The organism is Flavobacterium sp. (genome assembly GCF_027531705.1).
GTDB lineage: Bacteria > Bacteroidota > Bacteroidia > Flavobacteriales > Flavobacteriaceae > Flavobacterium.
Genome location: NZ_JAPZSP010000019.1, coordinates 1 through 57,671 on the forward strand (window position 1 = coordinate 1; position 57,671 = coordinate 57,671).

At 30.0% G+C, this 57,671-nt stretch carries 54 protein-coding genes (1 of these 54 running past the window's edge); 39 read left to right on the forward strand and 15 right to left on the reverse strand.

Features of this window, described 5'->3' with window-relative positions; all coding sequences use genetic code 11:
- The 4 genes from O9267_RS07485 to O9267_RS07500 all read right to left on the reverse strand — a co-directional run.
- Positions 1-2,336: outer membrane beta-barrel protein (locus O9267_RS07485; protein WP_298177740.1), on the reverse strand; the 2,336-nt coding region annotated here is incomplete at its 3' end.
- Between the two features lie 432 nt (positions 2,337-2,768).
- Positions 2,769-4,157: an alpha/beta hydrolase gene (locus tag O9267_RS07490; RefSeq protein WP_298177742.1), complete on the reverse strand. Its 1,389-nt coding sequence runs from the start codon at positions 4,155-4,157 to the stop codon at positions 2,769-2,771.
- 12 nt (positions 4,158-4,169) lie between these two features.
- Positions 4,170-4,751, reverse strand: a complete 582-nt coding sequence (locus tag O9267_RS07495) for a hypothetical protein (protein ID WP_298177744.1) — start codon at positions 4,749-4,751, stop codon at positions 4,170-4,172.
- 4 nt (positions 4,752-4,755) lie between these two features.
- Complete coding sequence (locus tag O9267_RS07500) at positions 4,756-5,025, reverse strand: DUF2089 family protein (RefSeq protein WP_298177746.1); 270 nt, start codon at positions 5,023-5,025, stop codon at positions 4,756-4,758.
- 240 nt (positions 5,026-5,265) lie between these two features.
- Between O9267_RS07500 and O9267_RS07505 the strand changes: the two genes are divergently transcribed.
- On the forward strand, positions 5,266-6,396 hold the full coding sequence (locus O9267_RS07505) for an ATP-binding protein (protein WP_298177748.1): 1,131 nt from the start codon (positions 5,266-5,268) through the stop codon (positions 6,394-6,396).
- An 83-nt stretch (positions 6,397-6,479) separates the two neighbouring features.
- Here the strand turns inward: O9267_RS07505 and tatA are convergent, their stop codons facing one another.
- The gene (tatA, locus tag O9267_RS07510) at positions 6,480-6,653 is read right to left on the reverse strand and encodes a twin-arginine translocase TatA/TatE family subunit (RefSeq protein ID WP_298177750.1); all 174 of its coding nucleotides are present in this window, start codon (positions 6,651-6,653) and stop codon (positions 6,480-6,482) included.
- Between the two features lie 174 nt (positions 6,654-6,827).
- On the opposite strand from tatA, the gene O9267_RS07515 reads away from it, so the two are divergent.
- The 12 genes from O9267_RS07515 (at position 6,828) to O9267_RS07570 (ending at position 19,764) form a co-directional block, all read left to right on the forward strand.
- Positions 6,828-7,322, forward strand: coding sequence for a peptidase (locus O9267_RS07515; protein ID WP_298177752.1), 495 nt, complete (start codon positions 6,828-6,830; stop codon positions 7,320-7,322).
- 1 nt (position 7,323) lies between these two features.
- The gene (locus tag O9267_RS07520; RefSeq protein ID WP_298177753.1) at positions 7,324-7,671 is read left to right on the forward strand and encodes an SdpI family protein; all 348 of its coding nucleotides are present in this window, start codon (positions 7,324-7,326) and stop codon (positions 7,669-7,671) included.
- Positions 7,672-7,677: 6 nt separating this feature from the next.
- Entirely contained in the window at positions 7,678-9,159 is a 1,482-nt protein-coding gene (locus O9267_RS07525) for a GH3 auxin-responsive promoter family protein (protein ID WP_298177755.1), read from the forward strand.
- Positions 9,160-9,294: 135 nt separating this feature from the next.
- Entirely contained in the window at positions 9,295-10,128 is an 834-nt protein-coding gene (locus O9267_RS07530) for a carboxypeptidase-like regulatory domain-containing protein (RefSeq protein ID WP_298177757.1), read from the forward strand.
- Between the two features lie 42 nt (positions 10,129-10,170).
- On the forward strand, positions 10,171-11,859 hold the full coding sequence (locus tag O9267_RS07535; RefSeq protein WP_298177760.1) for a hypothetical protein: 1,689 nt from the start codon (positions 10,171-10,173) through the stop codon (positions 11,857-11,859).
- Between the two features lie 5 nt (positions 11,860-11,864).
- Entirely contained in the window at positions 11,865-12,866 is a 1,002-nt protein-coding gene (locus O9267_RS07540; RefSeq protein ID WP_298177762.1) for a hypothetical protein, read from the forward strand.
- Between the two features lie 12 nt (positions 12,867-12,878).
- Positions 12,879-13,742: a glucose-1-phosphate thymidylyltransferase RfbA gene (gene rfbA / locus O9267_RS07545; protein ID WP_298177764.1), complete on the forward strand. Its 864-nt coding sequence runs from the start codon at positions 12,879-12,881 to the stop codon at positions 13,740-13,742.
- A 1-nt stretch (position 13,743) separates the two neighbouring features.
- Positions 13,744-14,295 (forward strand): dTDP-4-dehydrorhamnose 3,5-epimerase, encoded by a 552-nt coding sequence (gene rfbC / locus O9267_RS07550; protein ID WP_298177766.1) that lies wholly within the window; start codon positions 13,744-13,746, stop codon positions 14,293-14,295.
- Positions 14,289-15,179 carry a dTDP-4-dehydrorhamnose reductase gene (gene rfbD / locus O9267_RS07555; protein WP_298177768.1) on the forward strand — a complete coding sequence of 297 codons (891 nt, stop codon included), beginning with the start codon at positions 14,289-14,291 and terminating at the stop codon, positions 15,177-15,179. The genes rfbC and rfbD overlap by 7 nt, the downstream gene beginning before the upstream one ends.
- A 174-nt stretch (positions 15,180-15,353) precedes the next feature.
- The gene (locus O9267_RS07560; RefSeq protein WP_298177770.1) at positions 15,354-16,526 is read left to right on the forward strand and encodes an ATP-binding protein; all 1,173 of its coding nucleotides are present in this window, start codon (positions 15,354-15,356) and stop codon (positions 16,524-16,526) included.
- A 2-nt stretch (positions 16,527-16,528) separates the two neighbouring features.
- Positions 16,529-18,667 carry an OstA-like protein gene (locus tag O9267_RS07565; RefSeq protein WP_366522001.1) on the forward strand — a complete coding sequence of 713 codons (2,139 nt, stop codon included), beginning with the start codon at positions 16,529-16,531 and terminating at the stop codon, positions 18,665-18,667.
- A gap of 197 nt (positions 18,668-18,864) precedes the next feature.
- Positions 18,865-19,764 carry a T9SS type A sorting domain-containing protein gene (locus tag O9267_RS07570; protein WP_298177772.1) on the forward strand — a complete coding sequence of 300 codons (900 nt, stop codon included), beginning with the start codon at positions 18,865-18,867 and terminating at the stop codon, positions 19,762-19,764.
- A 7-nt stretch (positions 19,765-19,771) separates the two neighbouring features.
- Here O9267_RS07570 and O9267_RS07575 read toward each other — a convergent pair whose 3' ends face one another.
- The 3 genes from O9267_RS07575 to O9267_RS07585 all read right to left on the reverse strand — a co-directional run bounded on the left by O9267_RS07575 (position 19,772) and on the right by O9267_RS07585 (position 24,507).
- Positions 19,772-21,400: a leucine-rich repeat domain-containing protein gene (locus tag O9267_RS07575; RefSeq protein ID WP_298177775.1), complete on the reverse strand. Its 1,629-nt coding sequence runs from the start codon at positions 21,398-21,400 to the stop codon at positions 19,772-19,774.
- Positions 21,401-21,404: 4 nt separating this feature from the next.
- Positions 21,405-23,063 carry a T9SS type A sorting domain-containing protein gene (locus O9267_RS07580; RefSeq protein WP_298177777.1) on the reverse strand — a complete coding sequence of 553 codons (1,659 nt, stop codon included), beginning with the start codon at positions 23,061-23,063 and terminating at the stop codon, positions 21,405-21,407.
- A gap of 73 nt (positions 23,064-23,136) precedes the next feature.
- Positions 23,137-24,507, reverse strand: coding sequence for a kelch repeat-containing protein (locus O9267_RS07585; protein ID WP_298177779.1), 1,371 nt, complete (start codon positions 24,505-24,507; stop codon positions 23,137-23,139).
- Positions 24,508-24,805: 298 nt separating this feature from the next.
- On the opposite strand from O9267_RS07585, the gene O9267_RS07590 reads away from it, so the two are divergent.
- From O9267_RS07590 to O9267_RS07645, 12 genes are all read left to right on the forward strand, one after another.
- Positions 24,806-25,873 (forward strand): hypothetical protein, encoded by a 1,068-nt coding sequence (locus O9267_RS07590; protein WP_298177781.1) that lies wholly within the window; start codon positions 24,806-24,808, stop codon positions 25,871-25,873.
- A gap of 355 nt (positions 25,874-26,228) precedes the next feature.
- A complete protein-coding gene (locus tag O9267_RS07595) occupies positions 26,229-27,251 on the forward strand; it encodes an O-antigen ligase family protein (protein ID WP_298177782.1) in 1,023 nt (340 codons plus the stop codon).
- Positions 27,226-27,951, forward strand: coding sequence for a class I SAM-dependent methyltransferase (locus tag O9267_RS07600; RefSeq protein ID WP_298177784.1), 726 nt, complete (start codon positions 27,226-27,228; stop codon positions 27,949-27,951). The genes O9267_RS07595 and O9267_RS07600 overlap by 26 nt, the downstream gene beginning before the upstream one ends.
- Before the next feature lie 41 nt (positions 27,952-27,992).
- A complete protein-coding gene (locus tag O9267_RS07605; protein WP_298177786.1) occupies positions 27,993-28,796 on the forward strand; it encodes a glycosyltransferase in 804 nt (267 codons plus the stop codon).
- A gap of 2 nt (positions 28,797-28,798) precedes the next feature.
- Positions 28,799-30,019 (forward strand): O-antigen ligase family protein, encoded by a 1,221-nt coding sequence (locus tag O9267_RS07610; RefSeq protein WP_298177788.1) that lies wholly within the window; start codon positions 28,799-28,801, stop codon positions 30,017-30,019.
- Between the two features lie 2 nt (positions 30,020-30,021).
- On the forward strand, positions 30,022-31,167 hold the full coding sequence (locus O9267_RS07615) for a glycosyltransferase (RefSeq protein ID WP_298177790.1): 1,146 nt from the start codon (positions 30,022-30,024) through the stop codon (positions 31,165-31,167).
- Positions 31,168-32,202, forward strand: coding sequence for a GDP-mannose 4,6-dehydratase (gene gmd / locus O9267_RS07620; RefSeq protein ID WP_298177792.1), 1,035 nt, complete (start codon positions 31,168-31,170; stop codon positions 32,200-32,202). It abuts the gene before it with no gap.
- Complete coding sequence (locus O9267_RS07625; RefSeq protein ID WP_298177794.1) at positions 32,186-33,091, forward strand: GDP-mannose 4,6-dehydratase; 906 nt, start codon at positions 32,186-32,188, stop codon at positions 33,089-33,091. Before gmd ends, O9267_RS07625 begins: the two co-directional genes overlap by 17 nt.
- 274 nt (positions 33,092-33,365) lie before the next feature.
- A complete protein-coding gene (locus O9267_RS07630; protein WP_298177796.1) occupies positions 33,366-34,427 on the forward strand; it encodes an O-antigen ligase family protein in 1,062 nt (353 codons plus the stop codon).
- Entirely contained in the window at positions 34,424-35,407 is a 984-nt protein-coding gene (locus O9267_RS07635) for a UDP-glucuronic acid decarboxylase family protein (protein WP_298177798.1), read from the forward strand. The genes O9267_RS07630 and O9267_RS07635 overlap by 4 nt, the downstream gene beginning before the upstream one ends.
- A 1-nt stretch (position 35,408) precedes the next feature.
- Complete coding sequence (locus O9267_RS07640; protein WP_298177800.1) at positions 35,409-36,731, forward strand: sugar transferase; 1,323 nt, start codon at positions 35,409-35,411, stop codon at positions 36,729-36,731.
- Between the two features lie 31 nt (positions 36,732-36,762).
- Positions 36,763-37,515, forward strand: coding sequence for a glycosyltransferase family 2 protein (locus O9267_RS07645; protein ID WP_298177802.1), 753 nt, complete (start codon positions 36,763-36,765; stop codon positions 37,513-37,515).
- A 6-nt stretch (positions 37,516-37,521) separates the two neighbouring features.
- On the opposite strand, the gene O9267_RS07650 is transcribed toward O9267_RS07645, so the two are convergent.
- Both O9267_RS07650 and O9267_RS07655 read right to left on the reverse strand, forming a co-directional pair.
- Positions 37,522-38,046 carry an ORF6N domain-containing protein gene (locus O9267_RS07650; RefSeq protein ID WP_298177804.1) on the reverse strand — a complete coding sequence of 175 codons (525 nt, stop codon included), beginning with the start codon at positions 38,044-38,046 and terminating at the stop codon, positions 37,522-37,524.
- 24 nt (positions 38,047-38,070) lie between these two features.
- Entirely contained in the window at positions 38,071-39,384 is a 1,314-nt protein-coding gene (locus O9267_RS07655) for a phenylacetate--CoA ligase family protein (RefSeq protein ID WP_298177806.1), read from the reverse strand.
- A gap of 120 nt (positions 39,385-39,504) precedes the next feature.
- On the opposite strand from O9267_RS07655, the gene purD reads away from it, so the two are divergent.
- Positions 39,505-40,779, forward strand: coding sequence for a phosphoribosylamine--glycine ligase (gene purD, locus O9267_RS07660; protein ID WP_298177897.1), 1,275 nt, complete (start codon positions 39,505-39,507; stop codon positions 40,777-40,779).
- On the opposite strand, the gene O9267_RS07665 is transcribed toward purD, so the two are convergent.
- Positions 40,771-41,001: a uracil phosphoribosyltransferase gene (locus O9267_RS07665; RefSeq protein ID WP_298177808.1), complete on the reverse strand. Its 231-nt coding sequence runs from the start codon at positions 40,999-41,001 to the stop codon at positions 40,771-40,773. The two genes, purD and O9267_RS07665, sit on opposite strands and share 9 nt — an antisense overlap.
- A 49-nt stretch (positions 41,002-41,050) precedes the next feature.
- On the opposite strand from O9267_RS07665, the gene O9267_RS07670 reads away from it, so the two are divergent.
- A complete protein-coding gene (locus tag O9267_RS07670) occupies positions 41,051-41,980 on the forward strand; it encodes a DUF6427 family protein (RefSeq protein WP_298177811.1) in 930 nt (309 codons plus the stop codon).
- On the opposite strand, the gene upp is transcribed toward O9267_RS07670, so the two are convergent.
- Positions 41,975-42,628, reverse strand: a complete 654-nt coding sequence (gene upp / locus O9267_RS07675; protein WP_298177815.1) for a uracil phosphoribosyltransferase — start codon at positions 42,626-42,628, stop codon at positions 41,975-41,977. The genes O9267_RS07670 and upp overlap by 6 nt on opposite strands.
- A 79-nt stretch (positions 42,629-42,707) precedes the next feature.
- On the opposite strand from upp, the gene O9267_RS07680 reads away from it, so the two are divergent.
- Together O9267_RS07680 and O9267_RS07685 are read left to right on the forward strand one after the other, a co-directional pair.
- Positions 42,708-43,313 carry a DUF4254 domain-containing protein gene (locus O9267_RS07680; RefSeq protein WP_298177817.1) on the forward strand — a complete coding sequence of 202 codons (606 nt, stop codon included), beginning with the start codon at positions 42,708-42,710 and terminating at the stop codon, positions 43,311-43,313.
- Positions 43,314-43,371: 58 nt separating this feature from the next.
- Positions 43,372-44,361, forward strand: coding sequence for a glycosyltransferase family 9 protein (locus tag O9267_RS07685; protein ID WP_298177899.1), 990 nt, complete (start codon positions 43,372-43,374; stop codon positions 44,359-44,361).
- 49 nt (positions 44,362-44,410) lie between these two features.
- Here O9267_RS07685 and O9267_RS07690 read toward each other — a convergent pair whose 3' ends face one another.
- From O9267_RS07690 to O9267_RS07700, 3 genes are all read right to left on the reverse strand, one after another.
- Positions 44,411-46,060: a hypothetical protein gene (locus O9267_RS07690; protein ID WP_298177819.1), complete on the reverse strand. Its 1,650-nt coding sequence runs from the start codon at positions 46,058-46,060 to the stop codon at positions 44,411-44,413.
- 29 nt (positions 46,061-46,089) lie between these two features.
- Entirely contained in the window at positions 46,090-47,679 is a 1,590-nt protein-coding gene (locus O9267_RS07695) for a hypothetical protein (RefSeq protein WP_298177821.1), read from the reverse strand.
- Positions 47,680-47,850: 171 nt separating this feature from the next.
- Positions 47,851-48,903, reverse strand: coding sequence for a ferredoxin--NADP reductase (locus tag O9267_RS07700; RefSeq protein ID WP_298177823.1), 1,053 nt, complete (start codon positions 48,901-48,903; stop codon positions 47,851-47,853).
- A 196-nt stretch (positions 48,904-49,099) separates the two neighbouring features.
- Here O9267_RS07700 and O9267_RS07705 point away from each other — a divergent pair, with 196 nt between their 5' ends.
- The 10 genes from O9267_RS07705 to atpG form a co-directional block, all read left to right on the forward strand.
- Positions 49,100-51,973, forward strand: a complete 2,874-nt coding sequence (locus O9267_RS07705) for a gliding motility protein (protein ID WP_298177825.1) — start codon at positions 49,100-49,102, stop codon at positions 51,971-51,973.
- Positions 51,973-52,368, forward strand: coding sequence for a polymer-forming cytoskeletal protein (locus O9267_RS07710; protein WP_298177827.1), 396 nt, complete (start codon positions 51,973-51,975; stop codon positions 52,366-52,368). The genes O9267_RS07705 and O9267_RS07710 overlap by 1 nt, the downstream gene beginning before the upstream one ends.
- A gap of 16 nt (positions 52,369-52,384) precedes the next feature.
- Positions 52,385-52,573, forward strand: a complete 189-nt coding sequence (locus O9267_RS07715) for an AtpZ/AtpI family protein (protein ID WP_298177829.1) — start codon at positions 52,385-52,387, stop codon at positions 52,571-52,573.
- Positions 52,574-52,969 carry a hypothetical protein gene (locus O9267_RS07720; protein WP_298177831.1) on the forward strand — a complete coding sequence of 132 codons (396 nt, stop codon included), beginning with the start codon at positions 52,574-52,576 and terminating at the stop codon, positions 52,967-52,969.
- A 118-nt stretch (positions 52,970-53,087) separates the two neighbouring features.
- Positions 53,088-54,233, forward strand: coding sequence for a F0F1 ATP synthase subunit A (atpB, locus tag O9267_RS07725; RefSeq protein WP_298177833.1), 1,146 nt, complete (start codon positions 53,088-53,090; stop codon positions 54,231-54,233).
- 39 nt (positions 54,234-54,272) lie between these two features.
- On the forward strand, positions 54,273-54,464 hold the full coding sequence (gene atpE / locus O9267_RS07730) for an ATP synthase F0 subunit C (RefSeq protein ID WP_112113538.1): 192 nt from the start codon (positions 54,273-54,275) through the stop codon (positions 54,462-54,464).
- Between the two features lie 80 nt (positions 54,465-54,544).
- Complete coding sequence (locus O9267_RS07735) at positions 54,545-55,045, forward strand: F0F1 ATP synthase subunit B (protein WP_298177836.1); 501 nt, start codon at positions 54,545-54,547, stop codon at positions 55,043-55,045.
- 2 nt (positions 55,046-55,047) lie between these two features.
- A complete protein-coding gene (gene atpH, locus O9267_RS07740; protein ID WP_298177837.1) occupies positions 55,048-55,581 on the forward strand; it encodes an ATP synthase F1 subunit delta in 534 nt (177 codons plus the stop codon).
- A gap of 16 nt (positions 55,582-55,597) precedes the next feature.
- Positions 55,598-57,175: a F0F1 ATP synthase subunit alpha gene (atpA, locus tag O9267_RS07745; protein ID WP_298177841.1), complete on the forward strand. Its 1,578-nt coding sequence runs from the start codon at positions 55,598-55,600 to the stop codon at positions 57,173-57,175.
- Positions 57,176-57,263: 88 nt separating this feature from the next.
- Positions 57,264-57,671, forward strand: the 5' end (the start) of a protein-coding gene (atpG, locus tag O9267_RS07750; RefSeq protein WP_298177843.1) for an ATP synthase F1 subunit gamma. It continues 453 nt past the right edge of the window; only the first 408 of its 861 coding nucleotides appear in the window; its start codon is at positions 57,264-57,266; its stop codon lies off the right edge, out of view.

Consider the following 57,671-nt stretch of genomic DNA (forward strand, 5'->3'; position numbering starts at 1 on the left):
CAACAAAAAATATACATAGAATTCCACAAACTATTAATAATGCTAATTACGCATTTATCAAAGTAAAAAGAAGGATTAATTCCTGCATCCATGTCAAACTTTTTTATTTTGAAACCATAGCCCATATAAAAATTTCCAGAAAAATTTCCGTTGGTATTGATTGCTTTAGAGGTAGTTTTCGCATTATCTAAATCAATATCTCTGTTATAAGTAATTAAATTAGAAGTTGTTCTAAAATAAACTCCTTGATACATATGAGATTCACTCAAAATATTATAATTATTATGAGATAGATTTATGCTATTGGTAAAAGATTGCTTCAAATCAGGATTTCCAATAATCTGATTAAAGAAATCTTGGTTGTTTCGCAAGGGTTGTAATTGGTCAATAGTTGGTTGGGTTGTTGCACCATTATAGTTTATCCTAAAATTACCATTGTTTTTGTATTTATAAGAAAAACTAGCCGAAGGAAATAGGTTGGTATAATTTCGTTTGTACTCTTTATTGAAGGTGTTATCAATCAAATCAAATGTGGTAAAACCAAAACCACTACCAAAGCTATAATTTATTTTTTTTGAGTTATAACTCATTTTTAAATTGGGTTTGTTAGTAATAATAGTTTGTTTAAATTGATTAGATAATCCAGTATTAAGTAAATCATATTGATTCGACAAAGTTGAAAAATCATAAGTTAATTGATTGTTTTTGCCTGTGTTGTAATCAATTTGATAACCAAGTTGTAAAGCCCAATTTTTTGCAATTGGTTCCGTATATACAAGGTTTACTGTAGAACTTTGAGTTGTTTTTTTACCAATCTTGTTTTGATTAAGACTTATAATAGATGAAGAAATTCCAGAAACAAAACTTTCATTATCAGATTTTAGATAATTATCAGAATCATTATTTAAACTATTCCAAGACAAGTTCATTGAAAAAGTTCGGCGTAATTTGGCAAATTTATGTTTGAACAAAAGAGAAGCCATTAATGATTGTTTATCCGATTTTGTATCAAGATTTTTTTGACTATTATTTTTTAGAATTCCGTTTTCATCTGTTGTAATTCCATTTGTAAATTCATTACTTTTAGTAGCATAAAAATTTGTTTTAGTGTTTATTTTAAGCGTATTTAATGAATCTAATTTCACATCATAAGTTGCATTTAATTTATAATTGGTTCTTGTGACATCTGTTTCAGTAGCAGTATTTTCATTTAGTTGTGTTTCACCAATTTGTGTTTTATTAAATCTTTTATTGTTATTAGTATAGATTTGATTATTAAATTTTGGCGTTAAATTTAAGGTTTGTTTGTCGTTCCATTTATTACTGTACTGTAATCCAGCATTTGTGTTTTTTATAAAGCCATTTTGCGTGTCAACTCGAGGTTCATCATCATTGTTTCCATCAATCCATTGGTAACTAACATTTCCATCATCATCCATATCCATCGAAACATTGTCGTTTCCACCACCAAACTTATCATTGTCTTGCCAATCTAATCCGTCTTGACCTGTATTTCCATTTAATAAAAAGGCAGAAATTTTCCTTTTTCCTTTAAATGAACTTAACATCAAATTAGTATTATACCTAGGATCTATGTCTATTAAAGGCCCATTTGCGGCATCTATTTTTCCAAAATGACCTTTCTTCTTATCATCTTTAAGTTTCAGATTTATTGTTTTTTGGCTTTTCCCATCGTCTATTCCAGTAAATTCTGCTTGATCACTTTTTTTATCAAATACTTGTACTGTTTTAACGGCATCGGCACGAAGATTTTTTGTAGCCATTCCAGGATCATCGCCAAAAAACTCTTCACCATCGACAAGAACTTTTTTAACCGTTTCGCCCATTGCTTTAATTTCGCCGTTTTTATCAACCTGAATACCGGGAAGTTTTTTTAGTAAGTCTTCGACATTAGCATTTACATCAACCTTATAATCGCTTGCTCTATAGCTAGTTGTATCACCTTTAATTCTCATTGAGCCACCTTTAATAAGAACTTCTTCCAGCAGCTTACTTTTACTAATTAGTACAATTGTTCCTAGCTTATTTTCGTTTTCTTTTATTTCTATATCATCTACATAGTCGGCAAATTTACTGTGAGATGTAGTCAATATATACTTTCCTGAGTTGATGTTTTTAATTAAAAAATGTCCTTCTTTATCTGACCTTGTAAATAGATATAAAATAGAATCTTTTGGCTTTAATAAAGCTATGACCGTATTTTGAACAGGATTTTTTTCTAAATCATTAACTTGTCCAAAGAGCGATCCTTTTTGAGAAAAGGACGAAAATGAAAATAATAATAAAGCAACAATTAAGAAATTAAATTTCAACATAATATAATTTTTAAGCATCTAAAAACAAATGTAAAGTTCTTTCTGACAAAAGCTAGAAAATAGTTGGTATTTAACATTTTTCTTGAAACTTTAATAAAGTTAGAAACGAGTTTTATTTAAAAATATTTTACTGAAATGTAAGATTGTTATTATGAATGAATAAATAGCAATAAACGACTTTAGATATAGATAAATGCAAAGTTCAAATGATTGCAAAAGTTTTGAAAATTGAAATTAAAGTAACAATAACGAATCGATTATAGGTTCAGTAACAGCTAATTATCCTACCAAGATTATTATTGAAACTGCTTTTGGAGGAAAACGAGTGGTGAATCCTTTGATTAGAGAACAATTGCCTCGAATTTGTTAAGTACAAAAATCCCAAATTCAAATCTTTAGTTGGAATTTGGGATTTTTAATATTGGAATTTAATTACTTTAATTTCAATATCCAAGAGCTCATTTTGTCTAGAACTGCTGGCGAAAAGGTTTGTTCAATTTCACCATATTCTGCAACCGAACCAATTTTTGCTTCCTGAAACAAATGGTTTAGATTTGGAAACTCAACTACTTCAAACGATTTGTTTTTTGCTTTTTCTAACGAAGATTTTATTCCAGCTAAGTTTTCTTTTGAAGTAACTTGAGCATCTAAACTTCCATTTAAAGCTAAAACGGGAATTTTAACTTTGCTCCAATAGACATCAGGATTAAATTTCAGAAAATAGACAAACCACGGATTAGAAATTTGTTTGGCTTCATTTTCTAGCATTTTTTTGATTTCGCTTTCAGGCGGCAATTGTTCTTTTGGAATTTTTTTCAAATCTTCGCTAAGTATTGCTTTTATTTCCAATTTTATGTTTTTTGTTGTTGTACCGTTTTTTGCAACTGCATATAGTTTTCTGTTTAATTCTTCGTTCATTTTCAAGTCAGCATCGCTTGCGCCATCTAATTTTGCAATAGCTTTAGATTGCAATTGTAACAATTCTTCAATAGGAATTCCAGGACCAGCAAGTGAAATTACAAATTTTACTTTATTATTTTGAGAAGCAACCATTGGCGCAATCATACCACCTTCACTATGTCCAGCCAATCCAATGTTTTTGTAACCTTTTAAAGCTAAAAAGTTTACAGCTGCATTAATATCGGTTGCAAAATTTTGAGATGTTGGAGTAGTATTGTTTCCTTTGTCCGAACCACCAATTCCTCTATCATCTAGGCGTAAAACAGCAATTCCCTTTTTGGCAAAATCATCAGCTATAACCCAAAAAGGTTTATGACCAAAAATCTCTTCATCTCTATTTTGTTGCCCAGAACCAGTTATCAAAACCACAACAGGAATGTTTTTTTTGTTTTTTGGAGTTGTTAAAGTTCCAGCCAACGTGTTCAAGTCTATCGGATTTACAAATGTAATTTCTTCCATTTCATAATCAAAAGGTGCTTTTGGCGTTTGAGGACGATTTAGTTTCGTTTCACCATCTTTTTTTCTTGATAAAACTAGTGGTAAATTCATGTCACCTTGACTAAACGTACCATCAATTTTGTCATTTACTAAAGTTCCTTTGAACTGAATTTTTATATTAGAAGCATCTAAAAAAAGCTCGTTTTTTTCAAATGTTGTATTGGCAATCGGAATGTCTTTTGCGCCTTGAGAAGGACTATCCAAAGTAGTTGTCAAACCAGTTTCAATTGATTTTATATTAAAAATTATAGGAAGTTTTGTTCCTTGAATAGCAAGTTCTCCTGCCCAAGAACCAATAATTTCTTGACCAAAGAAAGGTGTGAAAAACAAAACAAAAACGAAAAGCAAAAAAGTTTTTTTCATAAATAATGTAGTTTAAATTAATGGTAAAATAGTTTTAGAAAGTATTTCTGCAAAAAAAATGAGTAACCCAAAAACAACAAAGTGTATAGGTTTTTTAGCGTTGGTTGCCGTTTTAAATCCTTGAAATAAAAGTGTGATAGCATAAACTAATAAAAGAATTAAAACACATGATAGTACTAATATCATTACCAAATCCAATGGCTTTATTACTAATTTTTCTAATGAATTTATGTTTTTCTGTACTTCATTTTCAAACGATTTTAAAAAAGGAAAGGTCATTAATAACGCCATAAAATAAAATGGAATTCTAAAAAGAAAACCTGCGTTTAAAATATCAATAAATCTCGTTCGAGGATTTATTATTTTACCAAAAATGAAAAGCAAAAGAGTGATTAGAACTAAATCAAAACAGTTTTCTTTTAATGAATCAAAAAAAGTTAGTTCTGAGTTTAAATGAACATCAATTAGTCCATCGAAAGTTGCGCCGCATAGAAAAGCAACGTAGCTTCCAATACAAAAAGTAATTATTCCAAAAAACAATAATGTTTTTTCAGAAAATTTGTTAAACGGATTTATGAGTAATTGCCAATTCATACCATTATAAGTTTTTTAGTTGATTAATTTTTTCGATAAGATCATCCATTTTGTTTCGCATCGTAGGATAAGAATTGCCAGCTTGTTTAGCCATTTCTTTGATGCTGCCACTTGAAAGGAAAAATTCTAAAATAAAATCTTGTTCATCTCGGCTCAGTTTGAGGTAAAGAGGCAAGTCATAATTTCCGTTCACTTCGGTTTCGCATTGGTCACATTTCATCTGACTTACACGAAGTGAATTTTCACAACTCGGACAAATAACAGGTAGTTTCATTTTAATAAAGTTAAAATAATTTTTAATAAAATTAAAAAAATATTTATAAAAACAAATAAAAGTGAAAATAAATTTAAAAAACGAAACGATATCTGAGACAATAAATAAACCAATAAAATTAAGTCAACTGACGCAATTATATTAATTTCCGTCACTAAGCTGACGCAATTATATTAATTTCCGTCAATCAATAGACGCAATTAAAAATATTTTATTTAAATTTGCCTAAATTTTTTACTTATGGAAATAGCAAGAGTTGCGTTAGATTTGATTACTAAAAAGTTGCAACCCAACAAAGTTGTAGTGCTTTTGGGTGCAAGGCGAGTTGGAAAAACAATATTGATTGAAAAAGTAATCGAAAATTTGAACGAAAAACATCTTTTCCTTAATGGTGATGATGTTGAATCGCATAATTTATTAGAAACACAAAGTACGGCAAATTTTAATAGAATACTTGGCGACACAAGATTTTTAATAATTGACGAGGCACAAGAAATACCAAATATTGGGAAGAAATTGAAATTAATGGTCGATACTATTCCAAATTTAAAGGTTTTAGTAACGGGTTCATCTGCATTTGAAATTAACAATCAAATAGGCGAGCCATTAGTGGGCAGAATGAAAACGATTAATTTATATCCAATTGCGCAAATAGAATTTTCAAAAACAGAAAATTATATTGAAACTAGAAGTAATCTTGAAGACAGGTTGATTTTTGGGAGCTATCCTGAATTGAGCAAAATAATCAACAGAGAAGACAAAATAAGTTATCTAAAAGAAATAGTAAACACGCAGTTATTAAGAGATATATTCGCTTTTGAAGGCATTAAAAAAAGAGATAAAATTATAGCATTACTTCAGATAATCGCTTTTAGAACAGGAAGCGAAATATCATTAGAAAGTATAGGCCGCGATTTACAGATTAGTAAAAATACAGTAGAAAAATACTTAGATTTATTTAGCAAAGTATTTATAATTTATAGCGTATCCGGTTTTAACAAAAATAGAGACAACGAAATTACCAAAATGAAAAAGTGGTATTTTGTAGATAACGGAATTAGAAATGCCATCATCAATTCTTTTAATCCGCTAAACATGAGAGAAGACGCAGGAAAGCTGTGGGAAAACTATTTGAATTCGGAGCGAATAAAAAAACTAAGTTACCAAGAAACAGCTATTTTTGATTATTTTTGGAGAACACACACCAAACAAGAAATAGACAGATTGGAAGTTAAAAACGAACAAATAGCTGCATTTGAATATAAATATGGAAAAGCAAAAGGGAAAATTCCAACCGAATTTGCAAAATCCTATTCAGAGGCAACTTTTGAAATTATCAATCAAGACAATTATTTAGATTATATTTTATAAAAAAAATTCCAAATCCCAACTAAATATTGGAATTTGGAATTTTCTAAATTGGCACTTCGACTGCGCTCAGTGTGACAAAAAAACTACTTCGTTTCTTCTTCTTTTTTAGAAGTTGCTTGATCGCCTTTTGAAGCGTCTTTAAATTCTTTAATTCCTGTTCCTAATCCTTTCATTAATTCTGGAATTTTTTTACCTCCAAAAAGTAACAAAACGATAACTAGAATAACTATTATTTCGGTAGCACCTAATCTTCCCATGATTTATAAATTTTCGCTTTCGCAGATTTTTAATGTAAAATAATGAGCAAAGGTAAAAAGAAAAAAGATTAGATTTAATTTTAGCACAATTATTTATAGTTAAACTTCGTTAAATGTTTTCAATTCGTATAAAAGAACTTATTTTTCTATATTTGTGCTATAAACTTTAGCAACATGCTTAAAAGAATTTTTAATAAAGAGTTTTTAAAGAAAAAACTACTTACCAAAAACCGTTTACTAATAGTAAACGAAGATTCTTTTGAAGAACTTTTCTCGTTTCGACTTACTTTGATGAACGTTTTTGTTGTAGCAACTTTAGGAGCAATTCTCATAATTACAGCAACTACCTTTTTAATAGCTTTTACACCGTTAAAAGAATATATACCAGGATTTGCTTCATCTGAGTTAAAAAGAGAAGCTACCGAATTAGCACTAAAATCTGATTCATTATCATTTGCTATCAAAAAAAATGAAGCTTATTTAGCTTCCATCAAAAAAGTTTTAAACGGCGATTTAGAATACGAAAAAGTAAATAAAGATTCGATTTTGGCTGTTACAAAAGAAGACTTTTCAGAAGAAGATCTAAAACCTTCTGAAGCCGAAATTCAACTAAGAGAAGAAGTTCTTGCCGAAGAAAACAAAATCAATTTAGAAAAAAAGAAAAAATAATATGTTCAATTTAGACAACATTTTGTTTTTACCAGCCTTAACAAGCATAATTTTTTTAATTGCAGGTCTTGTTATGTATAGTTTTCCACCTAAAAAAATTAATTATTTGTATGGTTATCGAACCAATTCTTCAATGAAATCGCAAGAAAGATGGGATTTTGCTCAAAAATATTCTTCAATTCAAATGATAAAGTTAGCACTACTAATGTTCGTTATTTCTTTGATTTTCTCATTTTTTAAAATTAGTGAAAACTTGAATTTAATCTTTGGATTAATAGTTTTATTAATTGGAGTTTCATTTATGTTTTACAAAGTCGAAAAGGCAATCAAAGTTAATTTTCCTAACTAAAATAAGATGTCATTAAAATCAATTGCCGCTAAGGTTTTTGCAAAAAAAATTCACCAAAAAACGATTAAATGGGCATCAAATCCTGTTGAAACGCAACAAAAAGTTTTTGAAAGTTTAATTCGTCAAGCAGCCACAACGCAGTTTGGAAAAGACCATCATTTTTCTCAAATCAAAACCTTTCAAGACTTTGCCAATCAAGTACCAGTTCGCGATTATGAAGCATTAAAACCTTATGTTGACCGAGTTGTAAGCGGCGAAGAAAACATTCTCTGGAAAGGAAAACCCATTTATTTTGCAAAAACTTCAGGAACAACATCTGGTGCCAAATATATTCCACTTACCAAAGAATCAATGCCTTTTCATATAGAAGCAGCACGAAATGCCATTTTGAGTTACATTCACGAAACAGGAAACGCCGATTTTGTAAACGGAAAAATGATTTTCTTGCAAGGAAGCCCAATATTGGAAGAAAAAAACGGAATCAAACTAGGCAGATTATCAGGAATTGTAGCGCATTTTGTTCCCAAATATTTACAGAAAAACCGACTTCCTTCTTGGCAAACCAATTGCATCGAAGACTGGGAAACCAAGGTAAATGCTATTGTAGATGAAACCATCAACCAAGATATGGCAGTCATTTCCGGAATTCCATCTTGGGTACAAATGTATTTCGAAAAACTCAAAGAAAAAGCCAATAAACCAGTTGGTGAACTATTTAAAAACTTCAATCTTTTCATTTATGGCGGCGTAAATTACGAACCATACAGAGCCAAATTTGAAAATCTTATTGGTCGAAAAGTTGATTCCATTGAGCTATTTCCAGCTTCCGAAGGATTTTTTGCTTACCAAGATTCTCAAAAAGAAAAAGGAATGCTATTGTTGCTAAACGCTGGTATTTTCTACGAATTCATAAAAGCCGACGAATTTTTCACCGAAAATCCAAGAAGATATACCATTGGTGAAGTTGAACTAAACGTAAATTATGTTCTGATAATTTCCACCAACGCTGGACTTTGGGCCTACAACATTGGCGACACGGTTCAGTTTACAAGCCTAAAACCTTATCGAGTTATCGTTTCGGGTCGAATCAAGCATTATATTTCGGCTTTCGGCGAGCACGTAATCGGCAAAGAAGTCGAGTGCGCGCTACAAGAAGCCATGAAAGACACCACTATTCGAGTAAACGAATTTACGGTAGCGCCTCAAATCGCTCCAAATAAGGGCTTGCCTTATCACGAATGGTTTATCGAATTTGAAAACGAACCCAATAATCTCGAAGAATTTGCGTTATCTATCGATGCACAAATGCGAAAACAAAACGTGTATTACGACGATTTGATAGTTGGAAAAGTATTGCGAACATTAGTAATTACTAAGGTTTCCAAAAATGGTTTTCAAGAGTATATGAAATCAATAGGCAAACTTGGCGGACAAAATAAGCTACCAAGATTATCAAACGACAGAACAATTGCTGACAAATTAGTTTAAAAATTAGGAGCGAATGGCTTGGGCTTTTTCGACAATCCATTTTCCCGCTTTGCATTCCAATCTTTTCTTTTTTAAAGAAAAAAAGAAAAGGATTTCCACTGCAATCGGGGCTATAAAGCAAACAAAAGGAATAAAATGAAATTTAAAATAACAATTCTTCTTTTACTTACCAATCTAATTTCGGCTCAAATAAAAGGCGTTGTAAAAGACAGTATTACAGGCAAACCTATTTCATTTGTAAACATTTGGGTAGAAAATGAAAACATAGCCGCCACAACCGAAGAAGATGGAACTTTTGTTATAAACACAACTTCCAAAAGTCAAAAACTTTTCTTTTCAGCCTTAGGATTTGAAAAGAAAAGCGTTAAACTTGCTGACGCTTCACAGGTCATTTTAAAACCCATTTCATACGAACTTCAAGAAATCAATATTCTAAAAAAGTTAGAAACGAAACAAATAGAGATCGGAAAAACCGCAAGCGGAATTTACCAAGCTTTCGATAATGGTCCAAAAATCGACGTCAAGTTTTTTCCATACAAAACAAGTTACAAGAAAACCAAATTCATAAAACAACTAAGACTTCAAACCGACAGTAAAGTTGAAAACGCAACAGTAAAAATTCATTTTTATTCTGTAAATCCTGATTGTTCACCTGGCGAAGAACTTCTAAAAAAAGACTTAATTATTACAGTAAAAAAAGGAGTAAATAATAGCCGAGTAAATCTTTCAGAACGAAATTTAATAATGCCCAAAAACGGATTATATGTAGGTTTTGAAAAATTAAATATAGAAAGTAATAAAGAAGGAAAATCGTATTATCCATTTGTTTTATACAGTCATGACGAAAAATATTTCGCTTACACCTTTTCTGGTGGAAAATGGAACAAAGAAACAAGACTTGCTAACGATGGTTCATTAGCCAAATTTAGGGTATTTGAACCAGCGATAAATCTAATACTTAGCAATTAATCCATAAAATTTGTACATTTGCAGGTTATAAGACAAAATTTAATGAAGGAAATTAAAAACATTTCGCGTTCTCGAGCGCAAGAATCGTCGGCAGCCATCGAACGATTGTACATTACTATGAGACATTTATTCAACAGAGGTTTTTACAAACCAATGGGTGTTTCAGGAGAAACTTTAAGAGAAGCCTTATTAGCGCTTCGACCAGAAATTTACGGAAGTATTGCAGATGAAAAAGTAGAGCTTAACGGTTTGCTTTATGTAATAGAAAGGCTTCCAGTAGGCATTGAAGAATGTCGTTACATCAACTTAACTTCGGATGAAGGCTATTCTAAATCACATTTTCAAGCAATAATTCCGCCAAAAAGAAGAAGAAATTGTTACAGAATTGATGAAGAACAAATGAATGTCGAAATCACACGTGGACGTTCAGACATCTACGATATTTTAACACATTTGACTTTTATTTTCATCGAATCTCACAAAATAAAAGACAGAGTTTTACTTGACGAAAGCAATGAAGTAACGCGCGATTGGTTAAAACTAGAACAAGCCGCTTTGCAAACCAAAAAGTTGACTCAAATAGAAAAAGAAAAAGCAATTTCGCATACTTCTAACGTTTTAGGTAGAACTTTTGCTGAGGTTTTAGATATTTATGATGCTTTTGGCACAACCGAAAAACCAGACAGATTTCTACACGTTATTTACTGGTTAGGAAAAATTGCCATAGAAGAAGTTCTTGATAATAACAAGCGTACTATCACTTTCAGTCCAATTTTAAGAGAAAGACTCGGGCATCATATACATGGAGAAATATGGGCAACCAATATCAAAGAAGTTTTAAACGACAACAATCTTATTGATAGACCAATTCATATTATTAGTGCTAATATGCACTCGGTTATGAATTCAATTTTTGCGACACATGTTTTGGGAGTAAAATACAAAGGAAAATCAGAATACGATATTTACGAAGATTTAAGTGCTTCAGGCAGCAAAGATTTGAGAAATAAAGTCGAAACTTTCGCTTTGCAACATGGTATGATTTCACTTCCAGATCAATCAGGAACCAATATTGATGTTCAGATTTTTGATACAGCCAAAATTGATTGGGCAAAATCAAGTTTTCCAAAAGCTTCTATAAAAGGTGAAAATCCCGTTATCATTGTAATGGATTATGCTTTTGGTGAGCAAGCTTATGAAACAATTGACGAGTTATTAAAACCTTTCAAAAACAAGAAAAACAACTTATTTTTGAATGTCGAATCAGTTTCAATAATGGGAAAAGCAGGTATTCTTCAAGGTGGAAAAGGCGACATTATGATTCCGAATGCACACATTAACGAAGGAACAGCAGATAATTATCCTTTTGAAAATGAATTGACAGCCAAAATGTTTGAAGGAAATGGCATTCCAGTATTTGCAGGACCAATGGTTACCGTTTTGGGAACATCACTTCAAAACAAAGACTTATTGAAATTTTTTCACGAGTCAACTTGGGGAGCAATTGGACTAGAAATGGAAGGTTCTTACTATCAAAAAGCCATACAATCGGCTTCTAAAATTAGAAAGAGTATAAATCCAAATGTAAAAGTTCGTTATGCCTATTATGCATCAGATAATCCATTAGAAACAGGAAGTACATTAGCTTCTGGTGGACTTGGAACGACTGGTGTCAAACCAACGTATTTAATCACAATTAAAATAGTAGAACAAATTTTTAACATAAAATAATTAAAATGAGCACAAACACAAATCACGACCAAGAAGAAATTGATTTAGGACAGTTGTTTGGAAAAATAGGTAATTTTTTTAGTAATATAACTACAAGTATTTTCAAAGGAATTCTTTTTGTTCAAAAGAATATCATTTTATTAATAGCACTAGTTGTAGTTGGAGCAGGATTAGGTTATTATCTCGATTCTGAAACTAAAGTTTACAATCATGAAGTTATAGTTTCTCCTAATTTTGGAAGTGTTGATTATTTATATAATAAGATTAATTTAATTAATTCAAGAATACAACAACGAGACACTTCATTTCTTAAATCAATTGGAATTGCCGAACCAAAAAACATTTCTAAAATAGCTATAAAACCAGTTATAGACATTTATAGTTTTGTTAACGAAAATAGGGGTACTGCAAACAACGCTGAAAACACACAAAACTTTGAATTAGTAAAATTATTAGCTGAAGATGGTGATATTAATAAAGTAATCAAAGATTCGTTAACAAGTAGAAACTATAATCATCATAAGATTTTAATAGTAACAGATGGTTTTACTACCAATAAACAAACAATAGATCCGATATTAAATTATTTAAATGAGAGTAGTTTTTATAAAGAGTTTCAAAAAACATATATAAACAACTTTTACAGTAAAATTAATCAAAACCAAATAGTTATAAAACAGATTGATACGTTATTAAGTCAATTTTCTAATAACATAAAAAATCAGAAAAATGACAAGTTAGTTTATTATAACGAAAACACACAATTAAATGGTCTAATTGATCAAAAGAATGGATTATTTAATGAAATTAATGGTATAAAAACACAATTGATTTCTTTAAATAAAATAATTTTAGACAAAAGTAGAGTCATTAATGTAAAAAACACAAAAGGATTAAACAATAAAATGAAGTTAGTGCTTCCTATTGTGTTCGTTTTTGGGTTTATATTCTTTAGTTTATTTTTATCTTTTTACAAAAAACAAAAAGCAAAACTTTCTAACAAATAAATTTTTTAGTTTATGAAAGGAATAATTTTAGCAGGTGGTTCGGGAACAAGATTGCATCCACTTACAATAGCGGTTAGTAAACAACTAATGCCAATATACGACAAACCGATGATTTATTATCCGTTGTCAACGCTTATATGGTCTGGCATTAGAGAAATATTAATTATTTCAACACCACATGATTTACCGCTTTTTAGAACACTTCTAGGTGACGGAAAAAAATTTGGATGCAGATTTGAATACGAAGTACAAGAACATCCAAATGGACTTGCAGAAGCATTCATAATCGGAAAAGAATTTATCGGAAATGATAAAGTAGCATTGGTTTTGGGCGATAATATTTTTTACGGAACTGGACTTGCTAATTTGCTACAAGCTAATAACAATCCTGATGGTGGAATTATTTATGCTTATCATGTTCACGACCCTGAACGTTATGGAGTTGTAGATTTTGATAAAGAAGGAAAAGTGCTTTCTATTGAAGAGAAACCTCAAGTTCCAAAGTCAAATTATGCTGTACCTGGAATTTATTTTTATGATAATGATGTCGTAGAAATTGCTTCTAATATTAAACCAAGTCATCGAGGTGAAATTGAAATAACCGATGTGAACAAAGAATATCTTCGTAGAGGAAAACTAAAAGTTAGTATTCTTGACAGAGGAACTGCTTGGTTTGACACAGGAACTTTTAATTCGCTAATGCAAGCTTCACAATTTGTTCAAGTTATTGAAGAACGACAAGGATTAAAAATTGGTTCGATTGAAGAAGCAGCTTATAGAATGGGATTTATTGATAAAGACCAATTGAAATTGCTTGCAGAACCATTGTTAAAAAGTGGGTATGGAAATCATTTAATGAGTATTTTACAAGAATAATATGAATTTTATAGCCACAAAACTAGAAGGTTGTTATATTATTGAGCCAAAAATAATAACAGATGAAAGAGGCTATTTCATGGAAAGTTTCAATGAGAGAACTTTTCAGAAAGGTGTAGGTCAAGAAGTTCATTTTGTTCAAGACAACCAATCTTTTTCAACCAGAGGCGTTTTGCGCGGATTGCATTATCAAACAGGAGAGCATGCTCAAGCCAAATTGGTAAGAGTTCTGCAAGGAGAAGTTTTAGACGTAGCGGTAGATATTCGTCCAAATTCTGCGACATACGGACAGTTTGAAGCAATATTGTTATCAGGTGAAAATCAAAAACAATTTTTTATACCTAGAGGTTTTGCTCACGGTTTTTTAGTATTGAGCGAAACGGCAACATTTTTTTATAAATGTGATAATTTTTACAATAAAGAAAGCGAAGGCGGATTACTTTATAACGATAAAAGTATAGGAATTAATTGGAATTTTAACGAGAGTGATTTAATTATTTCAGAAAAAGATCAAATTCTTCCAACTCTTGAAAACGCCAAAAAAGTATGGTAGTTTTAGTAACAGGTGCAAACGGACAATTAGGACAATCTCTTCAATTTATTGCTGATAATTATCCTCAAATAGATTTTGTTTTCTGTTCATCGTCTGAACTTGACATTACCAATTTAGATACTTGTAAAGCGGTTTTTTCAAAGTATAAGCCCAATTATTGTATCAATACAGCAGCCTACACAGCCGTTGATAAAGCCGAAAGTGAAACAGAAAAAGCAATTGCTATAAATGTAACTGGAGCCAAAAACCTAGCATTAGTATGTAAAGAACAGGATTCGGTTTTGTTACATGTTTCAACCGATTTTGTTTTTGACGGAAATAAGAAAGCGTCATATACTGAAGATGATGTTCCTAACCCAACAGGAGTTTATGGACAAACCAAGTTAGATGGTGAAAAAGCAATTCAAGAGGCTTTTGAAAATTATTTCATAATAAGAACATCTTGGGTTTACTCACAATTTGGAAATAATTTCATGAAAACCATGTTACGATTGGCATCAGAAAGAGATAGTTTGTCAGTAGTAAATGACCAAATAGGAACACCAACAAACGCTGTTGATTTAGCGGAAGTTTTAGTTAGTATGGTTTGTCACACTGAGCGCAGTCGAAGTGCTTCCTCCAATCTCCAACCTCCAACTTCCAACCTTTTCGGAATTTATAATTTTTCCAACGAAGGTCAATGTTCATGGTACGATTTTGCTAAAAAAATATTTGAATTTAATGGCATTAAAATTGATTTAAAACCAATTCCAACCACTAGTTTTCCAACTCCAGCCAAAAGGCCAGCTTATAGTGTTTTAGACAAAAGCAAAATAAAAAATGTATTTGGTATTGATATAAAAAATTGGGAAGAAAGCTTAAAGACTTTAATTTTTCCATCATAAAGGAAAATTATCTAGTTTATTTTAGATTATAATGGAAAACCAGCTACTTTTTATATCAATTTTTTTATTGTGTTAAAACAAAATAACCTAGTAATTTTAAATAATTAGTTTAAATTTACAAGTTTAATTGATGTAAAATCAAATTAAACTTGTAAATTTGCAAAAAATAGATTAATGATTACTCGCGAATTAAGTATAGAAATAATTCCTCTGTTGGATTTTTTCCCTTGTGTAGCCATTCTTGGTTCTAGACAAGTTGGGAAAACTACTTTTGTAAAAAATTTGCAACCTTTTATAGACAAACCTATTTTATATTTAGATTTAGAAGATACTAATGATTACGAAATTTTAAGCACTAATGCCCAGTGGTTTCTTACTCAAAATAAGGAAAAACTAATCATTATTGACGAAATTCAAAGAGAAACCAAATTATTTCCATTACTCCGTTCCTTAATTGACAAACAAGATAAACCGGGACAATTAATACTATTAGGTTCTGCATCACCAGAATTATTAGCTAAAAGCTCCGAAACATTAGCAGGAAGAATAGTTTACAAAGAGCTTACACCTTTAACTCGATTTGAAACACTTCAATATTCTCAGGAAGAACATTGGTTTAGAGGTGGTTATCCCAAAGCGTTTTTAGCACCAAATGATTTTTTGTGGCAACAATGGCATCAAGCCTATTTAAAAACGTATGTAGAAACCGATTTGAGAATGTTAGGCTTAAACGCATCGCCCATTTTAATTACCAAATTGCTACGAATGATTGCCTCTATTCAAGGTTCGGTTATTAATTATTCTATGTTAGGTAACGCATTAGGAATAACAAGTGTTCAAGTAAAAAAGTATATTGATTTTTTAGAGCATTCGTTCATTATCAGAAGAATAGAACCTTTTTATATCAACATCGGAAAACGATTAGTAAAAAGCCCGAAAATATACATTCGAGATACTGGAATATTACATTCAATTTTACAAATTAATTCTTATGACGAGTTAATTTCCAATCCAATAGCCGGAAATTCTTGGGAAGGATATGTAATCGAACAGATAATATCAAAGTTAAATAGTAATTGCACACCTTATTTTTATAGAACCCAAAGTGGCGCAGAAGTTGATATGTGTATTACAAAAGGAAATGAAATTATTGCAACTATTGAAATAAAATTGTCAAACAATCCAAAGATAAGTAGAGGAAATACAGAATCAATTAACGATTTAAAAACCAAATCAAATTTTATAGTTACTTTTGGAAATTCAGATTATCAACTAAATGAATTTTGGAAAGTAGTTGATTTGAAAACACTATATAAAGAGTTAAAAAAATTAAATATTACAAAATAACCTTGAAAAAGAAACTTACTCTTATCGGAATTCTGCTATTTAATTTGTCACTACTTTTTGCTCAAAAAACAAGCAAAATAGAAGTGGAATATTCCGACTTTGCCGATGTTAATCAGGTTGAACTTCCTGATGCATTATTATTAACAGGAAATGTTAGAGTTAGTCATGATGGAATAATAATGACTTGTAACAAAGCCTATTATTATCAAAAAGAAAATTACATAAAAGCTTTTGGTGATGTCGAAATGATTCAAGGCGACACGTTAACAATGACCAGTAAATATGCCGAATATAATGGTGCCATAAAAAAAGCATACGCTTCGGGAAATGTAGTTATGGATTCACCAGAATCTACCTTAACTACCGATACAATCTATTTTGACAGAAATATTCAAGAAGTTTATTTTAATAGTAATGGAACGATTGTAAATAAAAACAATACTTTAAAAAGTAAAGCGGGTCGTTACTATGTAAAAGAAAAAAAATACCAGTTTTTGTCAGCAGTAGAGTTGAAAAATCCTGAATACACAATAAAATCCAATCATTTAGATTACAAAACAACCCAAGGAAATTCGGTTTTAAAAGGACCTTCAACTATTGTTGGTAAAGAAACCTTTATTTACACCGAAAACGGACATTATAATAGCAAGAAAAACACGGGATATTTTCTGCAAAAATCCTATATAAAATACAAAGATCGATTGATAGAAGGTGACAGTTTATATTATGATAGAAAAATTGAATATGCCGCAGGAACCAATAATGTAAAAATTACCGATTCAATAAACAAAGCTATTGTTAAAGGTCATTATGGTGAAGTCTTTAAACAAAAGGATTCGGTTTATATAACTAAACATGCTTCTATTCGATTTTTATCTGAGAAAGATTCCATGTTTATTCATGCCAAAAAGATTTTTCTAACAGGAAAAACAGGTGAAAGAGTTATAAGAGGACAAAAGAATGTTCGCTTTTACAAAACAGATTTGAGTGGTAAGTGCGATTCAATTCATTCCGATCAAAAAAAGGCGCTTACTCAATTGATAGGAAAACCAATTTTATGGAATTTTGATAACCAATTAACAGGCGATTTAATGCACTTAATTGGTAATAACAAAACCGAAAAAATAGATTCATTAAAAGTTTTGAATAACTCGTTTATAATATCAAAAGACACGGTTGGAACGGGTTATAATCAGGTTAAAGGACTCAATTTGTATTCCAAGTTCAAGAATAATAAAATATACGAAACCGATGTTGTCAAAAACGCAGAGGTTATTTTTTATATGCGAAATGACGCCCAAGAACTCATAGGCATTAACAAGTCTGTTTGTAGCAAGATAAACATGATAATGGATGATAATAACAAAATAGAAACCATTACGTTGTTCAACAATCCAGATGGCGACATTTTTCCAGAAAAAGACCTACCCGAAAACGCAAGATTACTAAGAGGTTTTGAATGGCGTGGCGACGAACGAATAAAAAGTAAAGACGATATTTATCCAGCTGATGAGGTTGAGTTGCATAATGCTATTGTTTTGAGGAGTAAAGAGAAGTATGAAGAGGAGAAAATAGGACGGGATATCGAAGAGAATAAATTAAAAGATAAGCTAACGGGAGATGATGTTTACAATGAGATTTTTAAAAAATACAATAATAGATTAGTAAGAGACAAAAACAACCAACTTTTCTTAGTTAAAAATTTTAAGTTTAAGTTTTCTTATGAAGCCAAAATTATAGATCAATATAAAAAAAAGCATCCAAAATATAAGGATGAAATTAAAATTGATACTGTTTTATGGGATTTTAAAAGTATGCAATATGGCAAATACGATGGCGGATTATTTTACGGAGAAGAAGTGTCATCGGAGATTGAATATCCAAAAAAAGAATATTTGACCTATGAAGAAATTTTTGAGCTTTATGATGGCAGAATTATTATTGATAAAAACTCTCAAGAGCTTTTAGTAAAAAACGGTAAATTTAACTTTCCAACCGATAGAGTTTCATTCAAAATCACCAATAAAGAAAGTCCAAATTACAGGAAAATTATAAGAATAAACCAAGCTTTATGGGATTGGAAAACAATGCAATTTGGTAAATATTATGGGGATACTTTATCGGGAAATGAAAAAGAATAATTTTTATATTTTTATAAACTTTTGAATGGAAAAAACAGATTTCTACTAAAATTATTCTTAAAACATTTTACTTTAAATTTATTTATAGTAAATTAAAGAAAGCTATTATGATTTTCAATAAATTTTGTAAATTTATAGTATTAAATTTTATTTAAAAAAGAAGTTTGAATTTTTGATAACTTTAATTCCATAGAAAAATGAAAAAAGGGATAACGATTATTTTTTTATTTTCAAACTTGTTTGTTTTAGCGCAACCAGTATTGAACGAGTCTAATTATGACCCAAATTTTTTTGCAAATGTATTTTGTCACACTATTGCTTCAGGAATTGGAGTTGGTTTACCAGCGAATGGGGAAAATGTAACATGGAATTATTCTAGTTTTCCTACTACTCCTTGTGGCACATATATGACAATTCCTTTAAATACAGATCTTTTAGGTGCTTTTCCTACTGCAACTTATGCTGATAGTTTTCAGCAGAATAGTTATTCAGTTCATAAGATATATTCTTTAAACTCAATTGAACATAAAACCATTGCGGTTCAGTATAATGATGGAAGTTGGAATCCATTTATATGTGAGTCACAAATATTCCCCTACAATTATCAAGATGTTTTTTGTAATGTTCCCTATTTAGGATATGGTACTCTAATTACTCCCTTTTCTACTCATGAAAATGTTATCATGACAAAAGAGACATGGTCTGTTCATTTATCAGTTGCAGGTTATTTTTATAGATGGTATAGCATAAATCCCTATAGGTTGATTGCAATGATGCGATCTACGCCAACTTTTCCATATTCTATGGAGTTTTATGAATACAACAATCTTTCATCAAATGACAACACTAAAAACAATGAATTTGAAATTTACCCAAATCCAACAAATGGTGATTTATTTATAAGAATCGGGAATGATTTACAAGCCAACTATTTTTCTATTTATGATATTACAGGAAAAGAATTAATCCAAAAAGAAAAGATAGATGATATTTCAAATAAAATCAATCTTACCGATTTTTCATCAGGTATATACTTCATAAAAATTTATGACAAAAAAGGTCAAATTGTAGGGCATAAAAAAATTGTCAAGAATTAATTTTTAATTATTCCTTAACAAACTTTTGATTTACAACACCATCACTGGTTTCTATTTTCATAAAATAATTACCATTGTTTAAATTAGAAACATCAATTGTTTTAGTGCCTTTAGCATTAGGTATTACTTTTGCTAATTGTCCCAAAGCATTATAAATATTTATGGTTGTAATACTAATAGTTGTATCGATTGTGATACTATCTTTTACGGGATTTGGATAAATTAAAATTTTATTAATAGAAAAATCTTCATTAGATAATGCACAATTAAAATCTAGAATATTGCAGTCAGAATTAATTACACAATTAACATAGTTATATTGATTTACTTTATTCAAAACATCTTGATATTCAATAGTATCGACACATATATACTGAAGTGTTGGATTATTAGAAAAGTCAAAGGGCCCCCATTCATGATTATAATAATTATTTTTAATGGACAATGATGTTAATTGATTATTTGAACAATCTAATCTAGTAATACTCATATTCATAGTATTTAGATTCAAACTTGTAAGCAAATTATTTGAGCAATATAAGCTATATAAAAAACATTTTCCATTTAAATCAATATTGGAAATAAAATTATTATTGCAGTAAAGAGTTTTCAGATTATTAACACCATCTAAATTTATGCTAGTAATTTGATTATTATTGCACACCAAATGTTCCATGCTAGATAATCCAGCTAAATTTAAATTTGTTAAATTGTTATTTGAACAATCTAAATTAGTAAGATTAACTAAACCATTAAAATCTAAGTTTGCTAATTGATTATTACTACACCACAAAAGAAGAAGATTTGTGAGCCCATTCAAATTAATACTAGTTAGTTGATTATTATCGCAATGAAATCTTTTTAAATTGGTTTGATCCTGAAAATTAATACTTGTAATTTGATTATAACCACAAGATAAATCTGTTAAATTACTTAATCCATTTAAATTTAAACTTTGCAATTGATTGCTACCACAACCTAAAGTCTCAAGACTTGATAATCCATTTAAATTTAAATTCGTTAATTGGTTACCACCTATACTTAAAGACTCAAGGCTAGACAAGCTCGTTAAGTCTATATTTGCAATCATATTATTATAACATTGTAAAGATTTTAATGTATTATTATTACTGCTAAAAGTTAAATTGGTTAATTCACAATTATTACAAGATATATTAATCAATGCTGTATTACTGCTTACATCTAAACTAGTTAGTCCAGTTTCATAAAAGCTTAGCGAAGTCAATGCAGTATTATTACTAACATCTATACTAGTCAACAATGGAAGTTGATAACAAACTAAACTAGTCAATAAGGGATTGTTACTAATATCTAAACTAGATATTTGAATATTTCCACAAGCTAATCCAGTCATGTTTGCAAAAAACTCTATACCTGATAAATTAGTAATAGCTGAATTAGAAACGCCTAAGAAACCTATTGCTAACGCTTCACTTTGTTGAATTTCTCCATCATTGTTACTATCAATAGGAATATAGCTTGTTTGTGTTAAGTTCATAGCACTTACGTCATCTGATACTAAATAAGCTTTAAAATTAGCATCAGGAAAGTTGATTATCTGAGCATTTGCAAAAAGACTAAAAAGTAAAGCTGTAAGAAGAAGAATTTTTTTCATGATATTATATTTTTATAAACTTTTGATTAACAACACCATCACTGGTTTCTATTTTCATAAAGTAATTACCATTGTTTAAACTAGCAACATCAATTGTTTTAGTGTCTTTAGCATTAGCGATTGTTTTAACTAATTGCCCCAAGGAATTATAAATATTTATAGTTGTCATACCTATCGTTGTATCGATTGTGATACTATCTTTTACAGGATTTGGAGATATTGAAAAGGCTTCTGCTACGTTGAAATTTTGATTTGATAAAGCGCAATTTGAATCAACAACACAATTTGTATAGCCATACAAAGTAACTAAATTTTGAACATTTGCCAATTGACTTGAATCGGCACAGATATATTGCAAGTTTGGGTTGCCTTGAAAAGATAAAATTTCTGTAATACCATTTTTAATTAACAAACTAGTTAATAGATTATTACTACAAAATAAATAAGCTAATGAAGTATTGTTAATTAGATTTAAGTTTGTTAATTGATTATCAGAACAAGATAAAACGCCTAAAACAGCATTATTAATCAGATTTAAAGTTGTTAGTTGATTAAAACCACAGTTTAAATTAGATAATAATACATTGTTAACTAAACTTAAACTTGTAAGTTGATTAACTTCAATATTTAAATAATTTAAACTTGCATTATTGGTTAAATTTAAATTAGTAATAACATTATAACTGCAATCAAGATAATTAAGATTTATGAGGCTATTTATATCAATACTTGACAAAAAGTTATGATTACATTTTAATTCATTCAAATTAAATAAGTTGACAAGACTTAAAGATGTAAGTTGATTATTTTCACAAATTAATTTTTTTAAATTCACCAAATTACTTAAATTTAGATTTACAAGAGGATTAGAATTACACACCAGCTCTTCAAGAGAAGCTATACCATCTATAATTAAATCTACAAACTGATTAGCGGTAAGATTTATTTTTTTAATAGCAGTTAACCCAGTTGTGTATATATTTGTAATTTGATTATTTTGGCAACTAATCTCTTGAAGACTAGATAGTCCATCGAAATTTAGACTAGAAAGTTGATTAGAATAACACATTAAAAATTTTAAATTTAATAATCCATTCAAATTTAAAACAGTTAGTAGATTTGATCCACAATTTAAAAAAGATAAACTTGACAATCCATTTAAATTCAAATTTGAAATATGATTGTTTTGACAGTCTAAAAAGTTTAAATTAGTTATACCTATTAAGTTTAAATTTGTCAGTTGATTAGAACGGCATGTTAACTCAGTTAGATTACTTAACCCATTCAAATTTATATTTGATATCTGATTGTTTTCACAACTTAAAATTAGTATGCTAGAAAGCCCATTTAAGTCTAAGCTTGTTAAAGAATTATAACCGCATTTTAAATTTATAATATTAGTAAAAGACCTTATTCCCTCTAAACTATTAATATTTGAAAACTGAACATTTAAGGCAAAAATATTTAATGATTCAGACAATTGTATTTCGCCATCGTTATTAGTATCAATTTTATTGTACTGATAATTTAAATCAATAGCAATTTCATTAGTTGTACTAGCTGCTAATAATTTCGCCTTAAAATTAGCATCAGGAATGTTGATAATCTGAGCATTTGCAAAAAGACTTAGAAGTAAAACTGTAAGAAGAAGAATTTTTTTCATAGCAATTATTTAAAAACAATGTTACTAATATTTATTTTTTACGATGCTATTTCTAGCTTATTTTTTATCAAAATTAAGGAGTAAATTTTACAAAAGTGTTCACTACTCCGCCCCCGCCTCCGTGATTCCCCTGATAAGAATAGTAACCGCAACCAGTATAAAAAGAAGTAGAACTATTAAAAGCAAAATCTCCAGAAAAAGTAGCATTTTGTTTTTGCAACCATATATTGGTATTTGGATTATACTCCCAAAAATCAAAAGCCTTTTGATATGGTTCAGTAAAAGAAGGGTAAGGGTAATTGATAGGAATAATCTCCGCATTACCATATCCAAGTCCAACATAACCTTTTGAGTTTATACAAAACCCTTTTGCAGCTCTTCTGCCCGAACTGGTCCAAGTGACATTGGGACGGGAAGCAATAGGCGGCATATCTGCTTTTTGACTCCAAGTAAGCGACAAGGAATCAAAATGCCAAAAATCAGATAAAAGAGTATTAGTTGAAGATTGATTACTACCACCTAACCCTGTATATACCTCATTACCAATTGCAAAACCCACAGCACCTGCTCGAGCAACTCCGGGAAAATTAGGTAATTGTGTCCAAGAATTAGTTGCTGGGTTAAACCTCCAAAAATCATTTAAAAGTGTTTGATTTGAGCTTCCACTTGCTCCTAAGCCCACATAACCATAGTCATTAGAACTAAATGAAACACAGCTATTCCTTCCGTTGCCTGGGAAATCAGCTAATTGCGTCCACACATTTGTTGCCAAATCATATTCCCAAAAATCTTTTAAAAAGTCGAAACCATTATTTACATAATTACTGCCTAGACCAATATAAGCTTTATTGTTTATACTAAAAGAAATTGCACCACTTCTATAAACCCCAGGAAAAGTTGTAAGGTATGACCAACTATTAGTAGTGAAATCATAAGCCCAAAAGTCGTTAAGATTTCCACCTGAACTAGTAACAACGTTAAAATCAGAACTGTAATGATAATTAGAACCAAAACCAATACAGCCTTTATTACCTAAAACAAAGCCAATACAACCATATCTAGCAGCACCATAAGGTAAACCTGTAATTTCTTCCCAATTCCCAATTGAGCTTACTTCAACAAGAATTTCAACAAACTTATTATTAGATGTGGTTGCTTTAATTTTTGTTATTCCAATAGCTTTAGCGGTTACCAAACCAGAGCTGTTAACTTCAGCAATTGTCTCGTCAGCTGACGACCAAACTACAGTAGAATTAGTAGAATTGGTTGGTGTGATAGTAAAGGTAAGTTGTTCCGTTTGATTTATTGTTAACCCTAGTACGGTTTTGTTTACAACAATAGATTCTGTAGGAATAGTTGTTGTCACATTATTTTCAGTTATTTCATCTTTTGAGCAAGATAACGTTAAAAAAACAACTGCTATTAAAATATTGAATGTTTTCATTTGGAATAAATTTTAATAGTTTATATTAAAAAAAGAGTTTAATCAAACTATGCAAAAAAACTTTATATTTGCAGGCTTGTATAGGATAGATTGCTTTTCTATAACAAATGTATAGATAAAATTCAGAGTAAACTACAATAAAGTGAGAAAAAAAATTGTTGCCAAATTATTAAGCCATCAATCGCTTTTTGTTATTGTTTTCAGTGCAATTTGTTATTTTCTTGTAAATGTTTTACTAAAAGAAAAGTTGAGTGATAAAGCATACGGAGAATATTCGATGGTAATCACTTTTTTTTCAATGATTTATATTTATGGTTTATCTGGATTAGAACAAGGATTTGCAAAATACTCTCATGTTGTAAAAGAAAATGTCATCGAAACCAATTTGTTTCTTTTTAAATTGGTTATAGGTTCAATAATTATAGTAAGCTTTATAAGTTCTATTTTCTTAATTTATTACTATAATTCAATTTCAATTAATTTTTTTTTACTCATAGTTACCTCTGTATGTATGAGTAGTTTGTTGTTTTTGTATTCAATATTTAGAATAAACTCAAACTTTGTTATTGCTCAATTACTACAAAACGGATTTAAAATCATATTATTTTTTATAGCTCTTTTGCTTCTAGTTCTAAAAAGATTTTATAAAAATGAAATTATTTTTTTAGTAATGTTGAGTATAATTATTACGTTTATTTTTGGAATATTAAAATTAAAAAAAATGCGTTTTGTTTTTGTTGATACAACAACAAGAAATACAATTTTAGTTTCAGGTGTTTTCTTTTTGATTGCTACTGCGACTTTTTCAATAATAAACTTTGCTGACAGATATCTTATAGAGAATAAATTTGGTCTAGCAGTAGTAGGAGATTATTTTTATTTATCTAATATTTTTTTAGCGCCATTTTCTATTTTGCAAGGATATATAGGGTTTAAAAAACTCGTACATTATAAAAATTCGTTTACAATTGAGAATTTCAAAAAGAACAATAGAACAAATTTAATTTACGGTTTTTTATTAAGTATTTTGCTCATTATCTTTTATTTTTTAATAATCGAAATTGGCATAGGAACCTTTGATTTTTTGAAATATAAAACGGTTTTCATATTGTTGCTGCTATTAGGAATAGCAAAAATATATTCATCAGGTATTTATCCCGCTTTTGATGTGGTTATAGATGTTAAAAATTTAAAAATAGCTAAAACAACAATTTTAATAATATCTTTGTTTATATTACTTATTACTTTTTTTTACGCAAAGACAATTGAAATTATTATTTCAAGTTTAATAATAGTTTGGGTAATAAAAACATTAATATTGAGATGGTTTCTAATCAATCAAGAAACAAATAATAATTTTGAATAGAAAATTAATTTTTATAACATTTTATCTTGGTTTATTCTTTTTTGCTTTTAATTCTTTTGAAGGATTAAAGTTTTTAGGAGAATTTAAAAACGAAGCGGGTGCATATTTTATTGTTTTTGGATTCTTTTTGATGTTTTTTGAAAAGAAATTTTACTTTCCAATAAATAGTCCAATTTTTAAGTTGATAATCCTTTTTTTTGTTTGGTGTTTTATAACAACTATTTTGAACACAAGTGGTGTCTTAAATAGTTATTTGAAACATACAACGGGAATAAATAGGTTTATTAGGCAATATATCTCTTTATTTCTTTCAACAATTGTATTCTTTTTATTCTTTTATAATGTTATAAAGAAAATGTCGTTAGAAGATATTTTTCTAAAAGTTAGACGCGTGTTCTTAATTACTTTAATTTTTGCATTTATATTAGGTTTTTTCGAAACACTTTATACAGTTTTTGGAATTGGAAAAGCAAAATCAATTATTGAATTATTGAATTATTTTCCTTTTGTTGAAAAGGATATTTTTCTTGACCGTATTTCATCCATTGGTAATGAGCCACCAGATTTAGCTCTTTTTTTAATTTCTACATGTAGTTGGATGTTAAGCTATATTTACACTGAAAAGAGTATTGGTAAGTATTTACCAACAATTATGATTCTATTTCTGACTTACTATTCAGGTTCTAGAACAGCATTAATAGTTATTTTTATTCAGCTTTCTATTTTCCTTTACATTATCACACCCAAACAACAATTCTTTTTAATAGTTCAAAAGGGAGTTTTAATTATCTTTAGTTTATCATTAATACTTGTAATTTTTGAATCCGATAAGGTTTTAAAATCGGTCGAGAATAAAATTGAGTCGTTAAACTTCAAAAAGAATTTGACGAAAAACATATCAAATCAATCAAGATTTGGAATTCAATATGCTTCATTACAGGTTTTTAAAGACAACCCTATAATTGGCGTTGGTTATGGACAACAATCATTTTATAGTCGCAATTACTATCCAGGTTGGGCAAAAAAAAGGAATTATGAATTTAAAGAGCTTTACGAAAATAGCGCAGTAAAATCATTTCCACCAGCATATAATATTTACACAAGAGTTCTTGCCGAAACAGGAATAGTGGGATTTTGTATTTTACTTTATTTTATAATTTATGTATTATATTCGCTCAATAAACATCTAAGGATTCATAACAAGGATAATTTTGTATTAATATTAATTTTATATACAACATTATTTGGATTATTTTTATATTGGCTTCAAAACGATACATTTAAAATATACGTTTTGTGGTTATCAATAGCAATTTTTATAAAAATTAAACAAGAAAAAATCATAAAAAATCATGATACTGAGAAAAATTCAAAATAGAATAAATAAAGAAAGAGTTAATCCATCTTTTTTGTCATTTTTTATAAATGATTATTACCTTATTAAAAGTGAAATATATAATCAAATAAAAATTAACTCCAAGTATTTAAATGGATCAACTATGGATTTTGGTTGTGGAACAAAACCATATAAAGAATTTTTTGTTAAAAACAAAGAGTACATAGGTGTTGATTTGCAGATTGAAGGTTGGGAAGAAAGACAAAAATATGCAGATTGTTTTTATGATGGTAGAACATTACCTTTTAATGAAGAAAGATTTGATAGTATGCTTTGTACTGAAGTTTTAGAGCATGTATTTAATATTGAAGAATTATTAAGCGAGTTTAATAGAGTTCTTAAAAAAGGAGGAATTGCATTAATAACTACTCCTTTTATGTGGGAGGAGCATGAAATGCCATATGATTTTGCTAGATATACAACTCCCGCATTAAACTTTTTATATAAAAAGCATGGTTTTGAAATAGTTAGCCATTTTAAGTGTGGTAATAACGCTAAAGTTATTTCTCAATTTAGATTGAATTTTATTAAATCCTATCTACCTAAAAATAGAACAATAAAACAAATTTTAATGATTCCATTTATTATTTATTTCAACACTAGAGCAACTTTAATAAGTTTATTATTTCCAGGTGATGGAACTATGTATTTCAACAATGTTTACTTATTGAAAAAAGCATAATCATTTAAATACAGAGTTTTGAATATTAAATTATAAAAAACATGAATAAAACTGCACTATTAATTCCACATTATAATGAGCCAGATGGGTTAATAAAATCTTTGTCTTCTATAAATTGTGAAGAAAACATAGATGTTTTTATAATAGATGATGGTAGTCAAAAAGAAAAAATTAGAGAAGAAGAAACTAAACAAGCATTTTGCGCTAATGGAGAAATTTTTTTCGAATATATTGAACAAAATGTTGGACTAGAAAATGCACTAAATGTAGGTCTTAAAAATATAATAAGTAAAGGAATATATACTTATATTGCTAGACTAGATTGTGGTGATCTTTGTATTGGGAAAAGGTTTAGTATTCAAGAAAAATTTCTTAATGAAAATCCTAAAATAATGTTATTAAGCGCAAATGTTATTTGTGTAGACTTACAAGGAAATTTTATTTACAATCTTATTTTCCCCGAAAACAGCAAACAGATTAGAAAAAAAATGTACTTAAATTCAATGTTTTCTCACCCATGTTCAATGTATAGAGCTGAGGTAATTGACAAAGTTGGATATTATCCAACAAAGTATAAAGTAGCTGAAGATTATGAGTTTTTTTTCAAAATAGTTAAAAACTATGAAACAGCAAATCTACAGCAATATCTTTTGAAATATGAGATTAATCCAAATGGGATTTCATTAAGTAAAAGAAAGATACAGGTTGGGGGTAGGATAAAAATTATTATGGATAATTTTTATTTTGGCTTTTGGCCAATATATGGATTGGTAAGAAATTGCATTCTTTATTTTATATCTCATTCTTTTTTATTAAAAATTAAAAAAGCACTAAAAAAAGCTTAAAAATGTATTATAAAAATATTTCACTTAAGAAAATTTATGAAATATCGGTTTTATTATTATTGATTAGCCTTTCCTTTTCTAAGGCTTTTCCTAATTTAATTTTGGGATTAACTCTAATTTTATTTCTGTTTGATAGAATTAAAAATAAACATCTATTTAGACTAGATGGTGTTCAAATATCAATATTAACAATTATGTTATATTTATTAGTCAAATCATCAATCAATAACTCTTTAATGTATGACAGCAGTATTTTATCTCGAATTATTATTATTTTAATTTTACCAATTTTAATTTGTAATATATCAAAGAATAAAATAATTTTTGCTTTAATAGTATCTGCATTAGTCTCAATAACAATTGCAACGTACAACATCTTTTTTTTTTATTTAAAATATCACTACCTGCCTTTTGAAAGAGGGGAGATAATAAATAAATTATTAGTTATTGAAAGACCATACTTAGGTTTTTTTTGTCTAATAGCATTAATATCATGCATATATTTATCTGCAATTAAAGTTAAATACAAAACACTATTAATCATATTGTCTCTAGTTTTCACTTTTTTTATTATACTAATTGCAGCAAGATTAGCACTTATTTCAGGATTACTTTTATCTGTTATATATCTAATTTTTTATACTAAGTACAGACCGTTTAATAAGCTTTTAATATTAAGTATTAGTTTAGTATTAGTTTCAATAGTTGTTATATCAAACAAAAATTTAAGTACTAGATTGTTGTCTAATCTAACCGCGGAAAAACTTAAATACTATGATGCAAGGATTGATATTTGGGATTGTTCGCTTAGGTTAATAGAGTCCAAAGAGTTCGACTTTTTTTTCGGCAGTAGAAGTTATCAATATATTGAAAATAGTTTGGTCGAATGTTATAAAACTAAGTTTGATTATGATTTAAAAAAAAGAAGTTGGTTTGTAGAGTCAAGGTTTAATACTCACAATCAATTTTTAGATTTTTTCCTTATGGCTGGGGTTCTAGGTGCTATATTGTTTTTTTATTTTAATTATTTAATAATAAAAGAATCAATTTATAATTTTTATTTTTTTTCACTAGTATTATCATTAGTTTTGTTTTTTATTTTCGAAAATGTTTTTCATAGACAACTTGGATGCTATCTGATAGCAATAATTATATCAATAATAAAAAAAGATAATACAAAATTAAATTTTCTCAATTATAAGGAAAATAAAGAATTAATTTAAAAATGAAAAAAGCATTAATTCACGATTTGTTTATACAAAAAGGAGGTTCAGAAAAATGCGTAGAAAGTTTCACAAATATTTGGGATGACTTTGATATTTTCACCTTAATAGACCATTTGTCAGACGATCATAGACAAATAATGTTAAAAGGAAAAAAAACTAAAACATCTTTTTTGCAAAAAATGCCATTTTCAAAAAAATTATTTAGGCATTATTTTCCTTTATATCCATATGCTGTTGAACAATTTGATTTTTCAGAATATGATTTAATTTTAAGCTCTTCGTATTCAGCTTGTAAAGGCGTGCTAACACGACCAGATCAATTGCACATTTCATATGTTTACTCACCAGTTCGTTATGCTTGGGATTTATATCATCAATATCTTAGAGAAGCAAATTTAAATAAAGGTTTGCTTGGTATACCAATAAAATGGATGCTCCACTATCTGAGAAATTGGGATGCTGGTACAGCTAATCGTCCAGATTATTATATAGCAATATCACATTATATCGCCAAAAGAATTAAAAAGCTTTATGATAAGGATTCAATTGTGATTTACCCACCTGTTGACTGTACAAATTATATAATAGGAGAGGAAACAGGAGATTATTATTTTACAACTTCAAGGATGGTACCATACAAAAAAATAAATCTTATTGTTGAAGCTTTTTCGAAAATGCCTGAAAAGAAACTTATTGTTGGAGGAGATGGTCCTGACTTTAAAAAAATAAGCAAACTCAAAACTTCAAATATTGAACTTTTAGGTTTTTTGGATAATAAAACTTTATTAAATTATACACAATCGGCAAAAGCTTTTATATTTGCAGCCGAAGAAGATTTTGGTATTGCACCTATAGAAGCCCAAGCATGTGGAATACCTGTTATTGCTTTTGGAAAAGGAGGAGCTTTAGAAACGATAGTCGGTTCTTTTGCTACTGAAAACAATGTGAAATCAACTGATACTGGGATGTTTTTCGAAAAACAAACAGTAGAATCATTAGTTAATGCTGTCAATGTTTTTGAAAAAAATAAAGACAAATTTAACAAAAACACCATTAGAAATCAAGCTTTAAAATTTGATACTAAACGGTTTGAAAAAGAGTTTAAAGAAACCATTGAAAAAATTATAGCAACTCATAAGTTTTAAATGAAAAAAGCGATTATTACTGGAATAACAGGACAGGACGGAGCCTATTTAGCTGAATTATTACTTAAAAAAGGATATGAAGTCTATGGAACCTATAGACGCTCCAGTTCTATGAACTTTTGGAGAATAGAAGAATTAGGCATTCAAAACAACCCCAATTTACACCTTTTAGAATACGATCTAAACGACCAAACAAGTAATATTCGGTTAATTGATAAAGTTCAGCCAGACGAAATATATAATCTTGCAGCTCAAAGTTTTGTTGGTGTTTCTTTTGACCAACCAATTGCTACTGCGCAAACAACAGGCGTAGGATGTTTACATCTTTTAGAAGCTATTAGAATAATAAATCCAAAAATAAGATTTTATCAAGCATCTACATCAGAAATGTTTGGTAAAGTTCAGGAGATTCCTCAAACAGAAAATACTCCTTTTTATCCAAGAAGTCCTTATGGTGTTTCAAAGTTATTTGCACACTGGTCAACTATAAATTACAGAGAAAGTTACGACATATTTGGTGTTAGTGGTATTTTATTTAACCACGAATCACCTCTTAGAGGAAGAGAGTTTGTCACAAGAAAAATCACAGATACTGTAGCAAAAATCCACTTAGGAAAACAAGATAAGTTAGAATTAGGAAACCTTGATGCCCAAAGAGATTGGGGTTATGCAAAAGAGTATGTTGATGGAATGTATAAAATGCTTCAACATGACACACCAGAAACATTTGTGTTAGCAACAAATGAAACACATACGGTTAGAAAATTTGTTGAATTATCATTTAATCGAATAGATGTTGAATTAGAATGGAAAGGAACAGCTGAAAATGAAAAGGGATATTGTACTAAGTCAGGAAAAGAATTAGTAGTAATAAATCCTAAATTTTACCGTCCAGCTGAAGTTGAACTTTTAATTGGTTCAGCTCAAAAAGCAAATGATTTATTAAATTGGAAACCGAAAACTGGTTTAGACGAATTATGTTCGTTAATGGTAGAAGCCGACATTAAAAGAAACAAGAATGGATTCTCTTTCTAATAAAGTTGTAATAACAGGAATCGGAGGTTTTACAGGCAAATATTTGTCAGAATATTTAACACAAAAAGGATATAATGTTTTTGGAATTTCCAATTTGGGAAATAAAGAAAATAAGACATACAAATGTGATATAACAGATAAAAGTGAAGTTGAAACCGTTTTAAGGGAAATTCAACCTAATTATATTATCCATCTTGCAGCAATTTCATTTGTACAACATAATGATATTCAAGAAATTTACAATGTAAATGTAATCGGTACTCAAAACATTCTTGAAGCGTGTTTAATTATAAAAGAAAGTTTAAAAAAAGTTATTTTAGCAAGTAGTGCAACGGTTTATGGCAATAATCCCAATGAGATGCTAAGTGAAGACATGTGTCCTAACCCCATAAACCATTATGGAATAAGCAAATTGGCAATGGAGCAAGTTGCTAAAACATATTTTACTAATTTGCCGATACTAATAACACGACCATTTAATTATACAGCACCTGGTCATGGAGAACAATTTGTTATACCAAAGATTGCAAAAGCATTTGTTAACAAAGAAAAACAAATCGAATTAGGAAATCTTAATGTCTATAGAGAATATAATGCTATAGAGTTCGTGTGTGATGTATATTTTAAATTATTAGAATCTGAAACTACTTCTGCTATAGTAAATATTGCATCAGGAAATACCTACTCCTTAAATGATATTTTAAGTAAATTTGAAGAAAAATCTGGCCACAGAATAGAAGTTATTGTGAATCCAAATTTTGTTAGAAAAGATGAAATAAAAATACTTAAAGGTGATATTTCAAAATTGAAAAGCATTATTAATGTTGAGTTTTCAAATTCTATTGATAGCACAATAGTTAGTTTTTTATCAAAAACAGGTAATAAATAAATCAAATTTTCAATAGAAAATGCCAAAAAATAAGATTCTAGAAATTTTCAAAAACTTTGATTTTACTAACAAAACAAATCTATTTATTTTTTTGTTAGCCCTACCGCTTATAACAATTCCATTACCACCATTTTACAATAGTGCTGCAACAATTATATTAGTGTTGTTTTCTTTTTCAGGTTTTTTCAAGTTGAAATTCAAATTCGATTTAACACTTTTTTTGCCTATAATTCTTTTTATACTGATGCTATTATCTTTAGTATGGTCAACAGATTTGAATTACTCAATTAAAGGCTTACAGAAAAATGTACCATTTTTACTTATTCCATTACTATTTTTATACATCCAAAAATTTGACAAAAAAACACTTTATAAATCTATTAGACTTTACGCATTCAGTATGGTATTTTTTGCATTGTTTTCATTTGCAAAGGCTTTTATAAAGTATTTTCAAACATCAAATAAAGATGTTTTTCTATATAATGAGTTAGTATCAGTTGAGCTTAATGCTATATATATTGCAGCTTTTGCTTCTTTTTGTTTATTTTATTTTATTTTACTTAAAAACAAAAAAACAATTGACCTTATAGCAATATATATTTTAGTACTATTTATTGTATTACTAAACTCCAAGACTGTTTTTTTTATTGATTTTATATTATTAATTTGGTTTTATGCAAAAAAAGGGGTTGCACATAGTAGTGTTAAGTGGGTAACAATTACATTGGGTATAACTTTTTTATTTTTGTCTTATATATATGTGCCACAAGTCCATGATAGAGTGGTAAGCGAATATGAAACAGCATTTGTTGATAACACAATATATGCAGATTCAAAAAACAATGATAATAAAATATATAATGTCAGCCTACAACAAGCATGGAGTAAACCTAGTTTTGAAACCAATGAGTTTTTTCCAGGAACAGCTTACAGAGTTTTTCAAGCAAGAATTTTCAAAGAAATACTAAAAGAACAAAATATCTGGTTAACTGGATTTGGAATTAATGCCTCCGATAAAGAAATTATTGCAAAACATCAGCAATATAAATTATTTGAAGACTATAACTATCATAATTTTCACAATCAATACATACAGATATTTGCTGAATTGGGAATTTTTGGACTATTAATTTTTATTACAATGTTATTTTTAAATTTAAAAAATGCATTATTAAATAATAATTTTCTTCATATTGTGTTTGCTATTACAATGATTATATTATTTTTGACAGAATCTGTTTTGTGTAGGCAAAAAGGCATATTATTTTTTATTACCTTGTATTGCATATTCAATTCGATGGAACAAAATAGAAAAATCAAAATAAGTAGGAAATGAAAAGAATATTAATAACAGGAGCTGCAGGTTTTTTAGGATCACATTTATGTGATAGATTTATAAAGGAAGGTTATTTTGTAATTGGGATGGATAATCTTATAACTGGAGATTTAAAGAATATAGAACATCTTTTTAAGCTTGAAAACTTTGAATTTTACCATCATGATATTACAAAGTTTGTACATGTTCCTGGTCAACTAGATTATATTCTTCATTTTGCATCGCCAGCAAGTCCAATAGATTATCTAAAAATTCCTATCCAAACATTAAAAGTTGGATCATTGGGAACACACAATTTATTAGGTCTTGCAAGAGTAAAAAAAGCAAGAATTTTAATTGCATCAACCTCTGAAATTTACGGCGATCCGTTGGTGCATCCGCAAACAGAAGAATACTACGGAAATGTAAACACAATAGGTCCAAGAGGCGTTTATGATGAAGCCAAACGCTTCCAAGAGTCAATAACAATGGCTTATCATACTTTCCACGGTGTAGAAACTAGAATTGTTAGAATATTTAACACATACGGTCCAAGAATGCGATTAAACGATGGTCGTGTAATTCCAGCTTTCATTGGTCAAGCATTGAGAGGCGAAGACTTAACTATCTTTGGAGATGGAATGCAAACACGTTCATTTTGTTATGTAGATGATCAGGTCGAAGGAATATATAGATTATTACATTCAGATTATCATTTGCCTGTAAACATTGGTAATCCTGATGAAATTACCATAAAAGATTTTGCCGAAGAAATAATAAAACTGACAGGAACCAATCAAAAAGTTGTTTATCATCCATTACCAATGAATGATCCTTTACAACGTCAACCAAACACGTCAAAAGCTAAAGAAATTCTTGGCTGGGAAGCAAAGGTCAATAGAGCCGAAGGAATGAAAATAACTTATGAATACTTTAAATCTTTATCTTCGGAAGAACTTTTGAAAGAAGAACATAAAGATTTTTCGAAATATATTGTATAAAATGTCAAAAATAACAAGGCGTTATTTAAAATATATAACACTATTATCCTATTTTATAGATCTAGTAATATTAAATCTATTTGCAAAAAGAATTTTTCCTTTTGAAAATTTTTCATTATATTACAGTCTATTTATTGTTTTATCTTGGACGATAATCTCCTTAAATATTGATTTTTATCATATTAGAAGATTATCAAATATTAGATCTATCATTATAAAAATTGTAAAACAATTTGTCGTTTTTACAGTTATTTGTTATGCTTTTTCAGGTATCTATAAACCTCAATCGGACACTACTTTAGTAATAAAGTATACATTATTTTCATTCTTGTTTATTTCTATTATTAAGATTTTACATTTTTATTTAACTAAAAAATTTCAAAAAGTTAAGAAAGTTATAATTATCGGTAAGAAAGAAAACACGTTAGAATTAAAAAACTTTTTTAATGAAAATCCAAGTTTAGGATACAAATTGATAGACGTTTTAAACATTAATAGTCTTCAGTGTATGGAAGAAAGCATTTCTTTTATTGAAGAAAACAAAATTGATGAAATTTATTGTTCGCTTAATGATATGGACAAAGATCAGCTGTTTTTTTATTCAAACTACGCAGATAATAATTTAAAGTCACTAAAGTTTATTGCAAATGAAAAAGAATTATTAATTTCTAATTATAAAATAGAATATTACGGGCATATTCCAATAGCTTCCTATATAAACATTCACAATGAAGACAAAACTTTACTTTTACTAAAAAGAATTTTTGATGTTGTTTTTTCATTGGTAATTGCAGTGTTGGTTTTATCTTGGTTGGTTCCAATAATAGCTGTTATTATAAAATTGACGTCAAAAGGGCCAATTTTTTATTTACAAGAAAGAATAGGTAAAGATGAACATCCTTTCAAAATAATAAAATTTAGATCGATGAAGATTGATGCAGAAGCATCTGGACCCAAATTATCTTCAGATAATGATAACAGAATAACACCAATTGGAAAAATTATTCGAAAGTATAGAATTGATGAATTTCCACAATTTATTAATGTTCTTAAAGGCGATATGTCAATCGTAGGGCCAAGACCAGAAAGAGAGTTTTTTATCAATGAAATACTTAAGGTTAATCCAAAGTATAAAAGATTGCACAACGTAAAACCAGGAATAACTTCTTTAGGGCAAGTATATTATGGTTATGCTGAAAATATTTCTGAAATGGATAAACGATTACAATATGATTTATTGTATCTTAAAAATTTTAGTTTTATAACAGATATAAAAATAATTTTACTAACAATAGCAATAGTTTTTAAAGGAAAAGGGAAATAAATTTCTTTAAATAGTATTTACGAAAAATCTTTTGAAAAACTTAGTCTCCATAATAACTCCAACTTACAATTCTGAAAAATTTATTTCCGAAACCATTCAGTCGGTTTTAAATCAAACCTATCAAAATTGGGAAATGATAATTGTTGACGATTGTTCTTCTGATAATACAAAAACTTTAACCGAAGAATGGTCTAAAAAAGACACCAGAATCAAATCAATTGCCTTGGAAACTAATTCTGGCCCAGCAAAAGCTAGAAATGCTGGAATTGAACTCGCAGCAGGTAATTACATGACGTTTCTAGATGCAGACGATATTTGGTTTCCTGATTTTATCGAAAATAGTATTAAAACAATTGAGCAAACAGGAATTCATTTTGTATTCTCATCTTATAAACGCTCAAATGAAAACCTAGAATTTGTTTATTCTGATTTTATTGTGCCTCAAAAAGTAACTTATACTGATATTTTAAAATCAAATTCTATAAGTTGCTTAACCGCTTTTGTTGACATAAAAACGCTTGGAAAGAAGAGAATGCCAGAAATTTTCAAAAGACAAGATATGGGTTTGTGGTTACAATATCTAAAAGAAATCCCATATGCATACGGAATTCAAGAACCAAAAGCCATTTACCGAATTAGAGAAAATTCATTGTCAAGAAACAAAAAAAATCTAATCAAATATCAATGGCAATTTTACCGTGAAGTAGAAAAATTATCTGTTTTTCAATCTATATACTATATGTTACAATGGATGTATCGCGGTTTTATGAAATATAGAAATTAGTATATATTATTTGTATCCAATTTTTGTTCGTGGTTTTATTTTTTCTTCTTTTTCTGTTAATTCATCTAAATAACTAAAAACCAATTCGATGTTTTTATCGTGATTTGCTAATTTCTTTTGGATTTGAGCAATATCTAATTTAATTTCGGTTGTATCCAGTAGCATTTGTCTGACTTTTGTAAATATTCGCATTATCTGAATATTTGTTTGAATAGCTTTGTCACTATTCAAAACACTTGAAAGCATAAGCACGCCATGTTCTGTAAAAGCCATCGGAGCATATCGTAAACCCATTTTGTCTGAATTGGAGGTCACAATTTGTGATCTCCAATTTGCCAACTCTTCTTTTGATAATTCAAACATAAAATCTTCAGGAAATCTATCAATATTTCTTCTAACCGCTTGTTTTAAAACTCGTGTTTCTATACCATAAAGCAATGCTAAATCTCTATCTATCATTACTTTTTGATTTCTAATAAAGTAAATTTTATTTGAAATTGTTTCTTCTGAAATAATTAAATTTTGGCTCATAGTATTTGTTTTGTGGTTTATATTTTATTTTAGCATCGACTGAAACTGTTTTAACTTGCCACTTTTACTTCTTTGTAATTTGTCTTTTCGGGTGAAAATAAAATTCAAATTATCTTCAAGATATAATCGAATAGCTTTTTCAATTTCTAAAATTTGATTCGAGTTTAATTCGTTTTCACTTACATATTCTATCTCAAAAGTGTCTAGTTTGGTTTGTTTTACAATGAATTCTTTCACATTTCCGTCGTCTTCAATAATGCTTTTAGTAACATAATAAAAAGTCAAACCAGGCGATTTTTTTCCACTTGGTAAAATAGCAACATCATTTGTTCTACCAATTAATTTCTTGAAAAGCGGTTTTTTGAATGTGCTTTTCTCATCCAAAACCCCAATATCACCAATATCATATCGTATAAATGGATGTGCTTTATTATAAAGCGAAGTAATCACAACACGACCTTCTTGTCCGTAAGGTAAAACGTTATTATGTTCATCAATAATTTCAACAAATAACGTTTCGGAATTCACTTGCCACTCACCGTTACGATTTTGAAAAGCAATCAAATCAAGTTCAGATGCACCATATTCATTCACAATTGGAATTCCAAATTGGTTTTCAAGCAAAATTTTATCATCATCAAAAAGCATTTCTGAAGTAACCATGCATACTTTCAATGTTGGACAAACGTCTTTTAATACCACATTTTTTTTCTGCAAAAACTTAGCAAATAACACTATTGAACTTGTATAACCATTGATATAATCAAATTTTTTAGTTTTGAAAATAGCCAAATATTTTTCTAAAACTTCATCTGATAAATTGAAAACCGAAAAGCGATATCTTCGGCTTAGCCAATCTTTTAAAAGTTCTTTTTTGTTTCCAATAAAATCTAACGGAATGCCATAAAATCGAGCTTGATATGATGTGTTAAAATCAACTCCAAACCAACCAAATCTATAAATTACACTTGCCCAAGTTAGCGCATGACAAGGTTTGTCTTTAGCAAAAATAAACGGATCACCACTTGAACCTGAAGTTTTATTTACATAAACATTTTTGGGTGTAAATCCTTTCGAAAGCCTTTCTTTTAATGGTTTTTGAAAGTTTTTTTTGGTCATAACGGGTAAGTCTTCCCATTTTTCAAAAGAATCTTTTCCAACTATTTCAAGATAATATGGATTGTATTTTAAATGATATTCGGTAATTTCTTTCCTTTTTTGTAATACATATGCTTCATAATTTTCATCAGAAACAGAAAGAATTTTTTCAAAAGCAATTTTGGCTTTCTTTATAGGAAAACCATTTAAAATAAGTGATAAGTCGAAAAGTTTGAACACGAAATGTCTATTTTCATCAAAAATAGCAAATCACAAAATGATAAACTAAAAACTAAAAACTTTTTATCATTATATCTTCAAAACAAACTATTTTTGCAAGACAACATAACAACACACACAATGACAATTTTACTACTAGGTTCGGGCGGAAGAGAACACGCATTAGCATGGAAAATACTTCAAAGTAAACAATGCAAAAACCTTTTTGTAGCTCCTGGAAATGCCGGAACTGCCGAAATTGCAACAAATGTTAACCTAGACATTTTGAATTTTGAAGAAATAAAAGCATTTGTGCTAAAAGAAAATATTTCAATGGTTGTGGTTGGCCCAGAAGATCCATTGGTTCATGGAATTTATGATTTTTTCAAAAATGATTCTCAATTAAATAATATACCAGTAATTGGCCCATCTAAAGTTGGTGCGCAACTCGAAGGCAGTAAAGAATTTGCCAAAGAGTTTTTAATTAAACACAAAATACCAACCGCAGCTTACGATAGTTTTACGGCGCAAACGGTTGAAAAAGGATGTAAATTTTTAGAAACTCTACAACCGCCTTACGTTTTGAAAGCTGATGGATTGGCTGCTGGAAAAGGTGTTTTAATAATTCAAGATTTGAATGAAGCTAAAGATGAACTGAGAAATATGTTGGTTCACGCAAAGTTTGGACAAGCAAGTTCAAAAGTGGTTATTGAAGAATTTTTAGACGGAATCGAATTAAGCTGTTTTGTTTTAACTGATGGAAAAAATTATAAAATTCTACCAACTGCAAAAGATTACAAACGAATTGGAGAAGGCGATACAGGATTAAATACAGGCGGAATGGGAGCTGTTTCTCCAGTGCCATTTGCAGATGCTGTTTTGTTAGAAAAAATTGAGAATCGTATTTTGAAACCAACAATTGAAGGTTTGCAAAAAGACGGAATAGAATACAAAGGATTTGTTTTTATTGGTCTAATCAATGTAAAAGGCGAACCAATGGTTATAGAATACAACGTTCGAATGGGCGATCCCGAAACAGAAGTTGTGATTCCAAGATTAAAGTCTGATTTGGTTGAATTGTTTCAAGCGGTTGCTTATGAAAAACTAAATGAAGTTTCTTTAGAAATTGACGAAAGAAGTGCCGCTACAATAATGGTTGTTTCTGGCGGATACCCTGAAGATTATGAAAAAGGAAAACAAATTTCAGGCATTGAAAATATTGAAGATTCGCTAGTTTTTCATGCAGGAACAAAATTAGAAAACGGAAAAGTAGTTACAAATGGTGGTAGAGTTATAGCAGTGACATCGTTTGGAAATGATTTTCAAGAAGCCACAAAAAAATCTTATCAAAACATAGAAAAGCTACATTTTGATAAGATGTATTTTAGAAAAGATATTGGCTTAGACTTATTTTAAGAAAGAATGAGCTGTTGTATCTTGGTTTTCTTCGTTGTTATCTTGATGAATAGCTAATTGTTTACACCAATAAACAATATAGTAAGCACACACAATCATCAAAATCCAATTGAAAATGTTAGCACCAAACCAACTTGACAATTCTAACTTTCTAAAAAAGTTTTGAGGGATAAAAAGAATATTTTCAAAAATCCACTGTATTCCTTCGAAAAATGTTTTCATTTTTTAAACAAGTATTATATTTACATTTACAAAAGTATAAAATATCCTCATGATAGCAAGTGTTTTTAGAAAATCTACACCAATTAATTACTTATTTGTTCTTTTAGCAACGCTTTTTTTCTATTTTTTCTATGTAATGAATCATGGAACTGCAGAAATGACGATGATAGAAATGACAAAAAAAGGAGCTGGAATTGTTATGCTTTTGGCTTCATTATTTGTTGTAAATTTTATCATCAAAAAAAACGGACTTTGCAAAGACAGTACTTACACGGTTTTTTTCTATTTATTTCTAGTCTTGTTTTTTCCAACGGTTTTAGAAAATTTAAGATTGTTCGTGGCCAACTTTTTTGTTCTTTTAGGTTTACGAAGACTAATCTCGCTTCAATCGTTAAAAGCCCCAAAAGAAAAGATATTTGATGCTTCTTTATGGATATTTCTAGCGGCAATTTTTCATTATTGGTGCATTTTGTTCATTATATTGGTTTTTGTATCTATAATTTTTCACGTTTCAAGCGATTATAGAAATTGGATTTTACCTTTTATTGCCTTTTTAACGGTGGCAATTCTATTTATAGTCAGCGCCTTAATTTTTGATAAAAACTGGATAGACTTATTCCTTCAAAATGCCACGATTGACATGAGAATAGACTATTTCCAATCGGTTTATGAAAACATTTCACTTTCATTATATGCAACAGTGGCATTATTTTTTGTCGTTTCTTTTTTCTCAACATTATCTAATAGACCAATGATTTTGCAGGCTTCGTACAAAAAAGTAATTATGTGGTTTGTTTTAGGAATTGTAATTTATGTATTGTCACCGCAAAAAAGCAATGATGTATTAATCTTTACTTTTGCTCCATTAGCTATGATGGCCACTTTTCATATTGAAACAGCACAAATAAAGTGGCAAAAAGAAGTTGTAGTCTATTTTTTGGTTGGATTAAGTTTATTTAGCTATTTTTCACAGTTATAATTTACTTCCGTAAGCTAAATCGCCAGCATCGCCCAAACCAGGAACGATATAGTTTTTCTCATTCAATTTTTCATCAAGGGCAGCAACCCAAAGATGGCAATTTTCAGGAAGATTTTCCTCAAGATAAGCAATTCCTTCTGGAGCTGCAATTACAACAGCAAGATGAATTTCTTTAGGTTTTTGTTCCAAATGCAATTTGTTTAAAACAGCCACAATCGATTGACCAGTTGCTAGCATTGGATCAATTAAAATCAGATTTTTATTCTCAAATGATGGCGCTGCTTGGTATTCGACCAAAATTTCAAAAGCATCATCATTATTAGGATGATGACGATATGCAGAAACAAAACCATTTTCGGCATTGTCAAAAATATTCATAAACCCTTGATGCAAAGCTAATCCGGCACGAAGAATTGAGCATAAAACTACATTGTCAGCAATAGTCGTTGTGTGTTTAATTCCAAGTGGCGTTTGCACGTCAATGCTTTTGTATTCTAATGTTTTGCTCAGTTCATAAGCCATAATTTCACCTATTCGCTCTATGTTTTTTCTAAAACGCATGCTGTCTTTTTGAATGGAAACATCTCGAATTTGAGCCAAAAAATGATTAAGAATACTGTTATTTTCTGAAATATAGTGAATATGCATAATTTTTGTTTCAAGTTTAAGGTTTCAAGTTTCAAGTTTAAAAGTATAAAAACTATCTTTGTAAAAAAAATATATCGTTATGTTTTCAAAATTTGCCTATTCTATATTTGAACAAAGTATCAAAGATTATCACGTTTATGATAGTGTTGATCAACCTATTAACAATCCATTTCCAAAAGATAAAATTGAACATTTATTATATTTTAAAAATTGGATTGACACGGTTCAATGGCATTATGAAGATATAATTCGTGATCCAAATATCGATCCTGTTGCTGCTTTGGTTTTGAAAAGAAAAATTGATGCTTCTAATCAAGAACGTACCGATATGGTTGAGTTTATTGATAGCTATTTTCTTCAAAAATATGGAAATGTAGTTGTAAAACCAACAGCAAAAATCAATTCTGAATCACCTGCTTGGACCATTGATAGATTGTCAATTTTGGCATTAAAAATTTATCACATGAATGAAGAAGTAATTCGACCTGAAGCTTCTCAAGAACATAGAGATAAATGTCAAGAAAAACTAAATGTGCTTTTAGAACAAAGAAGCGATTTGTCAACTGCAATTGATGATTTATTGACAGACATTGAAAACGGAGATAAATTTATGAAAGTGTACAAACAAATGAAGATGTACAACGACGACGATTTGAATCCTGTTTTATATCAAAACAAGAAATAACATCCGACATACATTGTCAAAACCAATCCAACATATAGCCGTCATTCGACTGTCAGCCATGGGCGACGTTGCAATGACGGTTCCTGTAATAAGAGCTTTTGTTGAGCAAAACCCGCAAGTAAAAATCACGTTTGTTTCAAGACCTTTTTTCAAACCATTTTTTGATGGAATTGAGAATGTGAATTTTTTTGAAATAGATTTAAAAAAAAGACACAAAGGTTTTTTCGGATTATTCAAATTATATTCTGATTTAAGTAAACTTAAAATTGATGCTGTTGCCGATTTGCACAATGTTTTACGTTCTAAAGTTGTTAGAACATTATTTGCATTAAGCGGAAAAAAAGTTGCTCATACAGATAAAGGAAGAAAAGAAAAAAAAGAATTAACACATGCCGAAAACAAAATTTTCAAACCTTTAAAATCGATGTTTGAAAGACATATTAAAACGTTCAAACAACTAGGTTTTTCGGTTGATATAAATACTCCTAATTTTCCTGAGAAAGCTATTTTGTCTGATGAAATTTTGTCAATATCTGGCAAAAAAGAGAATTTCAAATGGATTGGAATTGCGCCTTTTGCACAATATGAAAGCAAAGTTTATCCACAAGATTTAATGCAAAAAGTAATAGATGAATTAGCATTAGACATCAACAATAAAATTTTTCTTTTTGGTGGTGGAAAAAAAGAAATAGCGAAACTAAATTCTTTTTCGAATAATAGAAGTAATGTTATAGTTGTTGCTGGAAAATTAAGACTTAAAGAAGAATTACACTTTATTTCTAATTTAGATACGATGCTTTCTATGGATAGTGGAAACGCTCATATAGCAGCTATGTTGGGCGTAAAAGTAATTACACTTTGGGGTGCAACACATCCTTTTGCTGGGTTTACGCCATTCAATCAACCAATAAATAATTGTTTGGTATCTGATAGAGAGAAGTATCCGCTATTACCAACGTCAATTTATGGAAATAAAAAAGTGGCAGGTTACGAAAATGTGATGCGAACGATAACACCTGAAGACATATTAAGTATAATTTTAAAATAAAAAAGGAGCAATTTTAATTGCTCCTTTTTTATTAATTTAAGTTATCTAGTTAGTCTTTTTTAAACTTGTTAGCGTATTTAGCATTTTTTTCAGCAGTTACTTTTTCTATATATGCTTTCATAACCATAGGATCTGTAGTTATAACAGCTCCTTCTTTTGCATTCACTAGATTATTTTCAAAAGGCATATTGGCATCTACACCAAAACGGTGATTTTGATAAAAACGTCTTTTAGCCATAATACTGTATGAAAATGTACCATTTGAACTTCCATTTCTTTTTTCTTTTACAGTAAATCCCTTATAATCGGCATCAACAATAAAATAAAGCCCTTGTGTTTCTGCTTGCTCTTGTAAAACAACATGCATTTTATGTTGCTCATCAATTTTTACAGTTTCTAGAAATAATTCATCTAAACTAATGTGAGCCGAACCGTTTCTTAATTCTCCTGAACCAAAATCTTCAAACCATAATTCTGGGCTTTCTTTGCAAAACACTAATTGATTTCCTTTACTAGTAGGAACTGAAGCAGCCTTAACTACAGCTATTCCCGCACCATTTGTTGAAGTACCAGTTACTGCAAAGTTTCCTTCACAATACATTCCGTAAGCAGTGCCAGGAGTTAAGTTTGAATTATAACCATAAACACCTTTACCTGATGAAAACCCTACGTTTCCATATACACCATAGTCTCTATTTGGAAGAAAATCAACATAATCTGCCAATGGGGTGTTGTATAAATCATTTGTACCACCTGAATTCCAAGCTCTACCGAATACACCAGCTCCAAATGATTGTGTTTGTCCTAAAATACCAATACCACTTACACCACCAGAATTAAAGCAATAACCGCTTAAACCGTAAGATCCAAAAGAGGTACTTTGAGCCGAACCAACAAGTCCAAATGAAAATGTATTTGCTGTTGTATTTGTATTCACAGCTCTTACAGTTGGTTGTGTAGTTGAGTTTCCGTTAATTTGAAGCTGTGATAATGTTGGGCCAGAGTTAATTCTGACGTTTCCATCAGATTGAACCCTCATTCTTTCAATATTATTTGTTCTAATTACCAAATCTTGAGCATCTGTTGTACCCAAGAAATTAGTTGCAGGTGTCGTTCCTGAATTACCAAAAGTATCCCAATCAACTGTAAAAACACTTCCAGCTGATGCCCAAGAGACTGCTCCATTTGCATCTGAAACCATAAGTTTTCCTGCTCCTTCGGTTCCATCTTGAATACGTAATACGCCAGCAGTTGCACTAAAAAGATGCAATTTTGTTGACGGAGCTGTTGTTCCTAAACCAATATTTCCTGCGTCTAAAATTCGCAATCTTTCAAGATTATTCGTTCTAAATATAAATGGTTGTAAATCATTTGTGCCTATATCTCTTGATATAGGATTACCAGTGGTTTTCCCAAATAATGGCCAACCAGTTGTTATACTGCTCATTGGTAACCAACTTCCTTGACGATAGTAAAAACCAGGAACACCATCTGTTTGATAAATAAGCAGACCATTTGCAGGAGCTATTATTGCACCTCTTTGAGTATTTGTCATTCTAGGAACAAGCACTCCTTTAGTTGTTGAGGCAACTTCTAGTTCCGCACTTGGGTCAGGCGATGCAACACCTATTCCAACCTGAGCATTTGTAACAGAGATTGCAAAAAAGAAAATTAAAAACAAGTAAGATAAATTTTTCATACCGAAGTTTTAAAAATTAAAAGTATAAATTATTTTTGCTTGTTATTTTCTGCTGCTGTAGTTCTTGAAGCAGTATATTCGTCAACAAAACGTTTCATTTCTTGAGGGTCTGTTGTAGTAGCTGGCACATCTTTATGTTTAACCAAATTGTTTTCAAATGGTTGATTTGCATCTACTCCAAAACGTTGGTTTTGATAGAAACGTCTTTTTGCCAAAACTCTATATGAAAAAGAGTTGTTAGAATGTCCATTGTTTTTTTCTTTTACAGTAAATCCTTTATTGTCAGCATCTATAGTTACATATAAACCATTGCTATCTCCTTCTTCTTGAAGGAAAATGTGCATTTTGTGTGTATTGTCAATATATACTGTCTCTTGAAACATATCATCTAGTTTTATATGCACAGAACCATTTTGTAATTCGCCAAAACCTAAATCCTCAAACCATAATTCAGGACTTTCTGTACAATAAACCAATTGATTTCCTTTAGATGTTGGTACAGAAGCCGATTTTGTTCCAGTTACTGCAAAATTTCCATTACAATACATTCCGTATGCAGAAGCACTTACAGATGTGTTTTTACCGTATACACCAGTTCCAGTTGCAGAGTTTCCTACAGTACCAAAAACACCATGATCTATACTTGATGTCATATCAGAAAACGCCCCTAATGGTCCTTTACCAAATACACCAGCACCCCAAAGACCATAATCTCCAAGAACTCCAATTTCATTTTGCCCTCCAGAGTTTGAAATACCTACAGCTCCTGCAGAACCAATAGATGTTGAACTAGCTTGTCCTAAAATACCAAAAGAAACAGTTGCAGCAGCAGTATTAGTATTTATTGCTCTAATAATACCTTGACCAACTAAATTTTCAGACACATCAAGTTTTGCAGTTGGTGCAGCAACACCAATACCTACATTTCCATTGCTTAAAACATTTATTCTAGCCAAGTTATTACTACGAATAATAAAATTTTGAGCATCTGTTGTTCCAACAAAATTTGTTGTTGGATTAGTACCCGCGTTTCCAAATCTTGACCAACCTGTACTTGGGGCAACAGGAGCAACTGCCCATGTTGCAACACCATTTGCATCAGAAGTTAATATTCTTCCGGCAGCTTGCGTTCCATCTTGAATACGTAATGCACCTGCTGTTGTACTAAATAAATGTAACCTGTTAGTAGGTGTAGCTGTCCCAATACCAATAAAACCTTCAGTTGCTGGAACACTATTTCCTAATATTCTCATACGTTCCACTGAATTAGTTCTAAATATTAATGGTTGACCGTCAGTAGTACCTAGAAACATTGTTGCTGGCGTTGTTGATGAATTACCTCCTAACAACCAAGCGGCTTGAGAATTTTGTTGCCAAGTAGTACCATCATAAAAATAAAAACCTACAGGAGCAGTTGTTTGATATATCAACAGTCCAGTAGCAGGAGTTAAAATGGCATTTCGTTGCGCTAATGTCATACGAGGAGCTAACAAACCTTTTGTAGTTGAGGTAATATCTAGTTCAGCAGAGGCATTAGGAGTTGTTGTACCAATTCCAATCTGTGCAAAACTTACAACAGGGATTGTGAATAAAAATGCAATTAGTAATTTCAATTTCATAATTGTATAGTTTAATGATTTTTTGCTTAAAATTTCCGTAAAGTTATTGTTAACCAGCAAAGAAAAGAGATTATTCCTAAAAAACAAAATTTTTTTAGATTTGTACTAAAATTTATAAGTTAATTCTTTCTTTGTTGTTTTTTTGAGAAAATTTTCTCTAGTAATTAAAAATTAAATATCATCAAAATCAATATAAATTTCACTAGATTTTGGGTGAGCTTGGCAAGTTAATGTTAAACCACTTTCAACTTCAGAATCGGTCAAAATTGAATTTTTACGCATTTCGGCACTTCCAGAGTTTATTTTTGCCAAACAACTACTGCATATTCCACCTTGGCAAGAATAAGGAACATCCAAACCTTGTTTTAAAGCTGCTTCAAGAATGGTTTGTTTTTGAGACATTTCAAAAGTGGTTTCGTCACCATCAACTAAAATGGTAATTTTCGTATGTCCTTCACCACTAGTTGCTTCTGCATTTTCAGTTGATGAAGTGGTAAATAATTCAAACTTAATGTTCTTGTCAGCTACATTGTGTTCTTTTAAAATAGAAGAAACCAAATTTATCATTTCTTCTGGACCACATAAATAGAATTTATCAAAAGTGATTTCTTTGTGTTTGGTGTTCAAAACAAAATTCACATTAGCTTTATCAATTCTTCCAAAAAGTTCATTTTCAGCTTTGGCTTGACTATAAACATAATGAACAAAGAAACGACCTACATATTTAAGTTGTAAATCATGTAATTGCGCATGAAAAATGGTATCTTGAGGCGTTTTGTTTCCATAAACCAATACAAAAGTGCTATTAGATTCTTCTTCTAAAACCGATTGAAGAATGGATAAAACAGGTGTAATTCCGCTTCCAGCAACAAAACCTATGTAATTTTTTTGTTTTTCTGCATTTGGTTCAAAAATAAATCTTCCTTCAGGATGACTTACTTCAATAATGTCTCCAGCTTTTAAATTTTCGTTTGCAAATTTTGAAAAAAGACCATTTGTTACTGACTTAATTGCTATTCGTAATTCACCACTTTGAGGCGAAGAGCAAATAGAATAAGCACGACGAATTTCTTTTCCGTCAAGTGTCAATTTTAAATTAACATATTGACCAGCAATAAATTGAAAAACAGATTTCAATTCACTTGGTATATTAAAAACAATCGAAACTGCACTTGGCGTTTCTCTTTTTACTTCTTTGATTTGTAATTTATAAAAACTTGACATAAACAATAAATTTTTGCAAAAGTATGAAAATGACTTAAGACAAGCTTTACTATTTTTTCTAAATTTTGTTGGCAAACAATCTAACTATCGTAAAAAACTTATTTTAAACTTTTGCAATATCAAAAAGAAACGTACTTTTACCAGTCGATATACTAAAATTGACTTTTTAAAGTTAATTATTAAAAAACAATTTACATTGAAAACCAAATTAGTAAAATACATATTTTCTGCAAGTATTGTTCTTTTTGTAGTGGCTTGTTCTACCAAGAAAAACAATTTTTTAACCAGAAATAATCACGCTCTTAGTACCAAATATAATATTTTGTATAACGGCGGAATCGCTTTAGACAAAGGTGTTGAGGAATTGAAAACGCAATACAACGACAATTTTTGGGAGCAACTTCCGATAGAAAGAATGCAAGTTGCCGAAACTAAAGCAACAATTCCTGGACAAGAAAAAAAGAACGCTAATTTTGAACGTGCTGAAGACAAATCTATCAAGGCTATTCAGAAACATTCCATGAACATTCAAGGTTCGGAAAAAAACCCTCAAATGGATGAAGCGCACCTAATGCTAGGAAAAGCAAGATATTACGACCAGCGTTTTGTTCCTGCATTAGAAGCTTTCAATTATATTTTGTACAAATATCCTAGTAGCGATAAAATTTACGAAGCTAAAATTTGGCGAGAAAAAACCAATATGCGTCTTGATAATGATGCGATTGCGATTACTAATTTGACCAAATTATTAAAAGAAATCAAATTCAAAGATCAAATTTTTGCCGATGCTAATGCAGCTCTTGCTCAAGCATTTCTCAATTTAGAACAAAAAGATAGCGCCATGGCAAAACTCCAATTGGCACGAGATTTTACTAAGAAAAAAGAAGAAAAATCAAGATATTATTTTATTCTTGGTCAATTATTTGAATCATTAAATCAAAAAGATAGTGCCTATGTTTCTTATCAATCAGTTATTGATATGAATAGAAATGCGGCTCGACAATATGTGATCCAAGCACATGCACGACAAGCAGCACAGTTTGATGTAGCAACCGGTGACTCAATTGCATTTTTGAAAAAATTCAACGATTTATTAGAAGACAGAGAAAACAGATCATTTTTGGATGTTTTAAACCATCAAATGGCTTTGTATTATGCAAAAAACAAAAATTTCAAAAGAGCAAAAGACTACTATAATGTTTCTTTGAAAAAACGTTCTGCCGACCAATATTTAGCAGCTTCTAACTACAGAAATTTAGCAGATATTTATTTTAATGATGCTAAATATGTAACCGCTGGAAAATATTATGATAGCACATTGGTGCAACTTAATGATCGAACTAGAGAATTCAAATTTATCAAAAAGAAACGTTTAAATCTTGATGATGTTATCAAATATGAAGGAATTGCGACTAGAAACGATAGTATATTGAAAGTTCTTGCAATGTCTGATTCAAATAGAAAAAGCTATTATGAAGAGTACATTTCTAAACTAAAAAAAGAAGAAGAAGCTAGAAAAAAACTAGAAGCAGAAAATACAAAATTGGCAGAGAGCAATCCTGAAAATAGTGACGGTCAAAGTCGAAGTGATGAAGAAGTTTCAGGCAAAATGGATAAAATGGCTCAACAATCAAGAGCCAATCAAGACGAAAAAGCACCTGTTTCCAAAGCGCCAACAGTTAATAATTCGATAGGTAAAACAGGTAATTTTTATTTCTACAACCAACAAACACTTGAATTTGGCAAACTCGAATTTAAAAAATTATGGGGAAATAGAGCGTTGAAAGATAATTGGAGAACTGCTTCAAGCAAATCAAATTCGACTAAAAATGATGATGATGAAGAACAAGATGTTGCCGATAATACAGCCAAAAAAGAAAGTGCAGACGCAAAATTTACGGTAGATTTTTACACTAGTCAACTACCAAAAACGCAAAAAGAAACCGATAGTATTAGCAAAGAAAGAAATTTTGCTTACTACCAATTAGGACTTATTTATAAAGAGAAGTTCAAAGAATATAAATTAGCCGCAAGCAAACTTGAAAATTTGTTACAAAGCAATCCAGAAGAAAGATTGATTTTACCATCAATGTATCATTTGTATAAAATTTATGAGCTAATTGACAAAGACAAAGCATTGGCAATGAAAGATAAAATCATCAGTCAATATCCAACTTCTCGTTATGCCCAAATTTTGTCAAAATCTGATTCTGAAAGTGAGTTGGCAGTAGCTTCGCCAGAAACCACTTATGATAATTTGTACAAAGAATATTTAAAAGGCGATTACAAAAAAGTTTTGGCAGAAACCACCGAAGCTATTGACCAATATACAGGTGAAGATATCGTTTCAAAATTTGAATTATTAAAAGCCAATGTTACCGGAAAATTAAAAGGAATCGAAGAATTCAAAAAATCATTAAACTATGTTGCCCTAAATTATCCAAATAGCGAAGAAGGAAAAACAGCTGAATCATTTTTAGGAAAAGAAATTCCACAAATGGAAGCTCTAGAGTTTTATGCAATAGCTCCAAAAAGCTGGAAAATTCTTTACAAAGCCAAAGATTCTACAGAAACTAACACAATGGCGCTAAATAAAATTCTGTCTAAATTTATAGCAGAAAGAAGCGTTGGGAAATTCACACTTTCTAATGATATCTATACAATGGAAGATAATTTCTTAGTAATTCACGGAATTTCAACCGAAGAAAGTGCCAAAGGAATTGCAACTATTCTTAAAGAATTTAAAGATTACAAAGTAAAAAACACACCTTATATAATATCAAATGAGAATTATAAAATAGTTCAAATCAAGAAAAATTTTGAAACTTATTTAACTACTCCATATTCTGATCCTAAACCAGTTGAAGCAATCGCAGCACCGCCGTTGAGACCAGTTGCGCCAAAAGAAGAGAAAAAACAAGTTATAGAAGAAACCAAACAAAACAACAGAAACCAACCACCATCATTATCAGAAGATGATCCACAAGAAAAACCAAGAAATGATAGAGGTCAAACGCCAACATTACAACCTACTTTGCAAACCCCAAACCCTAATAAAAGAGACAAATAATGTTTAATAAAGTACAAAAAACTTATACTGAAAACCTTGGACAAACTAACCGAATTGTTGAAGGAACAATAATAAAAGGAGATATTTTATCAAAAGCTGATTTTAGACTTGATGGTGACTTGATAGGAAATTTTCAATCTCATGGAAAAATCGTAATTGGACCAGCAGGTTCAATAAAAGGTGATATACTATGCAAAAATGCCGATATCGAAGGAAGATTTGAAGGGAAAATTCAAGTTGAAGAAGTGCTTTCTCTAAAAGCATCATCAGTAATAACAGGCGAAGTTATCTGCGGAAAACTAGCTATTGAACCAGGAGCAGAATTTAATGCCACTTGTGTAATGAAAACGAATCAAAGTAAATTACTATCTGGTGGACAAAAATCCGAAGAATAATAAAACTAATAAATGGTTGCAACTCATCAACATTCCTATTCAAATGGGTGTAATCGTTTTTGGCTTTGCTTATTTAGGAAAATGGCTTGATAGCGAATATCCAAACTCACACAGAATTTACGTAAAAGTGCTAACAATGGTCGGTGTAGCAATTGCTTTTTACAACATTAACCGACAATTAAAAGACATTAACAATTCCGAATAAATGAATCTCAAAAACTTTCAACCCTTTATTCAAATTATAATTTTATCACTACTAGCTTATATCGTTGATAAATTAGTTTTTCATTTTCATTACACTTCAGCCGAAGCAACCTTTAAGCATTCAATCGAAACCATTTTTGGTTTTTTTCTTTTTTGTTCGTTGTCCATTTTATTTCTATTAATTCGAGTAAAAAAGAACAATATTAATAGCGTCGGACAAACATTTTTATTGGTAACTTCTATCAAAATGGCGTTGTCCTATTTGTTAGTTCGACCAATTTTGCAATCAACATCAGAAAATGTAGCTATTGAGAAATTTAATTTCTTAATCGTTTTCGCCGTTTTTTTGACAATAGAAACCGTTGTAACTATAAGAATTTTAAACAATAAGCAATAAAAAAGCTATAAATCGAAAATTACATCAAAAAAAATTGTTTTAAGATTTTTGAATAGTAATAAAAAATGTACCTTTGCACCAAATTTTAGAAAGTAAAAATTAAGTTAATTGAATAGCTATGGTGTTTTCGAAGAAACCGATGAAATTTATTATAACAGCTTTAGTGGCGAGTTTGCCATTTTTAGGACTTGCTAATTCAACAGATACATTACCAGTTAAACACGAAATTGCTGCCGTTGCAGAAAAAGCGTTAACAGAAACTGAACAAAAAGAAGAAGAAAGAAAAGAATTTATAAAACACCACCTTCTAGACTCTCACGATTTTCATTTATTTTCATACGGAAAAGAATCAGGTCACGAAAAACATATCGGTTTTCCACTTCCAGTAATTCTTTGGGATAACGGAATTCATATTTTCTCTTCGTCAAAATTTGAGCACGGTCATGCTGCAGCTGAATCAAACGGAAGCTACTACAAAATAAACCACCACGACGGGAAAATTTACAAAACAGATGCAGCAGGGACTTTTACAGAAGATGAAAAGGGTCATGTTACAAATGCAAAACCACTTGATTTTTCTATTACCAAAAATGTTACAATGATTCTTATCACAGGATTATTGATGTTCTTATTATTTGCTGGTTTAGGAAAATCATATAAAAAGAACGGTTCAATTGCTAAAGGTGCTGGAAGATTTTTCGAGCCAATCATATTATATGTAAGAGACGATATTGCAATTCCTAATATCGGAGAAAAACATTATAGAAAATACATGAGTTTCTTGCTTACTATATTTTTCTTTGTTTGGTTTATGAATATGTTCGGGTTAACACCACTAGGAGTAAACGTTACAGGAAACATTGCAATTACAGCGTCATTGGCAATAATAGCTTATATTATAACAACATTTACAGCTAAAAAAGATTATTGGGGACACATTTTCTGGATGCCAGGCGTTCCGGTTCCAATGAAATTTGTTTTGGCACCAATCGAATTATTAGGAACAATTATCAAACCATTTTCGTTAATGATTCGTTTGTACGCAAACATGTTAGCAGGTCACGTAGTGTTAATGAGTTTAGTTGCCCTAATGTACAAAGCAGACAGCATTGTTGGTAGTCCTTTAGCGTTCTTACTAGCGTTTGTTTTAACAATATTAGAAGTATTAGTTGCCTTGTTGCAAGCCTATATATTTACAATGTTAGCTGCCCTATATTTCGGTTCAGCAGTAGAAGAGCATCATCACGAAGAAGCTCATCATTAATATCAAATTTTGAATGTTTAATTTTTAATACATATTTTTATGGAAATTCCTAGAATTGTTGGAGCAGGATTAGTAGTTATTGGAGCAGGTATTGGTATTGGTAGAATCGGTGGTTCTGCAATGGATGCAATTGCACGTCAACCAGAAGCTACTGGAAAAATTCAAACAGCTATGCTTATTGCTGCTGCACTTATTGAAGGTATTGGTTTCGCTGCAATTTTTGCATCGTAAATCTAAAAAATTCAAAAGCTGTAACGGTTGGTTGCAGCTTTTGTTAATTAGTAAAAAAGTAATTAATTAAGATATATATAATGGAAGAATTATTTGGACAATTTTCATTAGGATTGTTTATTTTACAAACAGTTTTATTTATTGGTTTGATTTTCCTTTTAAAGAAATTTGCTTGGAAACCAATTCTTGATGCTGTAAACGAAAGAGAAGACGGAATCAAAAACGCATTGCTTTCTGCTGAAAATGCAAAAAAAGAAATGCAAAATTTGCAAGCTGATAATCAAAGAATTTTGCAAGAAGCAAGATTAGAGCGTGACACTATGCTTAAAGAAGCTCGTGAAATGAAAGAGAAAATGATTGCAGATTCTAAAAATGAAGCACAAGCGCAAGGTTTAAAAATGATCGAGCAAGCAAAAGCTACAATCGAAAGTGAAAAAAATGCTGCTGTAGCTGAATTGAAAGCGCAAGTTTCAAACTTGTCATTAGAAATTGCCGAAAAATTATTAAAAGACGAATTATCTAACAAAGAATCTCAAGTAAAATTGGTTGAAAAAATGTTAGGTGACGCTAAACTAAACTAATTATGGCAAATACAAGAGCAGCAATTCGTTATGCAAAAGCAATCCTTGATATCGCTAATGATAAAGGAGCAGCACAAGCGGTAAATAACGACATGACTTTAATAGCTTCAACCATTAGTGAAAATGCTGAATTGAGTAATTTTATTGCCAATCCAACTACTAAAGTTGAAGTAAAAGAAAGTGCTTTATTAGAAGTTTTTTCTAATGTGAATGCAGTATCAAAAAGTTTATTGCATTTATTGTATGAAAATAAAAGATTTGAAATTCTTGGCGATATAGCAACAGAATACAATGCTTTATTCGACGAGATGAATGGTGTTGAAGTTGCAAAGGTAACTACAGCAATAGCTATGGATGCTGATTTACAATCAAAAGTATTAGCAAAAATTGCAACATTTTCAAACAAAAAAATAACAATAGAAAGCACAATAGATCCATCAATTATTGGAGGATTTATTTTAAGAATAGGCGATAAGCAATACAACGCATCAGTTGCCAACAGATTACAAGTTTTAAAAAGAGAATTAAGTAACTAGTTATTTATAAATAATTATGGCGGATATTAAACCTGCTGAAATTTCAGCGATATTAAAAAAGCAAGTAGAAGGTTTTGAATCAGGTGCTACTTTAGAAGAAGTAGGATCGGTACTTCAAGTTGGAGATGGTATTGCTCGTGTTTACGGGCTATCAAATGTTCAATACGGTGAGTTAGTAGAGTTCGAAAACGGTTTAGAAGGAATCGTTTTGAACCTTGAAGAAGATAATGTTGGGGTGGTGCTTTTAGGACCATCAACAGGTATCAAAGAAGGTTCTACTGCTAAAAGAACACAACGTATTGCTTCTCTAAAAACTGGAGAAGGAATAGTAGGACGTGTAGTTAACACACTTGGTCAACCTATTGATGGTAAAGGACCAATCACGGGTGAATTATACGAAATGCCTCTTGAAAGAAAAGCACCAGGTGTTATCTTCCGTCAACCAGTTACTGAGCCATTACAAACAGGAGTAAAAGCAGTTGATGCTATGATTCCAGTAGGTCGTGGACAACGTGAGTTAGTTATTGGTGACCGTCAAACAGGTAAATCAACTGTTTGTATCGATACTATCTTAAATCAAAAAGAATTTTACGATGCAGGAAAACCTGTATTTTGTATATATGTTGCAATTGGACAAAAAGCGTCAACTGTAGCAGGAATCGCAAAAATGTTAGAAGAAAAAGGAGCAATGGCTTATACAGTAATTGTTGCTGCAAATGCTTCTGATCCGGCTCCAATGCAAGTATATGCTCCAATGGCAGGTGCTGCAATTGGTGAGTATTTCCGTGATTCTGGTCGTCCAGCATTAATTGTTTATGATGATTTGTCTAAACAAGCAGTTGCTTACCGTGAGGTTTCTCTTTTATTAAGAAGACCACCAGGTCGTGAAGCTTATCCTGGAGACGTTTTCTACTTACACTCTCGTTTATTAGAAAGAGCTTGTAAAGTTATCGCTAACGATGAAATTGCTAAAGACATGAACGATTTGCCAGATTCTTTAAAAGGAATCGTGAAAGGTGGTGGTTCACTTACAGCTTTACCAATCATCGAAACACAAGCAGGTGACGTATCAGCTTATATCCCAACAAACGTAATTTCGATTACCGATGGACAAATTTTCCTTGACGGTGATTTGTTTAACTCTGGGGTTCGTCCAGCAATTAACGTAGGTATTTCGGTGTCTCGTGTTGGAGGTAATGCACAAATCAAATCAATGAAAAAAGTGGCTGGTACATTAAAATTAGACCAAGCTCAATATCGTGAATTAGAAGCGTTCGCAAAATTCGGTTCTGACCTTGACGCAGTAACATTAAACGTTATTGAAAAAGGAAAAAGAAACGTTGAAATTTTGAAACAAAATCTAAACGATCCATATACAGTTGAAGATCAAACAGCTATTATCTATGCAGGTTCTAAAAACTTGTTAAGAAATGTGCCAGTTGAAAAAGTAAAAGAATTTGAAAAAGATTTCTTGCAATACTTAAACAGCAAACACAGAGATACATTAGATGCTTTAAAAGCTGGAAAATTAGATGACAAAATCACAGATGTTATCGAAAACGCAGCTAAAGAAATTTCAGCAAAATATAATTAAAAAAGTATATTGTATGTTGTATACTGTATAATGCCAAAAGCAATTACAGTATACATTATACAATTTTACAATATACAATTTATAAAAAATGGCAAACTTAAAGGAAATCCGTAATAGAATTACTTCCGTTTCATCTACGATGCAGATTACTTCTGCGATGAAAATGGTTTCTGCTGCAAAACTGAAAAAGGCACAAGATGCAATTACAGCGATGCGACCTTATGCCGAAAAACTAACGGAATTATTGCAAAATTTATCTGCAACTTTAGATGGGGACACAGGTGGAGAATTTACTTCGCAACGTGAAGTTAAAAAAGTGCTAGTAGTTGCAATTACTTCTAACAGAGGATTATGTGGCGCATTTAATACGAATGTAATAAAAGAAGTAAAAAACCGTATTGATCATTATGCAGGAAAACAAGTTGATGTTTTTGCTATCGGAAAAAAAGGAAATGATGTTTTGGGTAAAACTTCTAAAGTAGTTTCAAATCAAAGT

Bases quoted from the DNA above. Each gene is read 5' to 3' on its own strand.
- O9267_RS07490 (WP_298177742.1), bottom strand. From the start codon at position 4,157: ATGAAAAAAACTTTTTTGCTTTTCGTTTTTGTTTTGTTTTTCACACCT.
- O9267_RS07495 (WP_298177744.1), bottom strand. From the start codon at position 4,751: ATGAATTGGCAATTACTCATAAATCCGTTTAACAAATTTTCTGAAAAA.
- O9267_RS07500 (WP_298177746.1), bottom strand. From the start codon at position 5,025: ATGAAACTACCTGTTATTTGTCCGAGTTGTGAAAATTCACTTCGTGTA.
- O9267_RS07505 (WP_298177748.1), top strand. From the start codon at position 5,266: ATGGAAATAGCAAGAGTTGCGTTAGATTTGATTACTAAAAAGTTGCAA.
- tatA (WP_298177750.1), bottom strand. From the start codon at position 6,653: ATGGGAAGATTAGGTGCTACCGAAATAATAGTTATTCTAGTTATCGTT.
- O9267_RS07515 (WP_298177752.1), top strand. From the start codon at position 6,828: ATGCTTAAAAGAATTTTTAATAAAGAGTTTTTAAAGAAAAAACTACTT.
- O9267_RS07520 (WP_298177753.1), top strand. From the start codon at position 7,324: ATGTTCAATTTAGACAACATTTTGTTTTTACCAGCCTTAACAAGCATA.
- O9267_RS07525 (WP_298177755.1), top strand. From the start codon at position 7,678: ATGTCATTAAAATCAATTGCCGCTAAGGTTTTTGCAAAAAAAATTCAC.
- O9267_RS07530 (WP_298177757.1), top strand. From the start codon at position 9,295: ATGAAATTTAAAATAACAATTCTTCTTTTACTTACCAATCTAATTTCG.
- O9267_RS07535 (WP_298177760.1), top strand. From the start codon at position 10,171: ATGAAGGAAATTAAAAACATTTCGCGTTCTCGAGCGCAAGAATCGTCG.
- O9267_RS07540 (WP_298177762.1), top strand. From the start codon at position 11,865: ATGAGCACAAACACAAATCACGACCAAGAAGAAATTGATTTAGGACAG.
- rfbA (WP_298177764.1), top strand. From the start codon at position 12,879: ATGAAAGGAATAATTTTAGCAGGTGGTTCGGGAACAAGATTGCATCCA.
- rfbC (WP_298177766.1), top strand. From the start codon at position 13,744: ATGAATTTTATAGCCACAAAACTAGAAGGTTGTTATATTATTGAGCCA.
- rfbD (WP_298177768.1), top strand. From the start codon at position 14,289: ATGGTAGTTTTAGTAACAGGTGCAAACGGACAATTAGGACAATCTCTT.
- O9267_RS07560 (WP_298177770.1), top strand. From the start codon at position 15,354: ATGATTACTCGCGAATTAAGTATAGAAATAATTCCTCTGTTGGATTTT.
- O9267_RS07570 (WP_298177772.1), top strand. From the start codon at position 18,865: ATGAAAAAAGGGATAACGATTATTTTTTTATTTTCAAACTTGTTTGTT.
- O9267_RS07575 (WP_298177775.1), bottom strand. From the start codon at position 21,400: ATGAAAAAAATTCTTCTTCTTACAGCTTTACTTTTTAGTCTTTTTGCA.
- O9267_RS07580 (WP_298177777.1), bottom strand. From the start codon at position 23,063: ATGAAAAAAATTCTTCTTCTTACAGTTTTACTTCTAAGTCTTTTTGCA.
- O9267_RS07585 (WP_298177779.1), bottom strand. From the start codon at position 24,507: ATGAAAACATTCAATATTTTAATAGCAGTTGTTTTTTTAACGTTATCT.
- O9267_RS07590 (WP_298177781.1), top strand. From the start codon at position 24,806: ATGATTTATATTTATGGTTTATCTGGATTAGAACAAGGATTTGCAAAA.
- O9267_RS07595 (WP_298177782.1), top strand. From the start codon at position 26,229: ATGTCGTTAGAAGATATTTTTCTAAAAGTTAGACGCGTGTTCTTAATT.
- O9267_RS07600 (WP_298177784.1), top strand. From the start codon at position 27,226: ATGATACTGAGAAAAATTCAAAATAGAATAAATAAAGAAAGAGTTAAT.
- O9267_RS07605 (WP_298177786.1), top strand. From the start codon at position 27,993: ATGAATAAAACTGCACTATTAATTCCACATTATAATGAGCCAGATGGG.
- O9267_RS07610 (WP_298177788.1), top strand. From the start codon at position 28,799: ATGTATTATAAAAATATTTCACTTAAGAAAATTTATGAAATATCGGTT.
- O9267_RS07615 (WP_298177790.1), top strand. From the start codon at position 30,022: ATGAAAAAAGCATTAATTCACGATTTGTTTATACAAAAAGGAGGTTCA.
- gmd (WP_298177792.1), top strand. From the start codon at position 31,168: ATGAAAAAAGCGATTATTACTGGAATAACAGGACAGGACGGAGCCTAT.
- O9267_RS07625 (WP_298177794.1), top strand. From the start codon at position 32,186: ATGGATTCTCTTTCTAATAAAGTTGTAATAACAGGAATCGGAGGTTTT.
- O9267_RS07635 (WP_298177798.1), top strand. From the start codon at position 34,424: ATGAAAAGAATATTAATAACAGGAGCTGCAGGTTTTTTAGGATCACAT.
- O9267_RS07640 (WP_298177800.1), top strand. From the start codon at position 35,409: ATGTCAAAAATAACAAGGCGTTATTTAAAATATATAACACTATTATCC.
- O9267_RS07650 (WP_298177804.1), bottom strand. From the start codon at position 38,046: ATGAGCCAAAATTTAATTATTTCAGAAGAAACAATTTCAAATAAAATT.
- purD (WP_298177897.1), top strand. From the start codon at position 39,505: ATGACAATTTTACTACTAGGTTCGGGCGGAAGAGAACACGCATTAGCA.
- O9267_RS07665 (WP_298177808.1), bottom strand. From the start codon at position 41,001: ATGAAAACATTTTTCGAAGGAATACAGTGGATTTTTGAAAATATTCTT.
- O9267_RS07670 (WP_298177811.1), top strand. From the start codon at position 41,051: ATGATAGCAAGTGTTTTTAGAAAATCTACACCAATTAATTACTTATTT.
- upp (WP_298177815.1), bottom strand. From the start codon at position 42,628: ATGCATATTCACTATATTTCAGAAAATAACAGTATTCTTAATCATTTT.
- O9267_RS07680 (WP_298177817.1), top strand. From the start codon at position 42,708: ATGTTTTCAAAATTTGCCTATTCTATATTTGAACAAAGTATCAAAGAT.
- O9267_RS07685 (WP_298177899.1), top strand. From the start codon at position 43,372: ATGGGCGACGTTGCAATGACGGTTCCTGTAATAAGAGCTTTTGTTGAG.
- O9267_RS07690 (WP_298177819.1), bottom strand. From the start codon at position 46,060: ATGAAAAATTTATCTTACTTGTTTTTAATTTTCTTTTTTGCAATCTCT.
- O9267_RS07695 (WP_298177821.1), bottom strand. From the start codon at position 47,679: ATGAAATTGAAATTACTAATTGCATTTTTATTCACAATCCCTGTTGTA.
- O9267_RS07700 (WP_298177823.1), bottom strand. From the start codon at position 48,903: ATGTCAAGTTTTTATAAATTACAAATCAAAGAAGTAAAAAGAGAAACG.
- O9267_RS07710 (WP_298177827.1), top strand. From the start codon at position 51,973: ATGTTTAATAAAGTACAAAAAACTTATACTGAAAACCTTGGACAAACT.
- O9267_RS07720 (WP_298177831.1), top strand. From the start codon at position 52,574: ATGAATCTCAAAAACTTTCAACCCTTTATTCAAATTATAATTTTATCA.
- atpB (WP_298177833.1), top strand. From the start codon at position 53,088: ATGGTGTTTTCGAAGAAACCGATGAAATTTATTATAACAGCTTTAGTG.
- atpE (WP_112113538.1), top strand. From the start codon at position 54,273: ATGGAAATTCCTAGAATTGTTGGAGCAGGATTAGTAGTTATTGGAGCA.
- O9267_RS07735 (WP_298177836.1), top strand. From the start codon at position 54,545: ATGGAAGAATTATTTGGACAATTTTCATTAGGATTGTTTATTTTACAA.
- atpH (WP_298177837.1), top strand. From the start codon at position 55,048: ATGGCAAATACAAGAGCAGCAATTCGTTATGCAAAAGCAATCCTTGAT.
- atpA (WP_298177841.1), top strand. From the start codon at position 55,598: ATGGCGGATATTAAACCTGCTGAAATTTCAGCGATATTAAAAAAGCAA.